Below are 54,770 nucleotides of genomic sequence, written 5' to 3' on the forward strand. Positions count from 1 at the left end.
CGACAAGGACTATCTGGGCAAGGACAAGACCCTGAACACCGACCTTCCGTGGATTTGCGCCTATCTGGAAATCGAACCGGATGGCGAGATTGACGGCCATGGCGGCGAGGCCGTGATGCTGAATGGTCGCGTGGTCGGCTCGACCGCGTCGGTAGTCTACGGCCATACCGTCGGCAAGATCCTCGCCTTTGCCTATATCGAGCCCGAGGCCGCCACGCCCGGCACAGCCTTGCAAGTCGTGATCCACGGCCAACCCCGCGCGGCCCGAGTATTGGGCGAACCGGCCTATGATCCGCAAAGCCTGCTGCCACGAACCGACGCTGTACTGGAGGCCGCGCAATGATCTTGCCTGATAGAATGAAAGCTATGGTCACGATGGGCCATGGCGGTCTCGAGCAGATGGTGCTTCACCCGGACTGGCCTCGCCCCGAACCTGCGGCTCAGGAAGTGTTGATCAAGGTCGCTGCCTGCGGTCTGAACAACACGGACGTCAATACGCGGTCGGGATGGTATTCCAAGACAGTCACCGACGCGACCACCGGCGGCGCGTTTGATGAGGTGGGTGAGGAAGACCCCACCTGGGGCGGCAACCCGATCACCTTCCCGCGCATCCAGGGGGCGGATATCTGTGGCTATATCGTAGCCGTGGGTGCAGGTGTCGACCCCGCCCGAATCGGTCAGCGCGTGATCACCGATGGCTGGTTGCGGGCCCCGGATGATCCCGGCAACAAGGACAAAACCGGCTACTACGGCTCGGAACGGGACGGAGGGTTTGCCGAATATGCCACCACTCTGGCCGTGAATGCAGTGCCGATTACCTCAGATTTGTCGGATGCGGAACTGGCGACGTTTTCTTGCTCCTACTCAACCGCAGAAGGGATGCTGACCCGCGCTAACGTCAACGACAAAGACACGGTTCTGGTGCCCGGAACCTCGGGCGGTGTCGGCGGCGCCTTGGTGCAATTGGCCAAACGGCGTGGCGCGCGCGTTATCGCAATGGCGTCCGAGGCGAAACATGCCGACGTCGCTGAGCTTGGTCCTGACATGATCCTGCCGCGCGCACCAGAAAACCTGCGTGCCGCGCTGGGTGGTGAAAAAATCACGGTAGTCGCCGACGTAGTAGGCGGCCCCTATTGGCCGACCCTGATCGACATCCTCGAGCGCGGCGGACGCTATACTTGCTCCGGAGCCATCGCGGGCCCGATGGTTGAGTTCGACTTGCGCACCTTCTATCTGCGCGACCTGACCTTTACCGGCTCGACCGTGATTGACCCGCAGGTCATGCAGAACCTCGTGAAATATATCGAGGCGGGTGAGATCAAACCGGCTCTGGCCGCGACTTATCCTCTGGAGGAGCTGCGCGAGGCGCAAGCAGCTTTCATCGCCAAGCGGCACACGGGCAATATCGTGGTGATCCCATGACTTTGGATGATGTGCTGAACGCCGCGCGACAGCTGCACCAAACGCATCCTGATCTGGCTGCGTTCGGTGATTGGCCAGATGATCTGCGCGCCGTTGACGTGTCGCCAAACGCGATCCCTGCGGTTCCTCTCGTGCAGGCGATCCAGTCCGATGCCGGGCCGACCCAAGCCCTTACGAAGGCGATCTGCGCAACCGCGCATCTCGCCAATTGGAAGCTGACTTACACCGAAGACGAAGTCGGTGCCGACTTCCTGAACCGTTTTGGCTATTATGAACTGTTCGGTCCCACGGGCCATTTCCACTCAACAAAGCTGCGGGGCTACGTGGCTTTTTGGGGTGAGGGATTAGCCTATGATTGGCACAGCCATCAGGCCCAAGAACTGTACCTCATCGCCGCCGGCCGTGCGAGGTTTCACGTCGCTGGCAATGACGCCGAACTAACACCCAACCAAACTCGCCTGCACACCAGTTGGCAAAGCCACGCCATGACGACCACCGACAGCCCCATCCTGACCTACGTGCTGTGGCGCGGCGAAGGGCTGGACGCCTTGCCCCGAATGGACGCCGCATGAAAATCACCCGCATCCGCATCTATCAGACCGGGCTGCCCTATGTCGGCGGGGCCTATGTTTGGGGTGCGGGCAACGCGATTGAGACCGCCATCGCCTCGATTGTGGTGATCGACACCGATGCTGGGTTGCAGGGCTGTGGTGAGTTCACACCCTGCGGCGAAAACTACATGGTCGCGCATTCCCAAGGCGTTCCTGCTTTGGCCGCTTTGGTCGCCCGCAAGTTGCTGGGCGAGGACCCACGGCAGGTTGGGCGGATCGAACAGCTGATGGACCATCTGGTGCAGGGGCACGGCTATGCCAAGGCACCGTTTGATGCAGCCTGTTGGGATATTCTGGGGCAAGCCTGCGCGCAGCCCATCTGGATGTTGCTGGGTGGCAAGCTGACGGATGGTGCCCCGATGTATCGGGTGGCGCCGCAAAAGGTAGTGGATGAGACCGTGGCCGAGATGAACACATATCGCGATCAGGGTTACCGTCAGTTCCAGATTAAGGTAGGCGCAGATTGGGCCACGGATATCGACCGTATCAGGGCCACGGTCCCTTTTCTGCAACCGGGTGAGACCGCCATGGCCGACGCCAATCAGGGCTGGTGCGTGGATAACGCGATTCGGGTGGCTCGGGCGACGCGTGATCTTGATTTTATCCTCGAACAACCCTGCAAAACGTATGAAGAGTGCCAACAGGTTCGCCGCGTGGCCGAACAGCCGATGAAGCTGGACGAATGCCTGACTGGAATGCACATGGCGCAGCGTATCGTCGCGGATCGGGGGGCCGAGATCTGCTGCCTGAAGCTTTCCAATCTCGGCGGGCTCAGCAAGGCACGTCGGGTGCGCGATTTTCTGATTGAAAACCGTATTCCAGTGGTGGCTGAGGATACATGGGGCGGTGAAATCACCACTGCCACCGTCGCCCATTTTGCCGCCTCTACGCCCGAGGAATACCTGCAAAACACCACAGACCTGATGAACTACAACACCCGCTCGACCGGATACGGCGGGGCTGTGTCGCGAAACGGCAAGCTCTACGCGCCAGATGCGCCAGGTTTAGGTGTCACCCCTGATTTCAAAAGCCTCGGCGCGCCCGTGGCAGAGTACGCGCTATGAAGATCAAAACCATCATCGTTTACCAAATCGACCTGCCGCTCGAGCATCCATATTGGCTGTCTGGTGGGCGGCTGAAATTCGAAACGCTGGACGCTACGTTGGTGAAAATCGAAACCGATACTGGCTTGATTGGCTGGGGCGAGGGCACGCCCTGGGGCCATACCTACGTCCCCGCCCACGGCCCAGGCATCCGTGCCGGGATTGAAACCATGGCCCCCTTTATAATGGGCCTCGATCCACGCCGCGTGTTGGATGTGGAACGCGCCATGGATACGGCGCTCCCCGGCCATCTCTATGCCAAAAGCCCTATCGACATGGCCTGTTGGGATATTGCCGGGCAGGCTGCGGGCCTGCCAATTGCCGACCTGATGGGCGGCGGGTCCCGTACCCCGCGCCCGATTGCCTCCTCCGTCGGCGCCAAAACCGCTGAAGAAACGCGCGAGGTGATGACCCGCTACCGCGACCGTGGCTACATCGCCCATTCGGTCAAAATCGGTGGAGACGTCGAACGCGACATCGCCCGCGTCCAAGATGTTGAAAGCTTCCGCCGCCCCGGCGAAATTGTCCTGTATGACGTGAACCGGGGCTGGACTCGCCAACAGACGCTGCGCGTGATGAAGGCATGCGAGTCTTTGCAGGTGATCTTCGAACAGCCTTGCGAATCCCTCGATGACATCGCTGCGATCGCACCCCGCCACGCGTTGCCGGTGTCGGTGGACGAAAGTCTCGTCACTCTGCAAGACGCCGCCCGCATCGCCCGCGACGGGCTGGCCGAGGTCTTTGGCATCAAGCTCAACCGCGTCGGCGGCCTGACCAAGGCAGCCCGAATGCGCGATGTCGCCCTGGCCCACGGGATCGACATGTTCGTCATGGCCACCGGAGGCACCGTTCTTGCCGATACCGAGGCCCTGCATTTGGCCGCCACCATCCCAGATCAGAACTGCCATGCCGTCTGGGCCTGCCAGGATATGATCACCGTCGACATCGCCAACGGTCGCGGTCCCCGCAACAATAACGGACATCTCCACCTGCCCGAAACCCCGGGCCTTGGCGTCCACCCCGACGAAGATACCCTCGGTCTCCCAATCGCAACCTACGAGGCCCCGCGATGACCCGCCTCTTCATCTGGCTAGAAATATCTCGGGGTGTGAATTGGCCGAAGGCCAAGAGAGGGGCTGGCCCCTCAGACTGCACGACATCAACACCCCAAGGACGGCCTGAATGAAAATCACCGCCATCACCCTCTGGTCCGTCGACCTCACCAGCCACGAAACCTACCACATGGCCGAGGGCAAAACCTGCGCCACCGTCAAAACCCATGTGCTGTGCCTTGAAACCGATACCGGCCTAAAAGGATGGGGCGAGGTCTGCCCGATCCCAAACTATCTGCCCGCCTATGCCGATGGTGTACCGGCGGCGATCACCGAAATGGCTCCTGAAATCCTTGGGATGTCGCCCTTTGGGGCCGATGCCCCGATGCGCAAGCTCGGCGGGTTTCTTCAAGGCCACCGCTACGCCAAATCCGTCGTCGACCTTGCCCTATGGGACCTTTTCGGCCATGCCACAGGCCAGCCGGTCTATGCGCTGTTGGGTGGGCGCACGCGTAAGGACATGCCGCTCTACCACTCGATCACCTGCATCGATCCCGATGATATGGCCCGTATTGCGCAAACTGCCTATCAGACCGGTATTCGCCAGTTTCAGGTCAAACTTGGCGTCGAAGCCGATTGGCAAGCCGACGCCGAACGCCTGACAAAAGTGCGCGAGGCCGTGGGACCCGGCCCCATCGTTTACGGAGACTGGAACTGCGGCGCATCTCGCCTGCAAGCCACACGTACGGGCCGCGCGGTGGCGCATCTGGATGTGATGCTGGAGCAGCCCTGCAAAACGCTGGAGGATTGCGCCGCCGTCCGGCAAGCCACTGGCCTGCCAATGAAGATCGACGAAAACGCGCATGATTTGGCCTCGCTGCTCCGCGCGCATGAACTGGGCTGCATGGACGCAGTGGCGTTGAAATTGTCCAAGTTCGGCGGGCTGTCGGCCATGCGCCGCGCGCGCGATCTAACCGTGCATGTGGGGGCCGAAATCTGCGCCGAATGCACATGGGGATCCGATATCGTCACCGCAGCTTCATTGCATTTCGCGGCCTCGACGCCGCAGGGATCGCTGATGAACACCTGCGACCTGTCCTCTTATGTAGCCCCGCGCCTCTGCCCCGATGCGCCCAGCCGCAAGGATGGCCGCATCGCCCCGCCCGAAGGCCCCGGTCTGGGCGTGACGCCCGACCCGGAAATCCTTGGTTCCCCGATATTGGAGATCGCCTGAGATGCTCAAGATCAACACACAATCCGAATGGATCGCCCGCGCCAATGCCGTTCTGCCCGCCGGAGGTTTTGGCAATTTCGACCCGGGCATCATCATCGCCCGCGGCGAAGGTAGCCATGTCTGGGATGAGGACGGCAACGAATATGTCGACTATCTGATCGGTTCTGGCCCCATGCTGCTGGGTCACGGTCACCCCGAGGTGATGGAGGCGGTTCTGGAACAACTGCCCAAAGGCATGACTTTTTTCGCCAACAACGTCAAAGGTATCGAACTGGCTGAGGCGATCATCGACGCGGTGCCGTGCTGCGAACAGGTGCGTTTTGTCGCCTCGGGCGGCGAGGCTGACATGTACGCCATCCGCTTGGCTCGCGCCTATACCGGGCGCGACAAGATTCTGAAATTCGAAGGCGGCTATCACGGCATGAGCGCCGAGGCGCAAATGAGCCTCGCCCCCAGTCGACAGGTCAACTTCCCGCAAGCAGTGCCCGACAGCGCGGGTATTCCTGCTGGCGTGGCCGAGCAGATGCTAATCGCGCCCTTCAACGACTTGGACGCTGTCGCGGCGTTGCTGGGCGAACATGATGACATCGCCGCTATCATGGTCGAGCCGCTGCAACGGATCATCCCGCCTCTACCGGGCTATCTGCAAGGGCTGCGCGACCTGTGTGACAAACACAATGTCCTGCTGATCTTTGATGAGATCGTCACCGGTTTTCGTCTAGCCTACGGCGGCGCGCAGGAGAGATATGGCGTCACCCCCGACATCTGCACCATGGGCAAGATCATCGGCGGCGGCTTCCCCCTGGCCGCGCTGGGTGCAAGCACCGAGATCATGAAGCATTTCGACAAGGATCAGGTGGGCGAGGGTGGCTGGCTGATGCAGTTGGGCACGTTGTCGGGCAACCCGGTGGCCTCGGTTGCAGGGTTGAAGACGATGGAGGTACTGCGGCGCGACGGCGTCTATGACCAACTGCGCGTGACCGGTGCGGCCCTGCAGAAAATGCAGACAGATGCCCTGACCGACGCGGGCATCCCACATCAGATCTGCGGGGATGAGACCCTTTTCGACATCTATTTCACCGATAGCCCCTGTCGTGATTATCGCAGTGCCCGTCACGATGACCCCCAGCGCAACGCGCTCTACAATAACAGTTTAAGGGCGAGTGGTGTCTTCAAGTCACCGGGTAAGCTTTACCCGTCTTTGGCCGTGACAGATGCCGATCTTGAGCTGACACGCGATGCGGTGCGAAAGGCGGTCGAGGTGATCCTTCGCGCGGGTTAATGGAACGGAAACGGGCCGCTGTCATCGCTGACAACGGCCCTAACTGATCGGATATCAGGGTTGCGTCTCGCCCCCTCGAATACCACTTAAAATGGACAGACTTACAAAAAACTTCGACTTATTCGAGACCAACCCGACCTCTCAATCGGTGTGATCCCAATATGCGCAGATTTCTGCGCGCTGGCAGTGAACTAGATCACATACCGCTATTTTTCCTCAATTTTTCCAGTCGAAGAAACCAGGGCCAGCCCTTTGAAGCAGCGTACTTGCCATGGCGCGGCCCATTTCGGCCCCGTCCTCCACCGCGCCGGAGATCTCCTCGGCAATTGCCTCGGATCCATCGGGGCGCAGCACCTCGCCGCGCAGGCGCAATTGGCCGCCTTGAAGTTCGGCCAGACCCGCGATGGGCGTTTCGCAGGACCCGTCCAACGCCGCGAGCAGCGCGCGCTCAGCCGCCAGACGTTGTCCGGTTTCGGCGTCGTGGATCGCCTCAAGCATACACGCTGCGCGGGAATCGTCGCTGCGGCGCTCGATACCGATCGTGCCTTGGGCGATGGCAGGCAGCATGTCCTCGGGCGCGATGGCGGTGGCGGGGACGTCCTCCATGTTCAGGCGGCGGATGCCGGCCATGGCCAGAAAGGTGCAATCAGCCACGCCGTCTGCCAGTTTTTTCAGTCGCGTTTGCACGTTGCCTCGGAATTCAACCACGTTCAGGTCGGGGCGGCGGTTCAGCAATTGGGCCCGGCGGCGCAGGGACGAGGTGCCGACGGTCGCACCCTGCGGCAGGTCGTGAATTGAATTCAAACTTGGCGAGATGAACGCGTCGCGCACATCCTCGCGCGGAAGGAACGTGTCCAGCACCAGACCTGCGGGCTGTTCCACCGGCATGTCCTTGGTGGAATGCACCGCGATGTCGATATCGCCGCGCAGCATTGCCTCTTCGATTTCCTTGGTGAACAGCCCCTTGTTGCCGATCTCTTTCAACGGGCGGTCCGCGTCGATCATGGCGCGGTTGTCGCCGGTGGTCTTGATCACCACGATCTCGAACGCCTCTTCGGACAGATCAAATGCGGTGCCCAGCCTGTGGCGGGTCTCATGGGCTTGCGCCAGCGCCAGCGGCGATCCGCGTGTTCCGATCTTGAGCGGTGAGTCGGGGGAGGGCAGGGTCAGTGTCATGGCGCAAGCTTTAATCGCGTCACATTGCCCTGACAATGGGGGCAGAGCTTGACAAATTGCCACTGAGGGCCGACCCGTGGCGCAAACCGGATGATTGGGGGCAAAGATGGCCGAGACAAAGAAGATACTGCGCGCATTGGCAGGTGAAGTGCAGGATGTGCCGCCGATCTGGATGATGCGTCAGGCCGGGCGGTACCTGCCCGAATACCGCGCGACGCGGGCGCAGGCGGGGGATTTCCTGTCGCTGTGCTATAACCCCGAACTGGCGGCCGAGGTCACGTTGCAGCCGATCCGCCGCTATGGGTTCGATGCGGCGATTCTGTTTGCCGATATTCTTCTAGTGCCACAGGCGCTGGGCGCGGATTTGTGGTTTGTCACCGGTGAGGGGCCGCGCTTGTCGACCATCACCCAGCAGGCCGAGTTTGATGCGCTGAAACCCGTGGATGCGATTCATGAGACTTTGTCGCCGGTCTATGAAACCGTGCGTATCCTGTCGCGGGAATTGCCGTCCGAGACGACTTTGATCGGTTTTGCAGGCGCGCCCTGGACGGTGGCCACCTATATGATCGCCGGGCGCGGCACGCCGGACCAAGGCCCGGCCCATGCGCTGCGCGAGGAGAATGTGGCATTGTTCGAGGCGTTGCTCGAGCGGATCACGCTGGCGACGATCGAGTATCTGTCGGCCCAGATCGAGGCCGGGGCCGAAGTGGTCAAGATTTTTGACAGCTGGGCCGGGTCACTGAAGGGCGAGGCGTTTCAGAAATATGCGGTTGAGCCGTGCCGGGTGATCACGCAGGCCATCAAAGAACGCCATCCCGGTATTCCGGTCATCGGTTTCCCACGCGAGGCCGGAGAGGGCTATGTCGGGTTTGCCAAGGCCACAGGTGTGGATTGTGTGGCGCTGGACAACTCGGTCGCGCCGGATTGGGCGGCGGCCCATGTGCAGGTGGATGGCTGCGTGCAGGGCAATCTGGCCTCGTCGCATATGGTGACGGGTGGGCAGGCTTTGGTGGATGAGACGCGCAAGATCGTCGAGGCGTTTTCCAAAGGACCGCATATTTTCAACCTTGGGCATGGGATCACGCCGGATGCGGATCCCTCGAAAGTTCAGTTGATGATTGATACCGTGCGTGCGCGGTAAGTCGGGAGGAAGGGGGCCAGCCCCCTTCTTGGCCTTCGGCCAATTCATCCCCCGGGATATTTTTAGCCAGATGAAGGGGCGGATTCGGGCTGTGTTTCGATCTCGGCGCGGATTTCGCCATTGTGTTCGCCGCGTTTGGGGCTGGGTCTGAGGCGCCAGTCATGGGTTGAAAACCGTGGTGCGGCCGTGGCTTGCAGCGTGCCGTCTTGTGCTGTCCATGTTTGGCGGCTTTGGTTCATGGGGTGGTCGAGTGCTTGCTCGGGGCTGAGGACCGGGGCGACGCAGGCGTCGGAGCCATGGAACAGGTGTGCCCAGTGATCGCGTGGGTGTTGGGCGAAGATCTCGGTCAGGCGATTGGTGAGCATTGGCCAGAGTTCGCTGTTGTATTGCTGTTGGAACTGTGGGTCGTCGGACAGGTCCAGTTTGCGCAGGAATTCGGCGTAGAATTTGGGCTCCAGGCATTGGACGGTGACGAATCCTGCGTCCGAGCACGCGTATGTGCGGCTCCAATGGGGGCCGTCCAGCAGGCTTTGCCCCCGCGTGTCATGCAGGTTGCCGGTCTGCCGCAAGCTCATGAGCAGGTTCATCATATGGGCCGAGCCGTCGTAGATGGCGGCGTCAACGACAGTGCCTTGCCCGGTTTTCTGCGCATTCAACAGCCCGGCCAGAAGACCCGCTACCAGATACATGGCGCCGCCGCCGATATCTCCCACAAGGGTGGCTGGTGTGTGCGGTGCGTCGCCGGGGGAGGATGCATACCAGAGCGCGCCGGACAGGGCGATGTAGTTCAGGTCGTGTCCGGCCGTCTGCGCCAGAGGGCTGTTCTGGCCCCAGCCGGTCATGCGGCCATAGACCAGTTTCGGGTTCGCCTCATGGCACGGGGCCGGGCCGAGGCCCAGCTTCTCCATAACGCCGGGGCGGAAGCCTTCGATCAGGGCATCGGCCGCGGCAATCAGGCGTTTGGCGGTGCTCAGGTCGTTGGGGTCCTTTAAGTCCAACGCAATGGATCGCTTGCCCCGATCCAAAAGCGATTGTTCGGGCATACCTGGCGTTACTGCGCCGCCTTTGCGGTGGATGGTGATGACGTCGGCGCCCAGATCGGCCAGAAGCATGGCGGCGAAAGGGGCGGGGCCGAGTCCTTCGATTTCGATGATGCGTGTTCCGGTCAGCATGGTGTTTTCCCTTTCAGAGCAGGGTTTCCGGGGCTGGGCAGAATTGCAAGGCGGATTTTGAGCGGGCAGGGTTGTACCTCGCTTGTGAAATGGCTCTGTTCTGTTCCGGCGCAGCGCGATACTGTCCCTGCCAGAACGGGGACTATGCATGACACCAATTCTGTCGATCCGGGATTTACGGAAATCCTATGCCGGAGGGTTTGAGGCGCTGAAAGGCGTGTCACTGGATATCGAGCAGGGCGAGATTCTGGCGCTGTTGGGCCCAAACGGGGCCGGTAAGACGACACTGATCTCCACTATTTGCGGAATCACCACGCCAACCTCGGGCAGTGTGACGGTTGGCGGTCACGACATTCAAACGGATTTCCGCGCCGCGCGTCAGATGATTGGCCTTGTGCCGCAAGAGATCGCGCTGGAGCCGTTTGAAAAGGTTTGGAACACCGTGCGGTTTTCGCGCGGGCTGTTTGGCTATGGCACCGACAATGCCCGGATTGAGGAAATTCTGCGCAAGCTGTCGCTGTGGGACAAACGTAAAAGCGCCATCAAGGAATTATCGGGCGGTATGAAACGCCGGGTGCTGATCGCCAAGGCGCTGGCCCACGAGCCGCGCGTGCTGTTTCTGGACGAACCCACCGCAGGCGTCGATGTCGAGCTGCGCAAAGACATGTGGGAGATCGTGGCCGAGTTGAAGCAAGCGGGTGTGACAATCATCCTGACTACCCATTACATTGAAGAGGCCGAGGCCATTGCCGACCGCGTCGGTGTAATTGACAAGGGCGAGCTTCTGCTGGTGCAGGACAAGGCAACCTTGATGGCTCAGATGGGCAAGAAACAGATCGAGGTGATGCTGACCGCACCCATTGAGGCCATCCCAGATTGTCTGGCCGCGCATAACCTGACGCTGAATGGCAATGGGGACTCGCTGGTCTATACCTATGATACCAATGCCGACCGTACCGGGATCACTACCTTGTTGAACGACGTGGCCGAGGCGGGGTTGGTGTTACGTGACGTGCAGACCCGGCAATCGAGCCTGGAAGAGATTTTCGTCAATCTTGTGTCAGGAGATCCAGCATGAACTGGACCGCCATCGCCGCCATCTACCGGTTCGAAATGGCCCGGTTTTTCCGCACTCTGGCGCAGAGTTTTCTGTCACCGGTCCTGTCGACCTCGTTGTATTTCGTGGTTTTCGGCACCGCCATCGGCAGTCGTATTCAAGAGGTCGAGGGCGTGTCCTACGGGGCGTTCATCGTGCCGGGGCTGATCATGCTGTCAGTGGTGATGCTGTGTATATCGAACGCGTCATTCGGCATCTACTTCCCCAAATTCCTTGGCACGATTTATGAGCTGCTCTCGGCCCCGGTGAATTTCATCGAGATCGTGATCGGATATGTGGGAGCGGCTGCAACCAAGGCGTTGTTCGTGGGTGTGGTGATTTTGATCACCGCGACGTTCTTTGTGGACTTACGGATCGAACACCCGCTGGCCATGGTGGCCTTTTTGGTGCTGACCTGCCTTAGTTTCTCGCTCTTGGGGTTCATCATCGGCATCTGGGCCAGTAACTTCGAGCAGATGTCGCTGGTGCCGCAGCTGGTGGTCACGCCGCTGATCTTTCTGGGAGGGACGTTCTATTCGATCTCGATGCTGCCGCCGGTCTGGCAAACCATCACGTTGTTCAATCCGGTGGTCTATCTGATCTCGGGGTTCAGGTGGTCGTTCTACGGTTTGGCTGACGTGCCGATCGTGTTCAGTCTGCTGGCCATTCTTGCCTTCACAGGTATTTGCCTTGGCATCATTTGGTGGATTTTCAAAACCGGTTGGCGCATCCGGAGCTAGCCAATGATCGACGTTGCATTTTTGCCCATCGACGCCGAGAAATATGACCCTCCCGCATCCAAGGTTCAAACCGTCCCTTGTTTACCGGTGGGCCGCACTCTACATCGGCTCCCATGAAACTCCGCCTGCCCTTCGTCAAAAAACAACCTTGCGTGGCCGTGGTTCGCCTGTCCGGCGCCATCGGAATGGCCGGCCGCGGGTCGATGTCCGACACCTCGCTTGCTCCGGTTCTTGAAAAAGCGTTTCGCAAAGGCAAACCGGCCGCTGTCGCGCTTGAGGTTAATTCGCCGGGCGGATCGCCCGTTCAAAGTTCGCTGATCGGGGCGCGGATTCGGCGGTTATCTGAGGAATTGAACGTTCCTGTCATAGCGTTTGTTGAAGATGTAGCCGCGTCGGGTGGCTATTGGCTGGCGGCTGCGGCGGACGAGATTTATGCCGACGACAGTTCGGTGCTGGGATCCATCGGAGTGATCTCGGCAGGGTTTGGTGCACATGTGCTGTTGAAACGACAGGGGATCGAGCGGCGGGTGCATACGGCCGGAGAGTCAAAATCCATGCTCGACCCGTTCTCGCCCGAAAAGAAAGAGGACGTTGCCCGGCTCGAGCGTCTTTTAGGCGATATTCACGAAAATTTCATCGCCCATGTCAAAGCCCGTCGTGATGGCAAGCTGGACGAAACACAGGACCTTTTCACCGGCGAAGTCTGGTTGGCGCGCCGTGCCCAAGAACTTGGTCTGATCGACGGCATCGCGCATCTGAAACCCAAAATGCAGGAGCGGTTTGGCGACAAGGTCAAATTCCGCCGCTATGGGCTTCGGAAACCGCTGTGGTCGCGGTTCGGCGCGTCTTTGGCGCAGGACGCGATTGCCGGGCTTGAGGAGCGCGCGGCCTTCGCGCGTTTTGGTCTGTGACGTGATTATCAAGATTGTCACCCTCTTCCTGATCGCCATGGGTGTGTTGGCGATGTTCGGAAAACTGCGCTTTCCGGGTCAGAAGAGGCTGCAATCATCCCGGTGTCCGCGCTGCGGGCGGTTCAGGATCGGCAAAGGCCCCTGCGCCTGCGAAAAAGGAGGCCGTACATGACGGCATGGCTGCTTTCGGGGCTCGGGCTGCTGATCCTGCTGCTGGCGGGTGATGCGCTTGTGCGTGGGGCCGTGAACCTCAGCCTGCGCTTGGGCGTGCCTGCTCTGATCGTCAGCCTGACCATTGTGGCCTTTGGCACTTCGGCGCCTGAATTGTTGATTGCGATCAGCGCGATTCAGGAAAACGCACCGGGGATCGCGCTTGGCAATGTGGTCGGGTCAAACACAGCCAATATCCTGTTGGTGCTGGGCCTGCCTGCGCTGCTGGCCACGTTGCACACCAGCGAATGTGACAGCCGCAAGAACTATGTCTTCATGATCATGGCAACGGTGCTGTTCATCGGGTTGGCCTTTTGCGGCGTGTTCAACTTGCTCAGCGGGGCCATCCTGTTGACGGCGCTGGCTTTAGTCTTGTGGAACGCGTTCCGCGAGGCGCATGCACACCGCAAAGCCTGTGGTGACGCCTGCGCAGACGATGATGATCTGGACGGCCTGGAAGAGGCTGATCCGAATATGCCCTATTGGAAAATCTCGATCTATCTTGTGCTGGGTCTGATCGGACTACCGATGGGCGCGCATCTGCTGGTCGACAACGCGACGGTCATTGCCCGCACCTATGGGGTCAGCGAAACAGTGATCGGGTTGACGCTGGTGGCGGTCGGGACGTCTCTGCCCGAACTGGCGACGACCGTGATGGCGGCGCTGCGCCGTCAGGCGGATGTTGCTTTGGGGAACGTCATCGGGTCGAACATGTTCAACCTGCTGGCCATTGTGGGGATTGCCACGCTTGTCGGGCGCATCCCGGTCGATCCCGAATTCTTGCACTTCGATTTGTGGGTGATGCTGGCGGCCTCGCTGCTGCTGATCCCCTTCGTCTTTTTCAAGAAAGATATCACCCGCGGGTGGGGCCTGTTGTTGACCCTGCTGTATGTGGTCTACATCGTCACATTGCTGGCCTAACCTTACGGAGACCCAATCATGACCCGTGCCCTCGTAACCGGAGCAGGCATTCGCCTTGGCCGGGCTATGGCCCTGTATTTGGCACAGCGCGGGTATGATGTGGCCATCCACTATGCGACCTCGGAACAACCGGCGCTGGATGTCGTGGCCGAGGCTCAGGCTATGGGTCGCAGCGCGATCGCCCTACAGGCCGATCTTCTGGATGAGGCGCAGGTTCAGACCTTGTTGCCCCGCGCGGCCGAGGCGTTGGGCGGACCGATCACCTGTCTGGTCAACAATGCGTCGATCTTTGAATATGACAACATCCAGACGGCCACCCGCACAAGCTGGGACCGCCACATGGACAGCAACCTTCGCGCGCCCTTCGTTCTGACACAGGCGTTGGCCGAACAAGGGTTGGAGCCTGAGAAAGACGATGCAGGAGAACCGGTGGCGACCGGCCTGATCGTCAACATGGTGGATATGCGCGTGCGTAAGCTGACGCCCGAATTTATGTCCTACACTATCGCTAAGATGGGTCTCTGGGCGCTGACTCGTACCGCTGCGCAGGCGCTGACCCCGGCTATCCGCGTCAATGCGATTGGTCCCGGCCCGACGATGCAGGGACATCGTCAAAGCGCCGATCACTTTAGCGCGCAGCGAAGAAACACAGTGTTGGAACGCGGCGCAAACCCGTCTGATATCACCGCTGCGCTGGGCTATTTTCTGGATGCCCACGCCGTCACCGGACAGCTTTTATGCGTGGATGGCGGGCAGCATCTTGGTTGGCAAACACCGGATGTTTTGGGCGTTGAATAGGTAATTCTCAGATAAGTTTTGCACCGCTCTCATTTCTGTTACCAACGCGTTACAAAAATGTATTGTTTTTCATGCACTTGTCCTGTGCATGAAAAAATATCAATTAAAAGCAAACAGTTAAGCTACTGCCTAATTTTTGTGCAAATCAAGGAATCCTTAATGAATTAAGGGAAAATCGCGATACCGGGAAACTTATCTTCATACTTATCCACAGAAACCGTGGATTTGTTTTCTCTTGATCTGAGGCGCTCAAGATTGCAGCCATGGTGAGGGAATCATATTTCAGGCACATGACCGTCCAGAACGAATCGAACTCCGAAACCCAAAGCGTTGGATACGAATGTATACAGCGATATGTGAAAACGCTGGACAGCTCGCCCGGTGTGTACCGGATGTTGGATGCGGACAGTCGGGTTCTGTACGTGGGCAAGGCGCGAAACCTGAAGGCGCGGGTATCGAACTATACGCGGCCTGGACATTCGGGGCGGATCGAGAAGATGATCGCCGCGACGGCTTCGATGATGTTTCTGACCACGCGGACCGAGACCGAGGCGCTGCTGCTGGAGCAGAACCTGATCAAGCAGCTCAAGCCCAAGTACAATGTGCTGCTGCGCGACGATAAGAGTTTTCCGAACATTCTGGTCGCCAAGGATCATGGGTTTCCGCAGATCAAGAAACATCGTGGGGCGAAGAAAGAAAAGGGCGCCTATTTTGGCCCATTCGCCAGCGCCGGAGCGGTGAACCGGACGCTGAACCAGCTGCAAAAAGCGTTCCTGCTGCGTAACTGCTCGGATTCCATGTTCGACAGCCGGACGCGGCCCTGTCTGCTGTATCAGATTAAGCGCTGTTCTGGACCGTGTGTGGGGTTGATCTCGGAAAGCGATTACGGCGAAAGCGTCAAGGATGCGGAACGGTTCTTGTCGGGCCGGTCGACCAAGGTGCAGGAAGAACTGGCCGAACAAATGATGGCCGCGTCCGAGGCGATGGAGTTCGAACGCGCCGCCAGCCTGCGCGACCGTATTCGCGCGCTGACGCAGGTGCAGACAAGCCAAGGCATCAACCCGCGCGGTGTGGCCGAGGCGGATGTGATCGGCCTCTATATGGATAGTGGGCAGGCCTGTGTGCAGGTGTTCTTTATCCGGGCCAACCAGAACTGGGGCAACAAGGACTTTTACCCTCGGGTCGGGGCGGATGTGTCACCTGCCGAGGTGATGGAGGCGTTTCTCGGTCAGTTCTACGACAACAAGGAACCGCCCCGTCAGTTGATCCTGTCAGATGCGATCGAGAATGCCGATCTGATGCAGGACGCGCTGTCGGAAAAAGCCGGACGCAAGGTTGAAATTCTTGTCCCTCAACGGGGTGAGAAGCAAGAGCTGGTCGCCGGAGCCCTGCGCAACGCACGCGAGTCACTGGCACGGCGCATGTCGGAAAGCGCCACGCAGGCCAAACTGTTACGTGGTGTGGCCGAGGCGTTTGATCTGGACACGCCACCCGAGCGGATCGAGGTCTACGATAACAGCCATATTCAGGGCACCAACGCGGTGGGCGGCATGATCGTGGCGGGCCCCGAGGGGTTTATGAAAAACGCCTATCGCAAGTTCAACATCCGGGGCGATGATCTGACGCCGGGCGACGACTTTGGCATGATGAAAGAGGTTCTGACCCGCCGCTTTACCCGCTTGCAAAAAGAAGACCCAGACCGAGACAAGGGCCATTGGCCCGACCTGCTGTTGATCGATGGTGGAGCAGGGCAGGTCAGCGCGGTGCATGAGATCATGGTGGAACACGGGGTCGAAGACATCCCGATGGTCGGCGTCGCCAAGGGTGTGGACCGCGACCACGGCAAAGAGGAATTCCACCGCATCGGCCAGCGCGCCTTTGCGCTGAAGCGCAACGATCCGGTGCTGTATTTCATTCAACGCCTGCGGGATGAGGCGCACCGCTTCGCCATCGGTACCCATCGCGCCAAACGGGCTAAGGCCGTTGGGGCGACGCCTCTGGACGAAATCCCCGGCGTGGGTGCGGCACGCAAACGCGCCCTTTTGGCCCATTTCGGTAGCGCCAAGGCGGTCAGCCGGGCCAATCTGGCGGATCTCAAGGCGGTGGACGGGATCTCAGCCGGGTTGGCGCAGAAGGTCTATGATTTCTTCCACGACAAGGGTTAGGCCCTCCGCCCCCGCGCCAGAATATACAGCCCCGAGGCGACGATCAGCGCCGACCCGATCCACATGGTCTGGTCCAGCCGCTCACCAAACATGACCACGCCCAACCCGATCCCGAACAGCAATCGCGAATAGCGGAAAGGCGTGACAGATGAGACCTCACCCGTGCGCATCGCCTTCATCAGCGAGGCATAGGCCATGACGCCCATAACGATTGCGCCGGTCATATGCAGGCTGACATGGGCGGTCAGGGGTTGCATCGGCGTACCCTCCCAGAACCGATAGGCCAGACCGGCGACTATGATGCAAAGGAAACCGTAGAACCCCAGCACCTCGGTCCCCAGTGACGCGGGCGCGGCGCGGCTGGCCAAATCGCGGCCTGCGAACCCCAACATTCCCAGCACCGCAAGGATGGACAGGGCCGAGAAGCTGTCTCCGGTTGGTCGGATGATGATGACGACGCCGACAAGGCCGATCAGAATGGCGCTCCACCTGCGCCAGCCGACGGTTTCGCCAAAGACCAGAGCAGCGCCCGCAACAACGACCAGAGGCGTGGCCTGTAAGATCACAGTGGCCGAGGATAGTGGCGTTAACGCGATGGCCAGCACATAGAACAACCGTCCGAGGATTTCGAAAACCACGCGCACTTTCATTGGGCGCGACAGCACATCCGGCTGAAACAGCCGTGTACTGCGTAACATGGCCACCACCGAATAGATCACTGCACCGCCTGCGCCGAACAGCACCAACACCTGCCAGATCGGAATTGCTGCCGAGGCGGCCTTGATCAGCGCATCCTCAAGCGCGAAAAGTGCCATTGCGGCGATCATCCATGCGCTGCCGATCAGGTTCGATCGGGGGTCGGTTTGAATGTGGGTTGTCATGTTTCGCCCTGTTTGAACCAGTCGCCAATCTGGCCGCAAACACTGTGCGCGCCAAGTCGCGGAAACGGGGTTGCGACCCTTTGACCGCAATCACTGCAACAGCCTGTGATCGGGGCAGATTTTCAACGGGCCATCTTTCATGTCCCGAACCGGCGATGTAAAGTTTTAACCATGAAGTGGAACCTGCCCAATATCCTGACCGTGCTTCGCCTATTGGCGGCGCCAGGTCTGGCCGTGATGTTTTTGTATTTCACCCGGCCCTATGCCGATTGGTTTGCCCTGATCCTGTTCATGTCCGCCGCCATCACCGACTGGTTCGATGGCTACTTGGCCCGTGCTTGGAAGCAGGAAACAAAGATTGGCGCGATGCTGGATCCGATTGCCGACAAAGCGATGGTGGTGATCGCGCTGATGATCCTTGTGGGCTATTCGACAGAACACTGGACGCCTTGGCTGGTTTTGCCCGCTACCGTGATCCTGTTCCGCGAGGTTTTTGTCTCGGGCCTGCGGGAGTATCTGGGCGATGTAGCCGGAACTTTGAAAGTGACCAAGTTGGCCAAGTGGAAGACCACGGCGCAGATGGTGGCGATTGCCGTCCTGTTCTCGCAGGGGATATTCGAGCACTATTTCGTCATGGCCACTTTCGGCATGGACCCCACGATCATAGATCAGGTCCTGACTGGCGAAGTCGAGGACCACAACCACCTCCGCTGGCATTTGGAAGGCATGTTCTGGTCGGGCCGTATTGGGCTGTGGCTGCTGTGGATTGCTGCGACGCTGACATTGATCACGGGCTATGACTACCTACGTAAAGCCATGCCCCATCTGAAGGAGAGCTAAGCGATGGACGTGCTGTATTTCGCCTGGGTGCGCGAACGCATCGGCCTGCCCAAGGAAAAGGTCGAAACGCAGGCCGCGACGGTCAGCGATCTGGTCGCTGAACTCAGCGCGCGCGAAGACCGCTATGCTGCTGCCTTCGCTGATCTGTCGGCCCTGCGCGTGGCGCTGGATCAGGAACTGTCGGACTTTGACGCCCCGCTGTCGGGCGTGCGCGAGGTTGCGTTCTTTCCGCCCATGACAGGCGGCTGAGATGCGGATCGTCGTACAGGAAGCCCCGTTCGACATGGGGGCCGAAGCCAACGCCTTTGCCGCTGGGGATGATGCTGCCAACGGGGCCATCGTGACCTTTACCGGCGTCGTGCGAGATCTGGCCACGGGCGATCTGGACGTGATGGAGATCGAACACTACCCCGGCATGACCGAACGCGCCCTGACCAAGATCGCTGAAGAAGCACAGTCGCGCTGGTCGCTGGGCGATGTGCTGGTGATTCACCGCCACGGAAGGCTGGCTCCAGGAGATCGGATCATGATGGTGGCCACCGCCTCGCCCCACCGCAATGATGCGTTTGAGGCGGCAGAATACCTGATGGACTACCTCAAATCTCGCGCGCCTTTCTGGAAGAAAGAGATCACCAACGCAGGCGCCGATTGGGTCGCTGCTAAGGACGAAGACGAAGACGCGCTGAGCCGGTGGTGACTTAATCCGCGTTGTTGATGCGTCCGCGCAGTTCCTCAGCCTCTTGCCGGGCGGCGCGCAGGCCTTCCATTGCGGCGGACAGCTCGGCCTCGGTCTGGGTCAGTTGATTGGTCAACTCTGCCTCGCGTTGCTGCAAATAGGTTATGGCCTGATCTCGGGTTTCCTCGGCCTCGTGCAGCTCCTGGCTCATGCGGTCCAAATCGGCCACGTCGCTTTGGCGCACACGGGACAGACGGTGGGCCAACCAGTTGGCGAACCATCCCATACAGAACGCCCCGAACAGGATGATGGCCGTGGCGATGATGAATTCCAGTCTGTTCAACTTATTGGTCCCCCGCGCCGGTATCTGTGGCGTCTTCTGTCGGTCCGGCGTCCGTTTCCATCGCCTCAAGCCCGGTTTCCGTCGCAGAGACGGGTTCGGGGCGGATCAGGCGAAACTCGATCCGCCGGTTTTCTTCGCGGCCTTCTTCTGAATCGTTATCGGCGATGGGTAGCGTCTCGCCATACCCCACGGCGGTATAGCTTGAAGTCGGTACCCGGCGGCCGCGCAACTCGTTCAGGATGGATTGCGCCCGCGCCTGGCTGAGCTGCTGGTTCATTTCCTCACGGCCCTGGCTGTCGGTATGGCCCTGAATCTCCATCCGGATTGGGCCGCAGTCCCGCAGGATTTCGGCGATCTGGTTGACCGTATCACGCGAGTCAGCGGCGACAGTGGCAGACCCAGGTTCAAAGGCGATTTTGCTGGAGGACTGGACCTGCGCGATCTGTTCTTCGCACCGTTCGGGGTCAGGAAGTGTGTCCTCGGGTTTGGGTGGGGCCTGATAGGTGATCGACAGGTTAAATTCCTGGGCGTCGCCCAACTTGTCCGACAAAAGGCTGGTGATCCCGGCCCGTGTGTCGGGGTCATGGGTGACGCCGCTCAGGGCGACGTCATCAGGTGTCACCGTCAGAACGCCGTTGTGTAGTTGCGCCAATGCTTCCAGCCCAGCCAGCACGCGCACGGGCCAGTCGGCAGGCAGGTCCGGTGCGATCCTTGTGGCGGTATAAACCTGTTCCGAGCCAAAGGCCGCGCGGGCAAAGCTGTCGACCATGTCGCGCAGGGTTTCGTCACCCAGACGTCCGCGCATCTGGACCAAACCTTCGGGGCTGCGCGTGGCCGAGAATTCGGGCGGGCCAGCAGGGGCGTCTTCTTCGGGTTCGGGCAGCACGGCATGCAGGGCAAAGACGTCGGGAAGGGCGGTCTCAAGCTCGCCTACTACCCGATCAAAAGTGCCTGGGTCTGTGCCCATTGCGGCCACAAGCGTGATATCCGCGTCGGACATGGTGACAGACCCCTGACCGATCTGTGCCAGCGCCCGAATGCTGAGAATCGCTGCTTCGGACCACCGAGGAGACGGCTCACCCAGTCCGATCGTACAACTATAGGGCCCAGTCATGCCGGTTTCCTGCGCGGCGGCGATGATGGCGGTACGGGCATCTTCATCCTGCGCCGAGCAGGCATCGAACTGACCACCCTCGGCTCCGATCAGATAGCGCAGCGTAAAGGGCGTGATCACCGGGCGCGGGGCCGAGATTGCAAGCCCTATCCGCAAGCTGGGTGGGGCTGCGCGGGTCAGCTCTTGTTCCAGCCGCTCTTTTTCATGGCGACTGTCCGCGATGGCGGTGATCTTGACCAGCCCCGGACTGGCCGAAATCTTGGCACGGGGCAGGCGGACCAGCGCTTCGATGGCGAAATCCAGCGCGTCGTCCCAACCTTTAGGGGTGGGATAGTCGGCCGTTTCCATCAGGTCCGATACGTTGTCGGCATCCAGACGGCGCAACCGCTCGATCAGCGCATCGCGATCTTGGGTGGCGGGGATTAGGCCGATAACCGAGATGCCACTGTCATTGCGCAAAATCTCGGCCGAGAATTTCGGTGGGGTCAGCTGCGTTGTCGGCGCCACCTCCATGTCATCAATGACGCGCGAGGTATCAACCTCGGTCCCGGCGGCGGTCAGGGCGCTGAACCGGGTGGCCTCGTCCTGCGCGGTGCCGGTCAGCACCACGCGCAACCCGTCCGATTCGACCTCGGCCCAGTCATGGCCTTTCAGGTCCAGCGCGCGGCGGACGGCAAATTCCGATGCTTCCTCGACCGCGGTCACCGCATAGCTAGCGGCCAGCAGGGACAACCCGGCCGAAACGAGGAAAATCAGGGCAGCAGCTAAGAAATAGGGCAGGCGCATGTGCGGGCAGACGACTCCTCGGGTGGTTGGGGGGACTCTTACAGAGCCCCGCGCCGAGGTGCAATCAAACCAACAGTGCCACGCACAGGAAGATCAGCGGAATAAGGCCGGTGTCGCGGTTGGCGCGGAACAGTTGCAGCAGCTTGGCGTTGTCCTCGGTGTCCAACCCGCGAAGTTGCCACGCCATGTGCCAGCCCATTGCCCACGGCCCGGCCAGCGCAACAAACAGCGCCATGATCGAGGCCTGCGTGGTTATTGCGTCAATAATTGCCAGACCCATCAGGGAAACGGTGGCCACAAGGAAGTATTTCAGCCACTTGGCCGTGTCCTCTCCGAACAGACGCGCGGTGGATTTGATGCCGATCAATTCGTCATCTTCGGTATCCTGATGGGCATAGATCGTGTCATAGAACAGCGTCCACGCAATCCCCGCCAGATAGAGCAAAATCGCAGGCACGCCGATGGATCCGGTATGCGCGGCCCAGGCCAACAGAACACCCCAATTGAAGGCCAGCCCCAGAAACACCTGCGGCCACCACGTGAACCGTTTGGCGAAGGGATAGATCGTGACCGGCAGCAGCGACAGGACGCCCATTGCTATGGCCGTCTGATTGAAGCTGAGCAGAATGCCCAAAGCCAACAGGCATTGCAGCCCCATCCAGACCACCGCCTGCCGCACCGTGACCTGACCCGAGGGGATGGGCCGCGAGCGGGTACGCTCGACCTGCGCATCGAATTCGCGGTCGGTGATGTCATTCCATGTGCAGCCCGCGCCGCGCATCAGGAAGGCGCCGATGGCGCATCCGGCGGCGATCCACAGATCCTCCCACCGGGGCGAGCCGTCGCTGAGGACAGCCAGCACAAGGCCCCACCAGCAAGGGATCAGCAGCAGCCAAGTGCCGATGGGTCGATCCGCGCGGCTGAGGCGCAGATAGGGGCGGGTAAAGGCGGGCGCGTGAGTGTCGACCCAGTTGCCGCTGACGGCATCAGCGACCTGACCATCTGGTGTTGGGGCATTGCCTTGCATATTAAGGTCTCATGAGTGCAAAGATCAGACTGTATGTAGAGCACCCTTTGGGTGCGGGGCAATCGGTTCCTTTGACGCGTGATCAGGCCCACTACCTGTTCGGCGTCATGCGGCTGGCCGTCGGCGGACAAGTGTCCTTGTTCAACGGCCAAGATGGCGAGTGGCTGGCCGACGTTGCCGAGGCGGGCAAGCGTGGCGGTGTGCTGACTTGCGCCCGCCAGACCAAGCCGCTGCAACTGCCGCCCGATCTGTGGTTCCTATTCGCGCCGATCAAAAAGGCCCGTACTGATTTCATCGTTGAAAAAGCGGCCGAGATGGGGGCTGCGCGCATTCTGCCGGTACAAACCGAATTCACCAATTCCGAGCGTATCCGGCAAGACCGTCTTCAGGCCCACGCGGTCGAAGCAGCCGAGCAATGCGGCGGCACCTACGTGCCAGAGGTTGCCGATCTGCAACGTTTGGACCGACTGTTGGACGCATGGCCCGAGGACCGTCAGCTGATGTTCTGTGATGAGGCCGAGGTCGGCTCGGCCTTGCGTCTGGCTGCCCATGAGTCGGGCCAGCCCTGGGCTATTTTGATCGGGCCCGAGGGTGGGTTTTCGGATCGAGAGCGCGCGCGTCTGGCCGGGTTGTCCTTTTCCCATGTCGTCAGTCTTGGGCCGCGCATCCTGCGGGCCGATACGGCGGCGGTGGCGGCCTTGACCATGTGGCAGCAGGCCTTGGGGGATTGGTCATGAACTGGCGACCGGCTGATACGACGGACGTGCCTGCGATCCGCCGGTTTCTGTCGCGGCATGTCCAGACCTCGATGTTTCCGCTGGCCAATCTGCGCGAATACGGCTTGGGCGGAACCAGCCCGCGCGCGCTGAGTGCCTGGGTGTTGGGTGACGATCCGTGGGCCGTTTTTGCCATCACCAACGAAGGTATGGTTCTGCCACAATGCCCCGATTGTTCCGACGCCGATCTGCTGGCCGCGATCGACCTGATCCGCGGCAGGCCGCTGTTCGGGATTGCAGCCGAGGCGACCCAAGCGCGGCGGATCATGCAGCTTGCGGGCTGGGCGGGCCGTCCCGCGACACTCAATAGTGACGAGCCGGGGTTCACTCTGGACCTGACCCAACTTGTGGTGCCTGATACCACCGGTGCGATGCTTGAGCCTTTGGGTGGGTTCAACGGAGACATCACCGAAGACTGGCGACGGGACTATTTGATCGAGGCGATGGATTTCGCTCCTGACCGCGCGCGGAAACAAGCGCGCAAGGACTATGTGACCTATCTGGACCTAAATTCGCACCGGGTACTTGTGGTTGATGGTCAGCCCGTGGCGATGACAGGGTTCAATGCGCGCCTGCCCGATGTGGTTCAGATCGGCGGGGTCTATACCCCGCCCAAGCTGCGCGGGCGCGGCTATGCGCGATTGGCTGTTTCCTTGCATCTACTCGAGGCAAATGCCAGCGGCGTGTCGCGCGCGGTGCTGTTTGCGGCTTCCAATTCGGCGGCGCGTGCCTATATGGCAATCGGATTCAAACCCGCAGGACAGTTCTCGCTGATCCTGTTCAAGAACCCGAAGGACCCGGCATGAGTTTCATCCGACCCGAAGCCAAACTGACCCTGTGGCGCTGGCGCGAAGTGCTGGTCGCCGTGGCCGTGCTGCTGGTTGGCCTGAGCTGGATTGGCGGTCCGGGTGGCTTGCTGGGCTGGATGGGCTGGGTTTTGGTTGCCGTGGCCGTGGCGCTGGCCGTCATAGGTTTTCAGCGCGCGCGATTCCGTACTGGGGCAGGCGGCCCCGGCGTTGTCACCATCGATGAAGGCCAGATCACCTATCTGGGCCCGCTGGACGGCGGCATGGTCGCCGCACGCGAGATCGAACGGCTGGCACTGGACCCGACCTCGAACCCGGCGCATTGGGTGCTGTCTCAGCCGGGCCAGCCAACGCTTCACATTCCCGTGAATGCCGAAGGGGCCGAGGCGCTTTTTGATGTGTTCTCGAACCTGCCGGGGCTGAAAACCGAACAGATGCTGGCCGAATTGAACGGCGGTGCGGTGCATCCCGTGGTGATCTGGGAAAAGCGCCCGATGCGACCGGCGCATCTGCGGCTGCATTGACACTGGCGACATTTCACCCCACGACTCACCCAAAGACAGACACATCAGGATCGGAGAGCGGTTCATGTCCATCCCCCAGTCCGGCGGCGGGCCGATCGAACGCCACGAACAGCTAGCGGAATATCTGGAATCGGGCTGCAAGCCCAAAGCCGATTGGCGCATCGGGACCGAGCATGAGAAGTTCGGTTATTGCAAGGACACGCTGAAACCGCTGCCGTTCGAGGGTAAACGCTCGATCGTCGCCGTGCTGGAAGGTCTGCGCGACCGCCATGGCTGGGCCGAGGTGCGCGAGGGTGACAACCTGATCGGTCTGGAAAAGGACGGCGCGAATGTCAGCCTGGAACCCGGCGGTGCGCTGGAACTATCGGGTGCTCCGCTGGAGACGATCCACGAGACCTGCGATGAGGTGAACACCCACCTGCGCGAGGTGAAGGATATCGCGGATGAGATCGGTGTGGGCTTCATCGGTCTGGGTGCAGCTCCGATCTGGACCCATGACGAGATGCCGTTGATGCCCAAGGGCCGCTATCGGCTGATGAACGACTACATGGAAAAGGTCGGTACCATGGGCCGCGCAATGATGCGGCGCACCTGTACGGTGCAGGTCAATATCGACTTCGGCTCCGAGGCCGACATGGTCCAGAAACTGCGCGTCGCTCTTGCCCTGCAGCCGGTGGCGACGGCGCTGTTTGCCAACTCACCGTTCTTCGAGGGCAAGCCCAACGGCCAGAAGAGCTGGCGCAGCCATATCTGGCGGCATCTGGATGATGCGCGGACGGGCATGTTGCCCTTCGTGTTCGAAGAGGGCTTTGGGTTCGAGCGATATGTGCAGTACGCGCTCGATGTGCCGATGTATTTCGTCTACCGCGACGGCCAGTATATCAACGCGCTGGGCATGTCCTTCCGCGATTTCCTGCAAGGCAAACTGCCCGCGCTACCCGGCGAAACGCCGACGCTTTCCGATTGGGCCGACCACCTTACCACCGCTTTCCCCGAGGCGCGCATCAAGAAATACATGGAGATGCGCGGCGCGGATGGCGGCCCGTGGCGGCGCTTGTGCGCACTGCCTGCCTTCTGGGTTGGTCTGACATATGACCAAGGCGCGCTGGATGCGGCATGGGATCTGGTCAAAGGCTGGGATGCGGAAACCCGCGAGGAACTGCGCGTTCAGGCTGCCGTTCAGGGTCTTCAGGCGCAGGTTGGCGGCATCAACATGCACGATCTGGCGCGCGAGGTCGTGGCGATCTCTGAGGCTGGTCTGAAATCCCGCGCATTCCCCGGTGCGGGCGGTCTGGTGCCGGATGAGACGCATTTCCTGAACGCGCTGAAAGAAAGCATCGACACAGGGAAAGTCCCCGCCGATGAGTTGCTGGATCACTACAATGGCGACTGGAATGGCGATCTGACCCGGATTTATCCCGAATACAGCTATTGATCAGCACCGTCCCGCTTGCATTCGCAGGGCTGGCCCGATAGCAGGTTGGCGACCAAATTCAGAGGGCGTCATGGACGATCTTAAGGCAAAATATCTGGGCCAAATCGCCGAGGCCAGTGACGAGAACGCGCTTGAGGCGATCCGCGTCGCCGCCGTGGGCAAAAAAGGCGAGGTCGCGCTGAAGATGCGCGAGCTGGGCAAGATGACGCCCGAGGAACGCCAGGTTGCAGGCCCCGCGCTGAACGCCCTGAAGGATGAGATCAACTCGGCGCTCTCCGCCAAAAAATCCGCGCTGGCCGATGCCGCGCTGGATGAGCGTCTGCGCACCGAATGGCTGGACGTCACCTTACCGACCCGCGCGCGCCGTCAGGGCTCGATCCACCCGATCAGCCAGGCGACCGAGGAACTGACCGCGATCTTTGCCGAGCTGGGCTTTTCGGTGGCCGAAGGGCCCCGGATCGAGGACGATTGGTATAATTTTGACGCCCTGAACATCCCCGGCCACCACCCCGCGCGGGCCGAAATGGACACGTTCTACATGCACCGCGCCGAAGGTGACGACCGCCCGCCGCATGTGCTGCGTACCCATACTTCTCCGGTGCAGATCCGCTCGATGGAGAAACAGGGCGCGCCGATCCGCGTCATCTGTCCGGGCGGTGTGTATCGCGCGGACTATGATCAAACCCACACGCCGATGTTCCACCAGGTCGAGGGGCTGGCCATCGACAAAGACATCTCGATGGCGAACCTGAAATGGGTTCTGGAAGAGTTCGTGAAAGCCTTCTTCGAGGTCGACGATGTCGAACTGCGCTTCCGCGCCTCGCACTTCCCCTTTACCGAGCCCTCGGCTGAGGTCGATATCCGCTGTTCGTGGGATAATGGTCAGCTGAAGATCGGCGAGGGCGACGACTGGATGGAGATTCTGGGTTCCGGCATGGTCCACCCCAAGGTGATCGCCGCCGGTGGGATTGATCCGGAGGTCTATCAGGGTTTTGCGTTCGGCATCGGCATCGACCGTCTGGCGATGCTGAAATACGGCATTCCTGATTTGCGGGCGTTCTTTGACAGCGATCTGCGCTGGCTGCGGCACTATGGGTTCGCAGCACTGGATATGCCGAACCTGCATGGTGGTTTGTCGCGGTGACGGTGACATCAAGCGGCATTTTCGAAGGAATTGCCGCTATGAGCCAAGTAGCGATCGCAGTTTCAGTCGCCGCCGGCGTATGGGTAGCTTACCGCCAGCTTCATTCATGGAAAGGTGAAAAACTAACGCTGAAGCGTGCAGATCTCGGGGAAGAATTGATATCTCATGCTACTGAAATGATTGGTAAATTTCAGGCGGTTCGAAACCCGATGGGCTTTGCAGCACCGGCAGGTGAGGATGAAGACGGAACCTATGACTTCCGCCGTAGGCTAAATGAACTGTCCGATCTCAATGACGACTATGCCGAGTTGAGGCGGCTTGGGGTGCGCCAAAAAGCACTCGTTGGAGATAGTGCGGTTCAAGAGGCGATAGATGCAATATTTGATGCACGCATAAAACTGATTGTCGCTCTCAAAGGGAAGATTAGAGATGCGATGAGGGACAGCACACACTATGGGCGCACGTTATCCGAAAAGGATTTTCAAAGAACTGAGAGATACGAAGACGCAATATGGGACGGGTATGATCGGACGGCTAATTCATTGACAGAGAAACTGTCTACGGCTTTGGACACGATTGAAACTAGACTTTTGCCGTATGTTCGCCACTCAACATCGGATTGAAGTAGGTTTTTGCGGCGTGTCGAATATAGAGTGACTTATTACAAACTCGCACACGGTTGTGACGTGACAGTCTGCGTCAGGCGGCTAGGCTCCGGCCTATGATTTACCGACTGCTTTTCCTGCTGATGACCGCCTCCCCTGCACTCGCCATGGGTCCGTGGAAAACCGATTGCCATGGCGACACCGCCTGCGAGCTCGGCGACCGCTCGTATCATGTGCTTGAGCCTGAGGGGTGGGACGGCGAAACGCCTCTGCCCGTTCTGTTGCACTTCCACGGCTGGGCGCGGCAGGGCACTGTGGTGGTGAACCATCAGCGCATCGCTGGGGCCACAAAACTGCGCGGCGTGTTGTTGGTGGCCCCGAACGGGTTGGGCAAAAGCTGGGATTTCTGGACATCGGACACGCGCGACGTGCCCTTTGCTGATGCGGTGCTTGAGGATGTGGCCAAGCGCTATCCGGTGGACCCAGACCGCATCTATGTTTCGGGCTATTCCTTCGGCGGCGCGATGGCGTGGCGCTATGTGTGCCAATCGGGCAATGACATTGCCGCCCTTTTGGCTGTTGCAGGCAGCATCCGTCAGACCGAAGACTGCCCCGAAGCCCCGCGCGAGGCGCGCCATGTACACGGCCTCAGCGATACGGTGATGGACTTCCCCTATGGCACCAACGGTGACACCACCTACCCGGTGGCGCTGTGGCGAGCGGCTTACGATTGCCACGATGCTACCCCGCGCGGCGATTGGAGTGTGGTGCCGATCCTGACCCTCAGCCGGGTCGAGTGGACCGATTGCGCACGCGGGCAGGTGACGCTGGACACGCATCCGGGCGGGCATTTTATCCCCCATGGCTGGATCGGGCGGCAATTGGACGAGCTTTTGGGCCGCACCCCCACCTATCCGTGACGCGCAGCGCTTGCACCTTGGCGCATTCTTTGTCATTGCCTGTGCCGACTGGATGTTTGCCAAAAAAGGCCCCGAGCAATGAAATTCACTCTGTCCTGGCTGAAAGACCACCTCGACACGGACGCGTCGGTTGATGAGATCGCCGAGGCGCTGACCGACCTCGGGCTAGAGGTCGAAGAGATCGTGAACCCGGCGGACCGGCTGGCAGGCTTTACGCTGGGCCATGTGAAACACGCGGAAAAGCATCCCGACGCCGACAAACTGCGGGTTTGCACAGTGGAAACCGACGAGGGCGATCTGCAGATCATCTGCGGCGCCCCCAACGCGCGTGAAGGCATCACTGTCGTGGTCTGCAAGCCGGGCATGTATATCCCCGGTCTGGATATCACGATCAGCGTCGGCAAGATCCGGGGCGTCGAAAGCTTTGGCATGATGGCCTCAGAGCGTGAGCTGGAGCTGTCGGACGAGCATGATGGCATTATCGAACTGCCCTCGGGCGAAGTCGGTGACCGGTTCGTTGACTGGCTGGCAGAGAATGACCCGTCCAAGGTCGATCCGATGATCGAGATTGCGATCACGCCGAACCGCCCCGATGCGTTGGGTGTGGCTGGCATCGCTCGTGATCTGGCAGCGCGTGGGGTTGGCACGCTGAAAGAGCATATCCACGCGCCAGTGCCGGGGGATTTCGAATGCCCGATCAAGGTGACGATTGATGACGACACACTGGACGGCGCGCCGCATTTCACCGGTCGTGTAATCCGGGGCGTCAAGAACGGCCCCAGCCCGCAGTGGCTGCAGGATCAGTTGAAGGCGATTGGTCTGCGTCCGATTTCGGCGCTGGTGGATATCACCAACTATATGACCTTTGACCAGAACCGGCCGCTGCACGTGTTTGATGCCGACAAGGTGCAGGGCAACCTGCGGGTTCACCGCGCCAAGGGTGGTGAAACGCTTGTGGCGCTGGATGAGAAGGAATACACTCTGCAGCGCGGTATGATGGTGATCTCGGACGACAAGGGCGCGGAATCCATCGCGGGTATCATGGGCGGCGAGGAAACCGGCTGTACCGATGAGACGGTCAATGTCTTCCTCGAAAGCGCCTTCTGGGATCATGTGCAGATCGCCCTGACGGGCCGCGCGCTGAAGATTAACTCGGACGCGCGTTACCGCTTTGAACGCGGCGTTGACCCGCAATTCACCCGTGAAGGGCTGGAGCAGGCGACGCAGATGATTTTGGATATCTGCGGCGGTGAAGTGTCTTCGGTTGTTGAGGCCGGGAAGGCTCCGAACCACGCGCGTGCCTATAAGTTGGATGCGGCGCGGGTGCAGTCTCTGGTCGGGATGGAGATACCCGAAAGCGAACAGCGCCAGACCCTGACCCGTCTGGGCTTCCGTCTTGAGGGTGAGATGGCCCATGTGCCCAGTTGGCGTCCCGATATCATGGGTGAGGCCGATCTGGTGGAAGAGGTCGCGCGGATCGCCTCCCTGACCAAGCTGCAGGGCAAACCGCTGCCGCGTGTGACTGATGGCATCCCCAAGGCGGTGATGACACCGACGCAGCGCCGTCAGTCGATGGCGCGCCGGACCTGCGCGGCGCTGGGGTACAATGAATGTGTGTCTTATACGTTCATTGATCAGGCGTCCGCTGCCCTGTTCGGGGGCGGCGATGCCGCGACGCAGCTGGAAAACCCGATTTCCTCGGAGATGAGCCATATGCGCCCCGATCTGCTGCCCGGCCTGCTGCAGGCGGCCGCGCGTAATCAGGCGCGCGGCTTTGCGGATGTCGCTCTGTTCGAGGTTGGTCCGGTCTTCCATGATGGCGAGCCGGGCGATCAGAAAACCCAGATCGCCGGTCTCTTGGTGGGCCGCGATGGCCCCAAGGATGTGCACGGGGCCGCGCGCGCCGTGGATGTGTTCGACGTCAAGGCCGATGTCGAGGCTGTGCTGGCCGCCATCGGAGCGCCCGCCAAGGTGCAGGTCCAGCGCGATGGTGATGCGTGGTGGCATCCGGGACGGCACGGAAAGATCTGCCTGGGGCCGAAAAAGGTGCTGGGTGTGTTCGGTGAGCTGCACCCGCGTATTTTGCAGGCGATGGACATCAGGGGCCCGGCGATGGCGTTTACCATCTGGCCGGACGAGGTACCTCTGCCCCGCAAATCCGGGGCGACCCGTGCGGCATTGGAGCTGCGCGATTTGCAAGCGGTCGAGCGTGACTTTGCCTTTGTCGTCGATGCGGATGTCGAGGCTTTGACGCTGGTGAATGCAGCGGCGGGGGCGGATAAGGCCTTGATCGAGGATGTGCGTGTTTTCGATGAATTCATCGGCGGTAGTTTGGGTGAGGGCAAGAAATCTCTGGCCATTACCGTGCGTTTGCAACCGACGGACAAAACCTTGAAGGAAGAAGATATCGAGGCGGTTGGCCAGAAGATCATCGCCAAGGTCGGCAAGGCCACTGGCGGCGTGTTACGCGGTTAAACCGGCCTTGATCCAAATGCAAAGCGCGCCTGCGGGCGCGCTTTTCTCGTTTCTGGGGATGGTGTTGCCATGTCGCAACAGAAAGCTGTGGGCCCTTTCAGGGGGTTGAGCAGAATCGGCAAGCCACCCTATTGACGCCCTCCTATCGCAATCAAACCCCGGAGTCTGCCAGATGTCAGATCCCAAACGCGCCCAAGCGCCTTTCATTTTCTGATTGCCCGCCAGCATTCCGGCGGGCCTTGTTTCCCGTTGGAGAGCTGTCATGAAACGTCAAGACATCTCGATGATCCGGCAGATATTGCCGCCAGAGATGCCCTTTCCTTATTACCCGGACCGGCAAAGCCCGTGGTTGCTGTGCCAGTCGATGCCGGCTGAGATGCCGATTTCGGACCTTAAACAGTCTGAACTGTCTCGCTTTCTGATGCGCCCTTTGGTGCAGCCGATCGTTGCGTCTTGTGGCGGGGTCTTGCGGCGGCACGATGTAATGGCCGTGGCCCATGCGGATCGCGCGATGCGGCTTGGGGCTTTGGGCCCGGCGGCGACAAGGGGGCTGGAGGTTGCGTATCAATCCGATTGGCTGGATTTCTGCCTGAGCTTCGACATCTGGTCCGGCGAGCAGACGACACGTAAAGCCCACAATCTGGTGGTTCAGCTTGGGTTCCCAAGCGAACACGCGGCGTTACTGTGGCAATTCGAACAGCGTGCTGAGGTTGGCGCCTATCAAAGCAGCCTGCACCCGGTTCGCAGGCACGGGCGCCCGACACTGGCTTGGTGTCGTCTGGATCTGGACCTGCAAAGCGGCCATTGCCTGATCGAAGAGATCCAGTCCGATTGGCTGCGTTTTGTAGGTCGCGCCCGGCGGCGGTTGCAACATCGTGCGCCCCGGTCGCGGGCATTGAGGCTGACCAGCGACTATGAGCAAAGCCTGCAGCAGAGATACGCCAAAATCTGGGCCGATGTGATGATGCTGTCGGTCCTGATGCTGCTGCGGGATGAGTTTGCCGTGCGTGATGTCTGGATGCACCAGCCAGAGTCTGGCGCTAAACTGAAAGGGATTACATGGGGTCGGCTGCCGCCGCGTTCGATCTATACCCGACTGCCGCGTGCATTCGGGTTCCAACAAACGCGCGAGATGCCCCCAATGCTGGGCAGCAAACATCGCAGTACAGCCCGGCGGGCGGTGAAAGAGGATCAGCCGATTTTCTGGCGGTTGCGCTTCTGAACGCCCCTTGGGTTTCCGCCGATTTCTAACTAGGGTCGCAGACAAATAACAAGGAGTTAACTATGGGCCTGAACGTATACCTCTCGGGTGAAATCCATACCGATTGGCGGGAACAGATCATCGATGGCGCCAAGGGGCTGGATGTCACTTTCAACAGCCCCGTCACCGATCACGCCGCCAGCGACGATTGCGGCGTGGCCATTCTGGGGGCAGAGTCGAACAAATACTGGCACGACCACAAAGGTGCGATGGTCAACGCCATTCGCACCCGAAAGGGTATTGCGGATGCCGACGTGGTCGTTGTGCGGTTTGGCGACAAGTATAAACAGTGGAACGCCGCGTTTGATGCGGGTTACGCCGCCGCGTTGGGTAAATCGCTGATCGTGCTGCACGGCTCCGATCATCAGCACGCGTTGAAAGAGGTCGACGCCGCAGCGCTGGCCGTCGCCGAGCACGCCGCTCAGGTGGTCGAGGTGCTGCGCTATGTTCTGACCGGACAACTGCCCGGATAGCGGGCGTCGGGGCGGGGCAATGCCTCGGCCCCGATCTGCCTTAGCTTGTCGCAGGTATAGTTAATCCGCGCTGGACTGCTGGACGTTCCAGGAAACGGTCCACATAAGGCTGAAGATTGGCGAAATCCGACCATCCGAGCAGGTCTTTGACGCCGTAGTAGTCCAACCCGCGCAGCCATGGGACTATGGCGATATCAGCGATCGAGTAGTCCCCGGCGATCCAGTCCTGCCCGTCCAGCTGCGTGTTAACGACGTTCAACAGACGCTTGGCCTCGTTGATGTAGCGCTCGCGCGGGCGAGGGTCTTCGATCTCGCTGCCAGCGAATTTGTGGAAATAGCCAAGCTGCCCGAACATCGGACCCAGCCCGCCCATCTGGAACATCAACCATTGGGTCACACGTGCTTTGTCCGCCGCGGTTTTTCCGATCAGCTGACCGCTTTTCTCAGCCAGATACAGCAGGATCGCACCGCTTTCGAACAATGAGACCGGCTCGCCATCCGGTCCGTTCGGGTCGATGATGGCCGGGATCTTGTTGTTGGGGTTCAGCGAAAGGAATTCGAGGCTTTTTACGTCTGAGTCCGCCAGCGTGACCAGGTGCGCCTCATAGGGCAGGCCGATCTCTTCGAGCATGATCGAGACTTTGACGCCGTTGGGCGTGGGATAGGAATAGAGTTGCAGTTTTTCCGGTGACTGTGCGGGCCAGCGGGCAGTGATCGGGTGGTTTGCGGCGTCCAGCATAGGGGCTCCTGTATGAAGGTTCCGAACACAGTTAGGTGTTGCGGTGCCGATCTACCAGTGGCGCGCGCTGTGCGTTACTGGTCAGATATTGTGCATTCGGGAACAGGCGGGGAAAAGCAGAGAAATCCGCACCTAGACTGACGCGCATTTATCGCTCACAGTTTGGTGATCTCCGCGCGCGTCGCGGGTTTTCTTATGGCTTGTAGAAGGAGAAACGCGTGGATGAAGTTGCTACACAGGTCGGTGCTTTTGCGCCGCTGGTGATGAATGCCGTGAAGGCACTGGTTGTTCTGGTATTGGGCTGGACCGTAGCTGGGATGATCGCGGGCGTGGTGCGGCGTCGCATCAACGCAACCCCACAAATCGATCCGACGCTAGGGAATTTTGTTGCCAGCCTGGTGAAGTGGGCGATCCTGGCGATGGTGCTGGTCGCTGTTCTGGGCATTTTCGGGATCGAGGCCACAAGTATCGTCGCTATTCTGGGTGCCGCCTCGCTGGCCATTGGTCTGGCCTTGCAGGGGACGCTCAGCGATTTGGCGGCCGGGGTGATGCTGGTCGTATTCCGGCCGTACAAGCTGGGTCAGTATGTCGATATTGGCGGTACTGCCGGGACGGTGAAGGATCTGAACCTGTTCACAACGGAACTGGTCACCCCTGACAACGTCCAGATCATCGTGCCCAATGGGCAGGCCTGGGGCAGCGTGATCACCAATTTCTCGGCCCATGACACGCGCCGCGTCGATCTGGTGTTCGGGATCGACTATGGCGACAGCGCGGATGCCGCGATGCAGATCATCCTGGACGTGGCCAAAGCCGACAAGCGTATTCACAGCGACCCCGAGCCTTGGGTGCGGGTGACAAATCTGGGGGACAGCTCGGTCGATCTGACAGCACGCCTTTGGTGTGACGCTGCCGATTATTGGGACGTGAAATTCGAGCTGACCAAGGCTGTGAAAGAGAAATTCGACGCCAAGGGCGTTTCGATCCCTTACCCGCATTCGGTCGAGATTCACAAGCAGGCGTAAATCTCCCGCCCGTCATACGGGCATTGAAATGCCCTTTTCCGGTTGGGCCCAGCGCCGCGCTAATCGCGCGGCGCTGTTGCGTTTTGCGGGAGCGTTCGTCTTGTGTCCTCCGCGCCGCGTCGCAGAAGCAGCGCTATGCCCAACGCTGTAGGCGCCCTCGGCAGAGGGCGCTCTCAGGGGCGGGAGCTGTTCAGGCTTTGATGACCACGTTGGGGGAAACGACGTCAATCCCCAGAGCCTTGCCAACCGCATAGTAGGTTAGCTGACCTGCATGGACGTTCAGACCGGCCATCAAGTGCGGATCGTCCTGGCAGGCCTGTTTCCAGCCCTTGTCAGCCAGAGCCAGCATGAATGGCATTGTCGCATTGCCCAGCGCGATGGTCGATGTGCGCGCCACGGCACCGGGCATGTTGGCAACGCAGTAATGCATGACGCCACCGACCTCGTAGATCGGATCGGCATGCGTGGTGGCCTTCGACGTCTCGAAACAGCCGCCCTGGTCGATGGCAACGTCGACCAGAACCGCGCCGGGTTTCATGGTGGACAGTTGCGCGCGGGTGATCAGTTTGGGTGCTGCTGCGCCGGGGATCAGAACCGCGCCGATCACCATATCTGCCGTCTGGATCAGCTCTGCGGTGGCACCAGCGGTAGAATACTGGTTCTTGAACTGCCCGCCGAACACGTCATCCAGATAGCGCAGGCGGGGCAGCGAGCGGTCCAGAACCGTCACATCCGCGCCCATGCCCGCAGCGATCTTGGCCGCATGCGTGCCGACCACACCGCCGCCAATCACAACCACTTTTGCGGGCCCGACACCTGGCACGCCGCCCATCAGCACACCGCGTCCGCCATTGGCTTTTTGCAGCGTCCAAGACCCGACCTGCGGGGCCAGACGCCCGGCAACCTCTGACATAGGAGCCAGCAGCGGCAGGCCGCCGTTTGCATCGGTCACTGTCTCATAGGCGATGGCAGTACAGCCCGAGGACAGCAGGTCATGGGTCTGATCCGGATCGGGGGCGAGGTGCAGATAGGTAAACAGCAACTGGCCTTCGCGCAGCATCTTGCGCTCACCTGCCTGAGGTTCCTTGACCTTGACGATCATGTCAGCGGTGGCGAATACCTCGGCGGCGGTGTCTACGATCTGTGCACCAGCAGCGACATAGTCGGCATTGTCAAAGCCCGAGCCCAGGCCCGCGCCTGTTTCGATGATCACCTCATGACCCCGCGCAACCGCTTCCTGCGCAGCATTCGGGGTCATGCCGACGCGGAACTCCTGCGGTTTGATCTCTTTTGGGCAACCGATTTTCATTTGGTCTCTCCGTTCATAAACTGCCTAAAGAATGGGCAAGCTGCGCTGCAATTTCTGTGAAACTCTGCCTGTCCTTGCGGTTCTATTCGGGAGAATTTCCTGTATAATGCTCCAGTCACGCAAAGGAATTGCGCCCATGAGCCTAGATACGACGGATCGAAAGATTCTGGCCTCGTTACAGAAAAATGGCCGGATGTCTAATGCAGAGCTGTCCGAGCAGGTGAATCTATCGCCCTCGGCCTGCCATCGTCGGGTCCAACGGCTTGAGGCTGAGGGCTATATCCGCAACTATGTGGCCCTGCTGGACGCACGTAAGATGAACGTACCGACCACGGTGTTTGTCGAGATCACCTTGCAGGGGCAGGCCGAAGAAGTTCTGGACGCGTTCGAAAAAGCCGTTGCCCGTATCCCCGATGTGCTGGAATGCCATCTAATGGCCGGGACGGCGGATTACATTCTGAAAGTCGTGGCCGAAAATACCGAGGATTTTGCCCGCATTCATCGCCAATACCTTTCGCGCTTGCCGGGTGTGGCGCAGATGCAAAGCTCATTCGCGCTGAGAACTGTGTTCAAGACTACGGCGCTGCCGGTCTGACGTCAGGCGGGGCCGGGATAGGTGAACAGCGCCAGATGCGCGGCGTTGAAGGCGAAATGCATCAGAACCGGCACCCATAGCCTGTTGGTCGCGTAATATCCCAATCCGCATCCCGCGCCCAAAATAGCTGCGAACACGACAAGCGCCGGGCCACCGGCAAAATGCACCAGCCCAAACAACAAGCTGGCCGCAGCGATACCAAAGGCCGCGCCGAGCTTTGAGGACAGGGCCGATTGCAGATAGCCGCGAAAAAAGGCCTCTTCCGCCAAACAGGTTAGGAACAGGTTGGACAGCGCAAAGATCAGCCACCAATGTGGCAGACCAACCTCGGGGCGCACCGCTTGCTGGGACAGGCCTAGCGCAAATAAAGCGGGCAAGGTCAATATCCCTAGGATCAATGGCGTTTTGCGAATAGCGGGCAAGCCTGCATTCTGTCCGGGCCAGACCAGAAGTGCGGCGAACAGAACCAAAGGTTTGTCCAGATTCATATACATGGAGAAATCGGTACTTCCGGGTCCGGCCTGCACCTGATCAAGCACCAGAAGATTGTTGAACCCCGGAACGATATGCGCACCCAAGGCCACACACCATAAGATCAGCGCGAAATGGCCGGGCAAAGACCAAAGCCCGGATGTGCGGCGCAGCGCTGCTGCCCCCGCAAGCCCGGTAATCGCGACCACTACGGCGCTGGCCGAAACCAGCCCCTGCGCGAAGGCGACCGTTCCGAACAGGCTCAGCAACGATGCGCCAAGACGCCATCTACCGTACATCGCGCTGATCTGAGCGGCGATCAGGATGAACCAGGGCCAAATAACGGGCAGAAGGGAAAGGAAATGCGCCACAGGCCTCTCGCGGTTTTGACCGGGCCTTGATGCAGCAATAGGGCACGTCGATGCAAGCCGGCGGAGTGCAACCCACTGGCAATGAGTCAATTCCGTCGCTTGCATTCGGGCGTTTTCAGGTCCACATAATTGGGAAGGGTGCCGTTTCCGTGTCCGACCCGCGACCTTGCCGTAACGGTCCGATGAGCATAGGAAGGGGCTTTCATCAATTCATCTGATGACATCAGGCGGTTACATGCGCCCGATAGGGTCCGAACCCGGTTACTAGTAAGGAGCAGACCTTGGCTGACGAATACAACGACGCCCCCAAAGACTGGCTTGAGGCCGAGCTGGAAGACACGCTGGACGAAGATTTCGAGATCGAGTTCAGCGAGCCCATGCTCTCGATGGAGATCCGCAAGATCTATAAGGATCAGCACCCTGAGATGCTGGACCGCAAGGTCTATTTCCGCAACCTGCTGCGCCTTCAGGCTGAACTGATCAGGGTGCAGGATTGGGTACAGCATACCGGGGCCAAGGTTTGTATTCTGTTCGAAGGGCGCGACAGCGCGGGCAAGGGGGGCGTGATCAAGCGGATCACCCAGCGTCTGAACCCTCGGGTCGCGCGGGTTGTGGCTTTGCCCGCGCCCAGTCGCCGGGAACAAAGCCAGTGGTATTTCCAGCGCTACGTTCCGCACCTGCCGGCGGCGGGTGAGATCGTGCTGTTTGACCGGTCATGGTACAACCGCGCGGGCGTCGAGCGGGTCATGGGTTTTGCCACAGAAGATCAGGTTGAACAGTTCTTTCAGGATGTTCCCGAATTTGAACGGATGCTGGTGCGCTCGGGCATCATTTTGCTGAAATACTGGTTCTCGATCACCGATGAAGAACAGCAGTTGCGATTCTTGATGCGTATTCACGATCCGATGAAACAGTGGAAGCTGTCGCCGATGGATCTGGAATCCCGCATCCGGTGGGAGGCTTACACCAAGGCCAAAGAGGATATGCTGTTCCGCACCAATATCTCGGAAGCGCCGTGGTACATCGTCGAAGGCAATGACAAAAAGCGCGAACGTCTGAACTGTATCGAACACTTGTTGACCAAGATCCCCTACACCGATGTACCGCAGGAAAAGGTCAATCTGCCGGATCGCAAGTACAACCCCGAATATGAACGTCGTGTTCTGCCGGATGAGCTGCACGTGCCCAAAATCTACTGATCCTGACGCCCCTGATGTTCCGGGGCGTTTTTCTTTGGGCCAGAAACGACAAACCCCCGAGCGATGCGTCGGGGGTCGTCAAATAGTGTCATCCAAAGCTGGACGAGCGGGGTTTTAGAGCAAACCTTCGCGCTGTGCTTTCTTACGTGCCAGTTTACGGGCACGGCGGATCGCTTCAGCTTTCTCGCGCGCTTTTTTCTCGGACGGTTTCTCGAAATGTTGCTTCAGCTTCATTTCACGGAACACGCCTTCGCGCTGCAGCTTTTTCTTCAGGGCACGAAGCGCCTGATCGACGTTATTGTCGCGAACACTAACCTGCATGTGGTTGTCACCACCTTTCTAGATAGAGTTGCAAGGAAATTGCAGGAAGTGGCCGTATAGCAAAGCCGTTCTAACTTGTCTAGTACTGGTGCCAGAACCCGGAGAACCGCCATGACCACCACTTATGAAGACGCAAAAGAGCAGCTATTGAATGCGATGCTGGACCATGTCCCGTTTGACGGATGGTCGGAAACTAGCTTTCGCATGGCCATCAGTGATTGCGATATTGATGAGGCGCTGGCCCGCTCAATCTGCCCCCGTGGCGCGGTCGATATGGCGCTGGCTTTTCATGCCCAGGGGGATGCGGCCATGGTGGAACGCTTGAAAACCGAGGATTTGAGCGATCTGAAGTTCCGCGACCGTATCGCCGCTGCGGTCCGGTTTCGCCTACAGGCCGTCGATGATAAGGAATTGGTGCGCCGCGGCATGACGCTGTTTTCGCTGCCGATGCATGCGGCGGATGGGGCGAAGGCGATGTGGCAGACCTGCGACCTGATCTGGGACACGCTGGGGGATACCTCGGATGATGTGAACTGGTACACCAAGCGGGCGACGCTGTCGGGGGTCTATTCCTCGACCGTGCTGTTTTGGCTGGGGGATGATTCGCCGGATCATCAGAAGACGTGGGAGTTTCTGGATCGTCGCATCGATAACGTCATGCAGTTTGAAAAGCTCAAGGCGCAGGTGAACGGCAACCCTCTGTTCAAACCTTTCCTTGCGGTTCCGAATTGGTTGGCCGGTCAGGTGAAGGCTCCGATGAAGATGCGGGCTGATCTGCCGGGAATGTTGAACCCACGCAAGTAGCACGTAAGTGTCTGGGCCTTTCCGATTTCGCCTGCTAGGCATTGCGCCAAGGAGGACTTGCCTATGACCCAAATGATGCGCGCCGTTGAAATCACCAAGCCCGGCGGCCCGGATGTGTTGCAACTGACCGAACGCCCAGTGCCCGAGCCCGCCGCTGGTCAGGTGGTGTTGAAAGTGGCCTATGCGGGTGTTAACCGCCCGGATGCTTTGCAGCGTGCGGGCGCGTATGATCCGCCTCCGGGCGCGAGTGATCTGCCGGGGCTTGAGGCGTCGGGCGAAGTCGTTGCCCTCGGCGCAGGGGTCGAAGGTGTCGCCATCGGCGATCAGGTTTGCGCCTTGTTGCCCGGCGGTGGCTATGCCGAATACGTTGCCACGCCCGCTGCCCATTGCCTGCCGGTGCCAGAGGGGATGGGCCTTAAGGAGGCTGCGTGTCTGCCCGAGACCTTCTTTACCGTCTGGTCCAATGTGTTCACACGCGGCGGTCTGAAAGCGGGCGAGCGGTTTTTGGTTCACGGCGGGTCCAGCGGGATCGGAACAACGGCGATCCAGCTTGCAAATGCGTTCGGCGCACGGGTCTTTGCCACCGCCGGATCGGCCGAGAAATGTGCCGCCTGCGAGATACTGGGGGCCGAAAAGGCGATTAATTACCGGGATGAGGATTTCGTATCCACCATGCGCGCCGAAGGCGGGGCGAACCTAATCCTTGATATGGTGGGCGGGGACTATATCCCGCGCAACGTTAAGGCTCTGACCGAGGATGGGCGGCTGGTTCAAATCGCCTTCCTGCAAGGCCCCAAGGTCGAGCTGAACTTTGCCATGATGATGGTGAAACGCCTGACCTTGACCGGCAGCACCCTGCGCCCGCAATCCGATCTGGCTAAGGCCAAAATCGCCCAGGACCTGCGCGAGGCAGTCTGGCCGCTGTTGGATGCAGGCAAGGTTGCACCGGTTATGGACAGCGAATTTGATATGGCCGAGGCCGCAGCGGCCCATACGCGGATGGAAAGCTCGGGCCATATCGGCAAGATCGTTCTGAAAGTGGGCGGCTAAACACCGCCAGCCTGTTCAGGCCACGGCGCGGCGGTAGAGATGCCACGTGGCGTGGCCCAGAACCGGGATCACCACGATCAGCCCCAGCAGCAGCGGGATCGCGCCCAGGATAAGCATTCCGACGACGATGAATCCCCAACCCAGGATGACGGCGGGGTTCTGTCTCAGCACCCGGACCGACGTCACCACAGCAACCGGCAGCCCGACCTGGCGGTCCAGCAACAGCGGAAAGCTGACAACGCTGACCGCAAGCGCGATCAGGGCGAACAAAAAGCCGACCGCGTTACCGAACAGGATCATGGTCCAACCCGCGCCGGTCGTGAAGGTCTGAGTCAGAAATGCGCCCAACGACTCTGGCAGATCAGGACCAAGGGTTCGCACATAGATGCTCTGTGCGACCATCAGCCAGATCAGAAACAACATAACCAGATAGAACCCCAGCGCGAGAATGGCGCCGAAGGAAGGTGAGCGGAATACAGACAGCGCGTCCAGCCAATGCGCCTCGCCGCCCTTTTCACGGGTGCGGCTGATCTCATAGAGGCCAACGGCGGCTACAGGGCCGATCAGCGCGAACCCTGCGACCAGAGGGGCCAGCAGAGGGATCATGTTGCGGTCCAGCCCCAACCCAAACATCAGCAAGCCCGCAATCGGATAGATCAGCACGACAAACACCGCATCCGCGCGGGTTTCCAGAAAGTCGCGACCCCCGGCCTTCAAACATTCCCGCAGGTCCTGCATGGTCAGATCTCGAACAACTGGCAGTTTTCGTGTGTCGGCACTGCCAAGGCTGTTGACGCTTTCCGCGATGTGATCGCTGGTAGCGCCAAGATTTCGCGCAGCCCAGCTTACCGGGTTTCCAATCGTTTTCGCCATCGTCATCCCCTCCTCTTTTGCGGCTTGGCGCAGCAGAGAGAATCCGGCATCGGTTGCCCTGGGCCGGACCCGCCGGCAACGCTTACCCCCGAGTATAGCACAGTTTTTCCCGATTTGCGCCGGGTTGCGCTTTTGTGCCGATTGCGCTGCGTCACAAGCGTGTTAGCTTGTCGTCAGGGTACAGGAGGTGAGTATGCAGCAAACGGCACGTACAGTCGTCATTCACAAACATGGTGGCCCCGAGGTTCTGACCCTCGAAGATCGCCCGGTGGGCGAGCCTGGACCGAGCGAGGTGCGCATTCGTCATCGTGCCTGCGGACTGAATTTTATCGACGTGTACCAGCGCGCGGGTCTTTACCCGCTTGAGCTGCCACACGCGCTGGGAATGGAAGCGTCGGGCGTGATCGAGGCAGTGGGCGAAGGCGTGACCCATCTGGAACCCGGTCAGCGCGCGGCCTATGCCGCAATGCCAGCCGGGGCCTATTGCGAGGCGCGGGTGATGCCTGCGACGCAAGTGTGCCCGCTGCCTGAAAGCATCTCATTTGACACGGCTGCGGCAATGATGCTCAAGGGGATGACGGTCGAATATCTATTTCATCGCACGACGCCGTTGAAACGCGGGGATACGGTTCTGTTCCACGCCGCAGCCGGAGGTGTAGGCTTGATCGCCTGCCAATGGGCCAAATCCGAGGGGATTAAACTGATCGGGACCGCAGGAACGGACGAAAAATGTAGCCTCGCCAAGTTCAACGGGGCGGCGCATTGCATCAACTACCGCACCGAAAACTTCGCCGAGCGCGTGGCCGAGATCACGGGTGGTAAAGGCGTGGACGTGGCAATGGACTCGATCGGAGCGGATACGTTCAACGGCTCGCTCGACAGTCTCAAGCCACTTGGGATGATGATCTCGTTTGGCAATGCATCGGGCTCGGTACCGCTTATCGACATCGGCATTCTGGCCAAGAAAGGCTCGATCAAGATCACACGGCCCACCTTGTTCACGCATATTGCCGATCACAGCGTTTGTCAGGCGATGGCGCGCCGTCTGTTCAACAAAGTTGATGGGGGCGAGGTCAAGATCCACATCGACCAGCGTTTCCCGCTGGATCAGGTGGCTGAGGCGCATCGCACGCTTGAGGCACGCAAGACAACGGGCAGCACCATCCTGGAACTATGATCTGACATGGCCCCGACTTCTGGTCGGGACCAAGCTTGTGCGCAAGGAATGGGTCAGAACCGGTATGCGGCGCGGGCCTGAAAGGTGGTCGCATCGACGTCGACGCCGGATGAATTGAAGTCGTTGAACTCGTGATACAGGATTTCGCCACCGATGCTTACATTCGGGGCAACGATCTGTTCGTACCCGGCACCGATGAACCAACCATCGTCACTGCCCAGATTATCGGTTCCGGCTTCGGCAAAGCCGCCGATGCCATAAAGCAGCCCTTGCGATGTGACTTTGTAACCCGCGCGAGCTTTGATGCGCCAAACATCCTCGACCGTGGCTGCGCCACTCAGATCAACGTCTGTCCAATCGTAGTCGAAGCCGCCGCCAACAACCCAATCGCCAAGATCGTAGTCATAGCCCAGAATGATGCCGCCAATCGCACCGTCGCCGTCGATGCCCGAGATGTTTGTGTCGATATCGGCATATCCGACTTGCAGACCGCCATAGAAGCCCGTCCAGTCGCCTGAAGATTGCGCAGCGGCTGATCCCGCCGCCAGAAACGCAAGGCCAGTGGCCGCCAAAATCTTTTTTCTCATGTCGTGCTTCTTTCCCTCAGCTCAGTTTATTGCGCCTTTCCCGGTTTGGATCGCGCACTTGTATATTTGAATACGTTTGAGCGAAGGGTTGGATCACTCGGTGATTTAGCGAAGGAGGGGGTTTTTCACCGAACCGACGTGGCAGAGGGGCGTCGTGCGGTTGAAAGTTTGCTTGCGGAAGGGAAACTATCTACAGATAGCTGTCCAACGAAAAACGGCGGCAGATTTCTCTGCCGCCGCCCCGAGGTAATCCGTGAGTGGATTATTGAGCTTGCAGCTCTGCCGGAGTTTTGCCGGCAATGTCTTTCCAGTTGGCGTCTGCGCGCTCGTTAAAGCCCGGGATATCGCCTTCCCAGCGTTCCTGAATGTCGGCCGACAGGTTCAGGTACAGCTTGTTGTCAACGATTTTCCAGTAGTTCGGGTCGCCGTCAAACTTGAAGCCCATCGCGGTGCCGAATGCGCAGTAGCCGCCATATGCGGGCAGGTACGCTTCGGGGTTTTCTTCAAATGCAACTTTGTTTTCTTCCGAAGCAAAGCGGTACAGCGCATCGTTGTGCAGTGTGGTGATGCGGTAGTCGCCCTTGGTGGCTTCGCCAACGGTGAAGTAGGCAACCGGGTCATAACCCTGCAGCGCCAGGCCGGTCGAGCTTGCGTTCAGTTCAACGCCAGCGGCCAGAGCCGTGCTTGCAACTGCGACGGACAGCGCAACGCCGCCGATGAGGGATTTGATCTTGTTCATGGTGTTCACCTTTCGTGAATTGAGCCACCGGACGACACAGTAATTGTATCTGGGCAACCCTGTCGATTTTGTTCTGTGCGGTCGGTAATTGGCCGTCACGACCCCGAAGTGGGGGCCGGTCTGATCACGTTCAAAACAATCAAATGTGATCATGAGGTAACAAACGCGTTTCGCCCATGAATAAAGGGCGATGCTTACTTTTCGGGCTGAAAAGAAATCACGAATTCAGTGACTTTTTGTGCCGACATCTCACAGGGGCGCAGCAGGGCGCCGCTGTTTTTGGTCAGATAAAGGTTCAGGCTGATATAGTCCGGCCCACCGCGTTCACGGGCCACCAGTTTGTGGGATTTCCCACCTGCCAACTCGGATCGACTGACGACATAGGATTTGGCGCCGCTCTGCCCATTAGACGTGCCAAGAGGGATTGCGAAGAATGCGGTCAGAAACGTGTCCGAGGCGGTCAAGACTGACCGATTTTTGGCTCGGTTCCAGCTTTGATGCGCGCGATATTGGCGCTGTGGCGCCAGTAGACCAGCAAGGTCAGGATAACACCAAGCCCAAATGTCGGGGACTCAGTCAGCACCATGATCCAGATTGTCGACATCGCCGCAGCCATCAGAGCCGCGAGAGACGAGATGCGCCAGATCAGCGCCGTCACCAGCCATGTCAGGCAACAGGCTACGCCGACGCGCCAATCCAATGCCAGCCACAGGCCGAGGAAGGTCGCGACACCCTTGCCGCCCTTGAACCCCAGCCAGACCGGAAAGCAATGGCCCAAAAACGCGGCCAGGGCGGCGATTTGAGCGGCGTCTTCTCCGGCCAGTGCGCGCGCCAGCAGGACAGCGACCCCGCCTTTGGCGGCGTCAAAGATCAGGGTCAGCGCGGCAGCGCGTTTGTTCCCGGTACGCAGGACATTGGTCGCGCCGATATTGCCCGAGCCGATATTGCGCAGATTTCCCAGCCCCATCAACTTGGCAAGGATCAGACCAAAAGGGATCGACCCTATCAGATAGCCAAATGCGGCCCAAAGGATCAGTTGGGCCGTTGAACTGTCTATTGGGGGCATCAGGGTCTCCGGTATACTTCTTGGCCTGCGACATAGGTTGCCGTGACCTTACCCTGCATCCGCTGGCCGTCAAACGGAGTGTTCTGCGATTTCGATTTCAGGCTGAAGCGATCCAGCACAAAGGGCACGTCCGGGTCAAACAGCACCAGATCAGCTGGTGCGCCTTCGGCCAGTCGTCCGCTCTCCAGCCCCAGCCGTTTGGCCGGGTTCAAGGCCATGGCGCGGAACAGGGTCGGCAGGTCCAGTTGCTCGGCGTGATAGAGGCGCAGTGCGGCAGGCAATAACGTCTCAAGCGCCACTGCGCCCGATGCTGCTTCTTCAAACGGAAGGCGTTTGCTTTCCTCGTCCTGTGGCGTGTGCATCGAACTGATGATGTCGATCAGCCCAGTGCGCACCGCCTCAATTACGGCTTGCCGGTCATCCTCGGACCGCAGCGGCGGCTTGACCTTGAAGAAGGTGCGATAGTCGGCCACGTCCAATTCGTTCAGCGTCAGGTGGTGGATCGAGGTGCCTGCGGTGATATTCAGCCCGTTCCGCTTGGCGCGCTCCAGCGCGGGCAGGGCGCGGGCGGTGGTGATCTGATCGGCGTGGTAGGCGGCTCCGGTCATCTCAAGCAGAGCAATATCGCGGTCCAGCCCCATGCGTTCTGCCATGGACGAAACGGCAGGCAACCCATAAAGCGCGGCGAACTTACCGCTGGTAGCGGCGGCCCCGGTGCTGAGTCCCGGTTCCTGCGGATGCGCTATCACCAGCACGCCGCAGGATTTGGCATAGGTCAGCGCGCGGGAAAAAACCTTGGTATTGGCGACTACGTGGTCGCAATCGGTAAAGGCCACAGCGCCTGCATCTTGCAGAAAGCCGATCTCGGTCATCTCGCGCCCTTCGCGGCCCTTGGTCAGCGCGGCCATGGGCAGCACATTGACCGGCGCATCCGCCTGCGCGCGGCGCGTGGCGAATTCCAGCGTTTCGGGTGTGTCGATGGCGGGCAGCGTATCGGGACGGGTAACGATGGTGGTTACGCCGCCCGCTGCGGCAGCCAAGCCGGCGGATTTATAGCTTTCCTTGTGCCGTTCGCCCGGCTCGCAAACCTTGACTCCGATATCGACGATGCCGGGGGCTAGACATTGCCCGCCGCAGTCGATCACCTGTGCGTCTGTGGCCGGAGCGACACCTTCGCCGAGGCCAGCAATGCGGCCTTCCGAGACGTGCAGCCAACCAACTGTGTCCGTTCCGGCCTCGGGGTCGATCAGGCGGGCATTGGTGAAAATCTGGTCGGTCATGTCTGGGCCTCTCGGGCTTTGATCAGGGCTGCCATGGCGGCGTCCGGGTCGGGCAGGTATTCGAATACCAGAAACCGCAGCTGCGAAAACACGATGTTGTGTCCGTTGCGATAGAATTTCAGGTCGGGATGAACGGACAAGGATTTTGCTTTGAATATCTCGCTGATCCACCAGACGTTGCGGTTGGTCACGACATAGACGCGCCGCGTGCGGATCAACCGCTCCCACCACATGAAAAACGCCAACAACAACGTGCAACCGATAAGCTTCCAATAATCGCGCGCAGTCTCCGCAAACCATGGGCTGGCAATCCAACTGAGCGCAAGGCAGGCAATTAGAATGCCATATGCCCATCTCAGGCGTGGAGGAAAATATCCCTGGTCAGGCCGCCCATGCCACAGCACCTGTTCAGTGTCGGGTATTTTCTTGCGCCAGCAGTCGTCGCTCATCCCATGGCCCTTTCTATGGCGGCTTTGGTGGCGGCGGGGTCGGCTTGGTACTTGATCAGGTGCTTGTCGCCGCTTTTGGTGACGACCTGCACGAAACTGCCCATCGTGTTGACGGCTTCGATCTGGTTCAGCGCAACCTTGCGCGGGCCGGGACCGGTGAGGGTGCTGTCAGACATTTCCCACGCATTGCTCAGTTCCTCGGACGCCAGATACCACGCGCGGATGCCGATGGCTGCAAGCCCGGCGGGCGCTCCGGTCCAGACATAGGGGTTTCCGATCAGCCAAAGCACGATCATCGCGCCCGCCATGGCGATGGCGGCCAGGGTCAGGTTGGTTTGGATATAGGCGCGCTTGTTCGGGGTGAAGACTACAGGATCAGCCACAGGGCACCTCCGACAACAAACAAGATGATCACCGCCAACAGGGCCGAGCCGATGCGGTTGGGTGCGCCGGTCTCGATCGGGGATTGCGGGGCCGAGAAGGGCCGCGCGCTTTCAGTGTCGATCGGGCCGCCGGTCCAGTTGGTGGCCTCTTCGGTATAAAGTCCTTGCAGGTGAAGGCGGGCGTCAGGCGTCAAGTTGGCCGCGCGATCGTGAAACGCGGCACTGCGCACCACCATCACCCAGCCTTCGATGGCGTCCAGCGTGGCGCGGTTCAGCTGATCCTCGGACACACCGCAACCTTCGTGCAGGTATCCATAAAGCCCGAGGTCTTCGAGGTCTGAAACGGGAAAGATATCGATCTGCCCTGTATCCAGACCATCGACCCCAAGAACTTGATCGGCGGCACCGGGTTCGCGCAGGAACTTGGCCTCCTCAGCGCGCATATCCAGCGTGAATAGGCGGATCACGCCGCGTTCATGGGGGGCGACGGTCAGGTTGCTCATGCGGCCTCGCGCAGGTTGTGAGCCAGCAGCTCCATTGCGGCCATGCGGACGGCGACGCCCATCTCGACCTGTTCCTGAATGACCGAGCGGTTGATATCATCGGCCAGCGTGCCGTCGATTTCCACGCCGCGGTTCATCGGGCCGGGATGCATGACTATGGCGTCGGGTTTGGCCAGCGCCAGTTTTGCCGCATCCAGCCCGTAGCGGTGGTAATATTCGCGCTCCGAGGGGATAAAGCCGCCATCCATCCGCTCTTTCTGAAGGCGCAGCATCATCACGACGTCGACGTCCCTCAGACCCTCGTTCATGTCGTCGTAAATCTCGGCCCCGAAACCGGCAAAGGTCGAAGGCACCAAGGTCGGCGGGCCGATCAGGCGGATGCGGTTTTCCATCTTGCCCAGCAGGATCAGGTTCGACCGCGCCACGCGCGAATGCGCGACGTCCCCGCAAATCGCGATGTTCAGGCGGTGTAAACGACCCTTGGCACGGCGGATGGTCAATGCGTCCAGCAGCGCCTGTGTCGGGTGTTCGTGCTTGCCGTCACCCGCGTTCAGCACGGCGCAGTTCACCTTTTGCGCCAGCAGGTCCACCGCACCGGAATGCGGGTGCCGCACCACCAAAAGATCGGGATGCATCGCGTTCAGTGTCATCGCCGTGTCGATCAGAGTCTCGCCCTTTTTGATCGAACTGGCCTGCATCGCCATGTTCATCACATCCGCGCCCAGCCGCTTGCCCGCCAGTTCGAAACTGGCCTGCGTTCGGGTCGAGTTTTCAAAGAACATGTTGATCTGCGTCAGCCCTGACAGCACGTCGGAATGCTTGGTCGACTGTCGGTTCATGTCGACATAGGTCTCGGCCAGATCAAGGATGGCGGTGATATCGGATTGTGACAGATGCTCGATGCCAAGAAGGTGACGATGGGCGAAACGCATGGGCGGGCTCCTGTCTGACAATCGAGCCGCTTATAGAAACCTGCGGGGGCTAAGGCAACCTATGGTTCCGACCCCTCGGGCAGTTTCTCGCACCCGCCTTCGGGCAGGCATCGCTCGCCGGGTCTGCACCATTTGGCATTGCCGCAATCGACCGCTTTGACCGGGACGCAACCTTGATTGGCTGAGCATTTGAATCCCTGCCGACATTGCGAGCCGGTTTCTTCGCATAGGAACCAACCCGGACGGGTGCAGCCGCCGCCCGGCAAGCAACTTGTACCGCTGGCGCAGGTGCTGCCGTCGTCACATTTGGCTTGTGGGCGGGGCAGGTTAAACTCCAGCTGGATCGCTTCGCATTCACCGCGTCCGTTGCAAGAGGTGCCACTGGGACAATCCAGGCTAGTTCGGCACTTGTTCTCGCCTTTTGGGGCGCAGCGGCGACTGCCGATGCAACGCTCGAACGGACCGCAGGAAAACCCGCCGCCGCAATAGGTGCCGCCGGGTGGGATGCAATGTCCGTCAAAACCGCAGCGTTGCCCGACCGGACAGCAGTTGCGTCCGCACCGCAATTGCCCCGCGCGGCATTGGTTGACGCGGTCCTGAACCCGGTTGCGTTGCGACAGGCCGTTGCGGTTATGGATGCCTGGGGTTTGAATGCCAAGGCGGTCATTTATCTGCGCAAAGCTTGGGCTGCTGAAGGGGATCAGCAAAACGGCAACCAGAAAGAATCGCAAAAGGGTCAACATGAATGCGACAATGGTCGGCGCGGCAGGGCGGGCGATCAAGTGCTATTCGCTTTCCCTCGGTCAAAAGCTGGTTAGATTGAGGGGCATGGAATCGGCTTTGGACTATTACACCGCGCGGGCGCTGCTGGATTGGCAGATCGAACTGGGCGCAACGGATGCAATTGGCGACGCGCCGGTTGACCGCTATGCGCTGCCCGATACTGCACCCAAAGCCAAAAAGCCGGTGGCGCAGGCCGCACCTGAAAAGCCCAAACAGGTTGATCCTGTCGCGGTTGCCAAGGCCGCGGCCACAGCGGCGGGGTCGCTGGATCAGTTGCGCGCGGCGATGGACGGCTTTGACCATTGCGAGTTGAAGCGCGGCGCGCGACAGTTGGTTTTTGCCGATGGCACGCCGGGTGCGCGGGTGATGATCATCGGTGAGGCTCCGGGCCGGGACGAAGATCGTGAGGGCAAACCTTTCGTAGGCCGCGCGGGTCAGTTGTTGGACCGTATGCTGGCGGCGATTGATCTGGATCGGCTGGAAAACGTCTACATCACCAACGTGCTGCCATGGCGGCCGCCGCAGAACCGCGACCCCAAGCCCGAAGAGATCGGGATGATGAAGCCGTTTCTGGAACGTCACGTGGCACTGGCCAAGCCCGACGTGCTGGTGGTCATGGGCAATATAAGTTGTCAGGCAGTGCTGGGCAAACGAGGTATCACCCGGCTGCGCGGGCAATGGGCTCAGGCGCTGGATCTGCCGGTGATCCCCATGTTCCACCCTGCCTATCTGCTGCGCCAGCCGCAGGCCAAACGACAGGCCTGGGCCGATCTGCTGGAACTGAATGCTCGGCTGGAGGGTAAGTGATGCGCATTCTGGCTTTTTCTGACTTGCATATGGTACGTCACCGCGCCTCCGAACTGGTTGCAGCGAGTACCGAGGCCGATCTGGTGATCGGCGCCGGGGACTATTGCAACATGCGGCAGGGTCTGGGTGAGGCGATGGACATGTTGTCCGGCATCACCGCTCCGCTGGTTCTTGTGCCCGGCAACGCCGAAAGCGCCGAGGAACTGACCGCTGCCGCGCCGCATGGCGTTCATGTCCTGCACGGGACAAGTATGACTGTGGACGGGTTGCGCCTGTTCGGTCTGGGCTATGGCGTGCCGCCGACGCCGTTCGGAGACTGGTCCTGTGACCTGTCCGAGGGCGAGGCCGCTGAGTTGCTGGACCGGTGCGAAGGGGCGGAAGTTCTGATCACACATTCGCCTCCCAAAGGCTATGGCGATGTGACCTCGACCGGTGATGCGGTTGGGTCGACTGCGGTGCGAGATGCGATCGAACGGTTGCAACCGCAGATGTCGCTACATGGGCACATCCACGACAGCTGGGGATATCGCGGCGCGCTGGGGCGCACTCAGGTTGCCAATATTGGGCCGCGCGTGAATTGGTTCGAGGTTGAGGTATGATCGAAACGGTCACTCTATTGGCTTTCATCCCGGCGGCAATGGCGCTGAACTTTACGCCCGGCGCGGACATGATGTTCTGTTTCGGGCAGGGTTTGAAATCCGGAGCAAAACCCGCGCTGGTCGCTAGTGCCGGAGTTTCGACGGGGTTGATGGTGCATGTTTTATTGGCCGGGCTGGGGCTTGGGGCTGCGGTTTCTGCTCTGCCATGGTTGTTCGACGTGATCCGCTGGATGGGTGTGGCCTATCTGCTGTATCTGGCCTGGGGTGCGATCCGATATGGGGCTGTGTCTGCGGATGCGCCTGCTAAACCTGCGCGCTATGCGTTTCGGGACGGGATGGTGGTGAACCTGACCAATCCCAAAGTGATCCTGTTCGTGCTGGCCTTTATCCCGCAATTTGTGAACCCGGCCATCGGACCGATCCTGCCGCAATTCCTCATCCTGGGCGTGATCATCGCGCTGGGTGGGTTCGTGGTGAACGGACTGGTGGGGATTTTTGCTGGAGGCGCTGGGCGAGTGCTGATTTCGAACCCGCGCGCCTCACGTATCATTGGTTGGGTGACGGGCGGGATTTTCACTGCTCTGGCAATCCGCCTTGCTATTCTGGAAAGGGCCTGACGCAAGATGTCACGCATTGATGAAACCATGGATTTCATTCCCGTTCGGATTGCGGTCCTGACCGTCTCGGACACCCGTTCACTGGATGAGGACCGTTCGGGCCAAACCTTGGTGGACCGGATCGAAAAGGCGGGCCATTCGGTGGCGGATCGCAAAATCATCCGCGATGAGCGCGCCCAGATCGCAGATCAGCTGCGCACTTGGATTGCCGACCCCGAGATCGACGTTGTGATTTCGACCGGCGGCACCGGGCTGACGGGGCGTGACGTGACGGTCGAGGCGCATCGGGACGTCTACGAAAAAGAGATTGAGGCCTTTGGCACCGTCTTCACGATTGTCTCGATGGAGAAGATCGGCACCTCGGCCGTTCAGTCCCGCGCAACGGGCGGCGTGGCAGGTGGCACCTATCTGTTTGCGCTGCCCGGCAGCCCCGGTGCTTGCAAGGACGCCTGGGATGCGATTCTGGAAAAGCAGTTCGATTATCGCCACCGTCCCTGCAATTTTGTAGAAATAATGCCCAGATTGGACGAACATCTGCGACGGAAGTAGACTGCTCGCACGTTCAACACTTTATAACCGCTTTGTGGCTTGGCATTTTTGACCGCCCGGCTACCTTTTGTAGGTGGCGGCTTGATGCAACCGGGGTAAGTGCAACATGCGATTTCTGAGGCAGAGCCTTGTCGGTGTGTTTCTGGCGTCCGTGACGCTGGCGCTGCTGTTTGTTGCGGCCCAGATGATCGCGGGGGCCGTGCAAGAAGTGCTGACCCGCGAAGATCGCCCGCCGAAGGCTCGTGAACGCATCTTTGCCGTATCCGTACGCCCGGCCGAGTTTGTAACCGTCACCCCTAATCTGGAAGCGTTCGGTGAGGTTCAAAGCCGTCGCCGGTTGGAACTGCGCGCGGCGCTGGGTGGGCGGGTCGTTGCCCTGTCTGAGGATTTCGAGGATGGCGGTGCGGTAACCGCAGGCGAAGTGCTGGTCGAGTTGGACCCGGCAAATGCGCAATCGGCCCTTGATCGCGCCAAATCGGATTTGCTGGATGCCCAGTTCGAAGAACGTGACGCCGAGCGTTCGCTTCTGTTGGCGCAGGATGAGTTGAAATCGTCAGAAACGCAGGTTGAATTGCGAAACCGCGCGATGAAACGGCAGCAGGACCTTCTGGCTCGGGGTGTTGGTTCTGTCGCGGCGGCGGATGATGCGGAACTTGCAGCAGCCGCGGCCGAGCAAGCAGTTCTGGCCAGACGTATCGCATTGGCGCAGGCGGAATCGCGGGTGGATCAGGCGACGACACTGCTGTCTCGCGCCCGTATCGCGCTTGAAGCCGCCGAACGTGATCTGGGCGATATGACCATCCACGCCCGATTTGGTGGAACGCTGACGGATGTCACGCTGGTCGAAGGGCGTTTGGTTGCGGCCAACGAAAAGCTGGCCGAACTTGTGGACCCCAACGCGCTGGAGGTCGCTTTTCGCGTCTCGACTGCGCAGTTCGTGCGTCTTTTGGATGCAAATGGCGATCTGATCTCGGCCCCGGTCACGGTCTCGCTTGAGGTCACGGGCGCGGATCTGACTGCACAGGGACAGATCAGCCGTGACAGTGGGTCTGCCGGGGAAGGGCAGACCGGGCGTCTGATCTATGCGCGGCTTGATGGGGCCTCGGGCTTCAAGCCGGGGGATTTCGTGACCGTCACTGTGCAGGAACAGCCGCTGGACAATGTGGTGCGCCTGCCTTCGTCTGCTTTGGATGCGGTGGGGACGGTTCTGGTACTGGGCCCCGATGACCGGCTTGAGGCGCTGCCTGTGCAACTGGTCCGCCGTCAGGGGGATGAGGTTCTGCTGCGTGGCGAAGGCTTGGAAGGGCGAGAGGTCGTAATTGGCCGCACGCCGCTGCTGGGCGCGGGGGTACGTGTGCGCCCGTTGCGGGTTGAGGCGAGCGCCGGAGCGGATGCGGGCTTGGTCGAACTGTCAGACGAACAGCGAGCGCAGCTTGTGGCGCAGGTCGAAGCCAGCGACCGGATGCCCAAGGACATGAAAGAGCGCGTGCTGACTCAATTGAGCGAGCCTAAAGTCCCCGCCTCGCTGGTGCAGCGAATTGAAAACCGGGCCGGAGGATAGGCGCGATGATGCGCGAAATCCCCGGTGCGGCCAGCGGAATACTTAGCTATTTCACCCGCCATAGGACCGTCGCCAACCTACTGTTGCTGGTCATGGTGGTTCTGGGCATTGCGGCTGCCCCAAACATGCGGGCGCAGTTCTTTCCAGATGTGATCCTGGAACGGGTCGACGTGAATGTCGCGTGGGAAGGCGCGGGCCCCGAAGACGTGGATAACGGGATTGTTCAGGTGCTGGAGCCGGCACTGTTGGCGGTTGAGGGCGTGGCCAGCACAGATGCGACGTCGCGCGAGGGCAATGCCCGCATTCGGCTGGAGTTCGAGCCTAACTGGGATATGTCGCGCGCGGTCGAAGAAGTCAGAACTGCCGTTGATGGCGTGACCAACCTGCCCGAAGATGCGGACGAGCCGACTATTCGGCGCGGGGCTTGGCGCGATCGGGTGACCGATCTGGTTGTGACGGGGCCGGTCGCGCCGGATCAGTTGGCAAAGTTCACCGATGAATTGATCAACCGCCTGTTTGCCGTGGGCGTCACGCGGACCACGATCCGGGGCCTTGCTGCGCCGCGTATCGTGGTCGAGGTGCCCACCGCGCAACTGATCGCCAATGACATCACCCTGTCCGAGATTGCACAAGCCGTCGCTGCCGAGGTCACAGCCAACCCCGCAGGCGATGTGACCGGGGCCAATGCGCGCATCCGCACAGGTACCGAAAAACGGAGCCCCGAGCAGATTGAGGGCATACCTCTGCGCAATTTCGACGATGGCTCGAAGCTGCTGATCGGCGATGTGGCGCAGATCCGGGTCGAGGGCGTGAACCGCGATCGCAGCTATTTCGTTGGCGAAAACCCGGCCATGTCGGTGC

General features: G+C 60.2%; 60 protein-coding genes (2 of these 60 running past the window's edge). 40 read left to right on the forward strand and 20 right to left on the reverse strand.

The features are described from left to right. The 7 genes from ACR0DB_RS09085 to ACR0DB_RS09115 form a co-directional block, all read left to right on the forward strand. Positions 1 to 343: the final stretch of an FAD-dependent oxidoreductase gene (locus tag ACR0DB_RS09085; protein ID WP_480550288.1), read on the forward strand. The gene continues 2,114 nt to the left of window position 1, outside the view; 343 of the gene's 2,457 nt are visible here — the last part of the coding sequence; its start codon lies off the left edge, out of view; the stop codon is at positions 341 to 343. Further along, positions 340 to 1,422, forward strand: a complete 1,083-nt coding sequence (locus ACR0DB_RS09090) for an alcohol dehydrogenase family protein (RefSeq protein ID WP_480550290.1) — start codon at positions 340 to 342, stop codon at positions 1,420 to 1,422. The genes ACR0DB_RS09085 and ACR0DB_RS09090 overlap by 4 nt, the downstream gene beginning before the upstream one ends. Next, a complete protein-coding gene (locus ACR0DB_RS09095) occupies positions 1,419 to 1,994 on the forward strand; it encodes a dimethylsulfonioproprionate lyase family protein (protein ID WP_480550292.1) in 576 nt (191 codons plus the stop codon). Before ACR0DB_RS09090 ends, ACR0DB_RS09095 begins: the two co-directional genes overlap by 4 nt. Next, complete coding sequence (locus tag ACR0DB_RS09100) at positions 1,991 to 3,097, forward strand: mandelate racemase/muconate lactonizing enzyme family protein (RefSeq protein WP_480550294.1); 1,107 nt, start codon at positions 1,991 to 1,993, stop codon at positions 3,095 to 3,097. The genes ACR0DB_RS09095 and ACR0DB_RS09100 overlap by 4 nt, the downstream gene beginning before the upstream one ends. Beyond that, positions 3,094 to 4,209: a mandelate racemase/muconate lactonizing enzyme family protein gene (locus tag ACR0DB_RS09105; RefSeq protein ID WP_480550296.1), complete on the forward strand. Its 1,116-nt coding sequence runs from the start codon at positions 3,094 to 3,096 to the stop codon at positions 4,207 to 4,209. The genes ACR0DB_RS09100 and ACR0DB_RS09105 overlap by 4 nt, the downstream gene beginning before the upstream one ends. Before the next feature lie 109 nt (positions 4,210 to 4,318). Beyond that, a complete protein-coding gene (locus ACR0DB_RS09110) occupies positions 4,319 to 5,422 on the forward strand; it encodes a mandelate racemase/muconate lactonizing enzyme family protein (protein ID WP_480550298.1) in 1,104 nt (367 codons plus the stop codon). Between the two features lies 1 nt (position 5,423). Beyond that, positions 5,424 to 6,704 (forward strand): aspartate aminotransferase family protein, encoded by a 1,281-nt coding sequence (locus ACR0DB_RS09115; RefSeq protein ID WP_480550299.1) that lies wholly within the window; start codon positions 5,424 to 5,426, stop codon positions 6,702 to 6,704. Between the two features lie 216 nt (positions 6,705 to 6,920). Here ACR0DB_RS09115 and hemC read toward each other — a convergent pair whose 3' ends face one another. Further along, positions 6,921 to 7,880, reverse strand: a complete 960-nt coding sequence (hemC, locus tag ACR0DB_RS09120; protein ID WP_480550301.1) for a hydroxymethylbilane synthase — start codon at positions 7,878 to 7,880, stop codon at positions 6,921 to 6,923. A 106-nt stretch (positions 7,881 to 7,986) separates the two neighbouring features. On the opposite strand from hemC, the gene hemE reads away from it, so the two are divergent. Further along, complete coding sequence (gene hemE / locus ACR0DB_RS09125; protein ID WP_480550303.1) at positions 7,987 to 9,021, forward strand: uroporphyrinogen decarboxylase; 1,035 nt, start codon at positions 7,987 to 7,989, stop codon at positions 9,019 to 9,021. 62 nt (positions 9,022 to 9,083) lie between these two features. Here the strand turns inward: hemE and ACR0DB_RS09130 are convergent, their stop codons facing one another. After that, positions 9,084 to 10,193: a CaiB/BaiF CoA transferase family protein gene (locus ACR0DB_RS09130; RefSeq protein ID WP_480550305.1), complete on the reverse strand. Its 1,110-nt coding sequence runs from the start codon at positions 10,191 to 10,193 to the stop codon at positions 9,084 to 9,086. 148 nt (positions 10,194 to 10,341) lie between these two features. Between ACR0DB_RS09130 and ACR0DB_RS09135 the strand changes: the two genes are divergently transcribed. From ACR0DB_RS09135 to uvrC, 6 genes are all read left to right on the forward strand, one after another. After that, the gene (locus ACR0DB_RS09135) at positions 10,342 to 11,271 is read left to right on the forward strand and encodes an ABC transporter ATP-binding protein (protein WP_170785052.1); all 930 of its coding nucleotides are present in this window, start codon (positions 10,342 to 10,344) and stop codon (positions 11,269 to 11,271) included. Then, the gene (locus ACR0DB_RS09140) at positions 11,268 to 12,029 is read left to right on the forward strand and encodes an ABC transporter permease (protein WP_170772727.1); all 762 of its coding nucleotides are present in this window, start codon (positions 11,268 to 11,270) and stop codon (positions 12,027 to 12,029) included. The genes ACR0DB_RS09135 and ACR0DB_RS09140 overlap by 4 nt, the downstream gene beginning before the upstream one ends. A gap of 113 nt (positions 12,030 to 12,142) precedes the next feature. Then, positions 12,143 to 12,940 (forward strand): S49 family peptidase, encoded by a 798-nt coding sequence (locus tag ACR0DB_RS09145; protein WP_480550308.1) that lies wholly within the window; start codon positions 12,143 to 12,145, stop codon positions 12,938 to 12,940. Positions 12,941 to 13,108: 168 nt separating this feature from the next. Further along, complete coding sequence (locus ACR0DB_RS09150) at positions 13,109 to 14,071, forward strand: calcium/sodium antiporter (RefSeq protein WP_170772722.1); 963 nt, start codon at positions 13,109 to 13,111, stop codon at positions 14,069 to 14,071. An 18-nt stretch (positions 14,072 to 14,089) separates the two neighbouring features. After that, positions 14,090 to 14,869, forward strand: coding sequence for an SDR family oxidoreductase (locus ACR0DB_RS09155; protein ID WP_480550310.1), 780 nt, complete (start codon positions 14,090 to 14,092; stop codon positions 14,867 to 14,869). A gap of 290 nt (positions 14,870 to 15,159) precedes the next feature. After that, positions 15,160 to 17,034 carry an excinuclease ABC subunit UvrC gene (gene uvrC, locus ACR0DB_RS09160; RefSeq protein ID WP_480550312.1) on the forward strand — a complete coding sequence of 625 codons (1,875 nt, stop codon included), beginning with the start codon at positions 15,160 to 15,162 and terminating at the stop codon, positions 17,032 to 17,034. Here uvrC and ACR0DB_RS09165 read toward each other — a convergent pair. Beyond that, positions 17,031 to 17,915 carry a DMT family transporter gene (locus tag ACR0DB_RS09165; protein ID WP_480550314.1) on the reverse strand — a complete coding sequence of 295 codons (885 nt, stop codon included), beginning with the start codon at positions 17,913 to 17,915 and terminating at the stop codon, positions 17,031 to 17,033. The genes uvrC and ACR0DB_RS09165 overlap by 4 nt on opposite strands. Before the next feature lie 171 nt (positions 17,916 to 18,086). Between ACR0DB_RS09165 and pgsA the strand changes: the two genes are divergently transcribed. From pgsA to ACR0DB_RS09180, 3 genes are read left to right on the forward strand one after another with little or no spacing between them, the layout of a single operon-like run. After that, the gene (gene pgsA, locus ACR0DB_RS09170) at positions 18,087 to 18,755 is read left to right on the forward strand and encodes a CDP-diacylglycerol--glycerol-3-phosphate 3-phosphatidyltransferase (RefSeq protein ID WP_480550316.1); all 669 of its coding nucleotides are present in this window, start codon (positions 18,087 to 18,089) and stop codon (positions 18,753 to 18,755) included. A 3-nt stretch (positions 18,756 to 18,758) separates the two neighbouring features. Further along, positions 18,759 to 19,004, forward strand: a complete 246-nt coding sequence (moaD, locus tag ACR0DB_RS09175) for a molybdopterin converting factor subunit 1 (protein ID WP_170772714.1) — start codon at positions 18,759 to 18,761, stop codon at positions 19,002 to 19,004. Position 19,005: 1 nt separating this feature from the next. Then, positions 19,006 to 19,452: a molybdenum cofactor biosynthesis protein MoaE gene (locus ACR0DB_RS09180; protein ID WP_480550318.1), complete on the forward strand. Its 447-nt coding sequence runs from the start codon at positions 19,006 to 19,008 to the stop codon at positions 19,450 to 19,452. 1 nt (position 19,453) lies between these two features. On the opposite strand, the gene ACR0DB_RS09185 is transcribed toward ACR0DB_RS09180, so the two are convergent. From ACR0DB_RS09185 to ubiA, 3 genes are all read right to left on the reverse strand, one after another. Then, on the reverse strand, positions 19,454 to 19,774 hold the full coding sequence (locus tag ACR0DB_RS09185; protein ID WP_170772712.1) for a hypothetical protein: 321 nt from the start codon (positions 19,772 to 19,774) through the stop codon (positions 19,454 to 19,456). A 1-nt stretch (position 19,775) separates the two neighbouring features. Continuing rightward, positions 19,776 to 21,674 (reverse strand): OmpA family protein, encoded by a 1,899-nt coding sequence (locus ACR0DB_RS09190; protein ID WP_480550320.1) that lies wholly within the window; start codon positions 21,672 to 21,674, stop codon positions 19,776 to 19,778. A gap of 64 nt (positions 21,675 to 21,738) precedes the next feature. Next, positions 21,739 to 22,701 carry a 4-hydroxybenzoate octaprenyltransferase gene (gene ubiA, locus ACR0DB_RS09195; RefSeq protein ID WP_170772710.1) on the reverse strand — a complete coding sequence of 321 codons (963 nt, stop codon included), beginning with the start codon at positions 22,699 to 22,701 and terminating at the stop codon, positions 21,739 to 21,741. Positions 22,702 to 22,712: 11 nt separating this feature from the next. On the opposite strand from ubiA, the gene ACR0DB_RS09200 reads away from it, so the two are divergent. The 10 genes from ACR0DB_RS09200 to ACR0DB_RS09245 all read left to right on the forward strand — a co-directional run bounded on the left by ACR0DB_RS09200 (position 22,713) and on the right by ACR0DB_RS09245 (position 33,120). Then, positions 22,713 to 23,438, forward strand: a complete 726-nt coding sequence (locus ACR0DB_RS09200) for a 16S rRNA (uracil(1498)-N(3))-methyltransferase (RefSeq protein ID WP_170772709.1) — start codon at positions 22,713 to 22,715, stop codon at positions 23,436 to 23,438. Further along, a complete protein-coding gene (locus tag ACR0DB_RS09205; protein ID WP_480550322.1) occupies positions 23,435 to 24,283 on the forward strand; it encodes a GNAT family N-acetyltransferase in 849 nt (282 codons plus the stop codon). The genes ACR0DB_RS09200 and ACR0DB_RS09205 overlap by 4 nt, the downstream gene beginning before the upstream one ends. Beyond that, positions 24,280 to 24,807, forward strand: coding sequence for a hypothetical protein (locus tag ACR0DB_RS09210; RefSeq protein WP_480550324.1), 528 nt, complete (start codon positions 24,280 to 24,282; stop codon positions 24,805 to 24,807). Before ACR0DB_RS09205 ends, ACR0DB_RS09210 begins: the two co-directional genes overlap by 4 nt. 64 nt (positions 24,808 to 24,871) lie before the next feature. Further along, entirely contained in the window at positions 24,872 to 26,242 is a 1,371-nt protein-coding gene (locus ACR0DB_RS09215; RefSeq protein WP_480550325.1) for a glutamate--cysteine ligase, read from the forward strand. 70 nt (positions 26,243 to 26,312) lie between these two features. Then, positions 26,313 to 27,386 carry a phenylalanine--tRNA ligase subunit alpha gene (gene pheS / locus ACR0DB_RS09220; protein ID WP_480550327.1) on the forward strand — a complete coding sequence of 358 codons (1,074 nt, stop codon included), beginning with the start codon at positions 26,313 to 26,315 and terminating at the stop codon, positions 27,384 to 27,386. Between the two features lie 38 nt (positions 27,387 to 27,424). Further along, entirely contained in the window at positions 27,425 to 28,009 is a 585-nt protein-coding gene (locus ACR0DB_RS09225) for a hypothetical protein (protein WP_480550329.1), read from the forward strand. A 98-nt stretch (positions 28,010 to 28,107) separates the two neighbouring features. After that, a complete protein-coding gene (locus tag ACR0DB_RS09230; RefSeq protein WP_480550331.1) occupies positions 28,108 to 28,911 on the forward strand; it encodes a CE1 family esterase in 804 nt (267 codons plus the stop codon). Positions 28,912 to 28,989: 78 nt separating this feature from the next. Continuing rightward, positions 28,990 to 31,386 (forward strand): phenylalanine--tRNA ligase subunit beta, encoded by a 2,397-nt coding sequence (gene pheT, locus ACR0DB_RS09235; protein WP_480550333.1) that lies wholly within the window; start codon positions 28,990 to 28,992, stop codon positions 31,384 to 31,386. A 262-nt stretch (positions 31,387 to 31,648) separates the two neighbouring features. Further along, entirely contained in the window at positions 31,649 to 32,608 is a 960-nt protein-coding gene (locus ACR0DB_RS09240) for a hypothetical protein (RefSeq protein WP_480550335.1), read from the forward strand. 62 nt (positions 32,609 to 32,670) lie between these two features. Next, positions 32,671 to 33,120 carry a YtoQ family protein gene (locus ACR0DB_RS09245; protein WP_480550337.1) on the forward strand — a complete coding sequence of 150 codons (450 nt, stop codon included), beginning with the start codon at positions 32,671 to 32,673 and terminating at the stop codon, positions 33,118 to 33,120. A 40-nt stretch (positions 33,121 to 33,160) separates the two neighbouring features. Here the strand turns inward: ACR0DB_RS09245 and ACR0DB_RS09250 are convergent, their stop codons facing one another. Next, entirely contained in the window at positions 33,161 to 33,859 is a 699-nt protein-coding gene (locus ACR0DB_RS09250) for a glutathione S-transferase family protein (protein ID WP_480550339.1), read from the reverse strand. A gap of 263 nt (positions 33,860 to 34,122) precedes the next feature. Here ACR0DB_RS09250 and ACR0DB_RS09255 point away from each other — a divergent pair, with 263 nt between their 5' ends. Further along, complete coding sequence (locus ACR0DB_RS09255) at positions 34,123 to 34,884, forward strand: mechanosensitive ion channel family protein (protein ID WP_480550524.1); 762 nt, start codon at positions 34,123 to 34,125, stop codon at positions 34,882 to 34,884. A gap of 190 nt (positions 34,885 to 35,074) precedes the next feature. Here ACR0DB_RS09255 and ald read toward each other — a convergent pair whose 3' ends face one another. Further along, positions 35,075 to 36,193, reverse strand: a complete 1,119-nt coding sequence (ald, locus tag ACR0DB_RS09260) for an alanine dehydrogenase (protein ID WP_480550341.1) — start codon at positions 36,191 to 36,193, stop codon at positions 35,075 to 35,077. Between the two features lie 136 nt (positions 36,194 to 36,329). Here ald and ACR0DB_RS09265 point away from each other — a divergent pair, with 136 nt between their 5' ends. After that, positions 36,330 to 36,788 carry an Lrp/AsnC family transcriptional regulator gene (locus tag ACR0DB_RS09265; protein ID WP_170772689.1) on the forward strand — a complete coding sequence of 153 codons (459 nt, stop codon included), beginning with the start codon at positions 36,330 to 36,332 and terminating at the stop codon, positions 36,786 to 36,788. A gap of 2 nt (positions 36,789 to 36,790) precedes the next feature. Here ACR0DB_RS09265 and ACR0DB_RS09270 read toward each other — a convergent pair whose 3' ends face one another. Beyond that, on the reverse strand, positions 36,791 to 37,630 hold the full coding sequence (locus ACR0DB_RS09270) for a CPBP family intramembrane glutamic endopeptidase (RefSeq protein ID WP_480550343.1): 840 nt from the start codon (positions 37,628 to 37,630) through the stop codon (positions 36,791 to 36,793). Between the two features lie 281 nt (positions 37,631 to 37,911). Between ACR0DB_RS09270 and ppk2 the strand changes: the two genes are divergently transcribed. Continuing rightward, complete coding sequence (gene ppk2 / locus ACR0DB_RS09275) at positions 37,912 to 38,829, forward strand: polyphosphate kinase 2 (protein ID WP_170785014.1); 918 nt, start codon at positions 37,912 to 37,914, stop codon at positions 38,827 to 38,829. Positions 38,830 to 38,943: 114 nt separating this feature from the next. Here the strand turns inward: ppk2 and rpsU are convergent, their stop codons facing one another. Further along, complete coding sequence (gene rpsU / locus ACR0DB_RS09280; RefSeq protein ID WP_005614280.1) at positions 38,944 to 39,150, reverse strand: 30S ribosomal protein S21; 207 nt, start codon at positions 39,148 to 39,150, stop codon at positions 38,944 to 38,946. Positions 39,151 to 39,261: 111 nt separating this feature from the next. Here rpsU and ACR0DB_RS09285 point away from each other — a divergent pair, with 111 nt between their 5' ends. Together ACR0DB_RS09285 and ACR0DB_RS09290 are read left to right on the forward strand one after the other, a co-directional pair. After that, complete coding sequence (locus tag ACR0DB_RS09285) at positions 39,262 to 39,954, forward strand: COQ9 family protein (protein WP_170772683.1); 693 nt, start codon at positions 39,262 to 39,264, stop codon at positions 39,952 to 39,954. A 63-nt stretch (positions 39,955 to 40,017) separates the two neighbouring features. Beyond that, positions 40,018 to 41,004 (forward strand): NAD(P)H-quinone oxidoreductase, encoded by a 987-nt coding sequence (locus tag ACR0DB_RS09290; RefSeq protein ID WP_480550345.1) that lies wholly within the window; start codon positions 40,018 to 40,020, stop codon positions 41,002 to 41,004. Positions 41,005 to 41,019: 15 nt separating this feature from the next. Here ACR0DB_RS09290 and ACR0DB_RS09295 read toward each other — a convergent pair whose 3' ends face one another. Further along, positions 41,020 to 41,877 carry a DUF2189 domain-containing protein gene (locus ACR0DB_RS09295; protein ID WP_480550347.1) on the reverse strand — a complete coding sequence of 286 codons (858 nt, stop codon included), beginning with the start codon at positions 41,875 to 41,877 and terminating at the stop codon, positions 41,020 to 41,022. 193 nt (positions 41,878 to 42,070) lie between these two features. Here ACR0DB_RS09295 and ACR0DB_RS09300 point away from each other — a divergent pair, with 193 nt between their 5' ends. After that, positions 42,071 to 43,054 (forward strand): quinone oxidoreductase family protein, encoded by a 984-nt coding sequence (locus tag ACR0DB_RS09300; RefSeq protein WP_480550349.1) that lies wholly within the window; start codon positions 42,071 to 42,073, stop codon positions 43,052 to 43,054. Positions 43,055 to 43,107: 53 nt separating this feature from the next. On the opposite strand, the gene ACR0DB_RS09305 is transcribed toward ACR0DB_RS09300, so the two are convergent. The 9 genes from ACR0DB_RS09305 to ACR0DB_RS09345 form a co-directional block, all read right to left on the reverse strand. Further along, on the reverse strand, positions 43,108 to 43,641 hold the full coding sequence (locus ACR0DB_RS09305) for an outer membrane protein (RefSeq protein ID WP_170789659.1): 534 nt from the start codon (positions 43,639 to 43,641) through the stop codon (positions 43,108 to 43,110). A 262-nt stretch (positions 43,642 to 43,903) separates the two neighbouring features. After that, positions 43,904 to 44,380 (reverse strand): YHS domain-containing (seleno)protein, encoded by a 477-nt coding sequence (locus tag ACR0DB_RS09310; protein ID WP_170772674.1) that lies wholly within the window; start codon positions 44,378 to 44,380, stop codon positions 43,904 to 43,906. Positions 44,381 to 44,574: 194 nt separating this feature from the next. Further along, entirely contained in the window at positions 44,575 to 44,844 is a 270-nt protein-coding gene (locus ACR0DB_RS09315) for a hypothetical protein (RefSeq protein WP_170772672.1), read from the reverse strand. Next, positions 44,841 to 45,446: a glycerol-3-phosphate 1-O-acyltransferase PlsY gene (plsY, locus tag ACR0DB_RS09320; RefSeq protein WP_480550352.1), complete on the reverse strand. Its 606-nt coding sequence runs from the start codon at positions 45,444 to 45,446 to the stop codon at positions 44,841 to 44,843. The genes ACR0DB_RS09315 and plsY overlap by 4 nt, the downstream gene beginning before the upstream one ends. Continuing rightward, complete coding sequence (gene pyrC / locus ACR0DB_RS09325) at positions 45,446 to 46,726, reverse strand: dihydroorotase (protein WP_480550354.1); 1,281 nt, start codon at positions 46,724 to 46,726, stop codon at positions 45,446 to 45,448. The genes plsY and pyrC overlap by 1 nt, the downstream gene beginning before the upstream one ends. Next, positions 46,723 to 47,175: a hypothetical protein gene (locus tag ACR0DB_RS09330; RefSeq protein ID WP_480550356.1), complete on the reverse strand. Its 453-nt coding sequence runs from the start codon at positions 47,173 to 47,175 to the stop codon at positions 46,723 to 46,725. The genes pyrC and ACR0DB_RS09330 overlap by 4 nt, the downstream gene beginning before the upstream one ends. Further along, a complete protein-coding gene (locus ACR0DB_RS09335) occupies positions 47,172 to 47,558 on the reverse strand; it encodes a hypothetical protein (RefSeq protein ID WP_170772665.1) in 387 nt (128 codons plus the stop codon). The genes ACR0DB_RS09330 and ACR0DB_RS09335 overlap by 4 nt, the downstream gene beginning before the upstream one ends. Continuing rightward, entirely contained in the window at positions 47,543 to 48,061 is a 519-nt protein-coding gene (locus ACR0DB_RS09340) for a hypothetical protein (protein WP_480550358.1), read from the reverse strand. Before ACR0DB_RS09340 ends, ACR0DB_RS09335 begins: the two co-directional genes overlap by 16 nt. Continuing rightward, entirely contained in the window at positions 48,058 to 48,993 is a 936-nt protein-coding gene (locus ACR0DB_RS09345; RefSeq protein ID WP_480550360.1) for an aspartate carbamoyltransferase catalytic subunit, read from the reverse strand. Before ACR0DB_RS09345 ends, ACR0DB_RS09340 begins: the two co-directional genes overlap by 4 nt. 509 nt (positions 48,994 to 49,502) lie before the next feature. Here ACR0DB_RS09345 and ACR0DB_RS09350 point away from each other — a divergent pair. The 7 genes from ACR0DB_RS09350 to ACR0DB_RS09380 all read left to right on the forward strand — a co-directional run. Further along, positions 49,503 to 49,811, forward strand: a complete 309-nt coding sequence (locus ACR0DB_RS09350; RefSeq protein ID WP_170784992.1) for a hypothetical protein — start codon at positions 49,503 to 49,505, stop codon at positions 49,809 to 49,811. A 10-nt stretch (positions 49,812 to 49,821) separates the two neighbouring features. Next, positions 49,822 to 50,583, forward strand: coding sequence for a uracil-DNA glycosylase (locus tag ACR0DB_RS09355; RefSeq protein WP_480550362.1), 762 nt, complete (start codon positions 49,822 to 49,824; stop codon positions 50,581 to 50,583). Beyond that, positions 50,583 to 51,182, forward strand: coding sequence for a metallophosphoesterase family protein (locus ACR0DB_RS09360; RefSeq protein ID WP_480550364.1), 600 nt, complete (start codon positions 50,583 to 50,585; stop codon positions 51,180 to 51,182). Before ACR0DB_RS09355 ends, ACR0DB_RS09360 begins: the two co-directional genes overlap by 1 nt. Continuing rightward, a complete protein-coding gene (locus tag ACR0DB_RS09365) occupies positions 51,179 to 51,799 on the forward strand; it encodes a LysE family translocator (RefSeq protein ID WP_480550366.1) in 621 nt (206 codons plus the stop codon). The genes ACR0DB_RS09360 and ACR0DB_RS09365 overlap by 4 nt, the downstream gene beginning before the upstream one ends. A 6-nt stretch (positions 51,800 to 51,805) precedes the next feature. Further along, entirely contained in the window at positions 51,806 to 52,348 is a 543-nt protein-coding gene (moaB, locus tag ACR0DB_RS09370) for a molybdenum cofactor biosynthesis protein B (protein ID WP_170772654.1), read from the forward strand. 106 nt (positions 52,349 to 52,454) lie between these two features. Beyond that, entirely contained in the window at positions 52,455 to 53,909 is a 1,455-nt protein-coding gene (locus ACR0DB_RS09375) for an efflux RND transporter periplasmic adaptor subunit (protein ID WP_170772652.1), read from the forward strand. Between the two features lie 5 nt (positions 53,910 to 53,914). Then, positions 53,915 to 54,770, forward strand: the 5' portion of a protein-coding gene (locus tag ACR0DB_RS09380; protein ID WP_480550368.1) for an efflux RND transporter permease subunit. The gene runs 2,543 nt beyond the window's last position; the window shows 856 of its 3,399 coding nt (coding positions 1-856); it begins with the start codon at positions 53,915 to 53,917; its stop codon lies off the right edge, out of view.

Source organism: Ruegeria sp. AB6, assembly GCF_056542685.1.

Coding starts and splice junctions, on each gene's coding strand:
- pyrC (WP_480550354.1), bottom strand. CDS start 46,726: ATGACCGACCAGATTTTCACCAATGCCCGCCTGATCGACCCCGAGGCC.
- ACR0DB_RS09165 (WP_480550314.1), bottom strand. CDS start 17,915: ATGACAACCCACATTCAAACCGACCCCCGATCGAACCTGATCGGCAGC.
- ACR0DB_RS09155 (WP_480550310.1), top strand. CDS start 14,090: ATGACCCGTGCCCTCGTAACCGGAGCAGGCATTCGCCTTGGCCGGGCT.
- ACR0DB_RS09290 (WP_480550345.1), top strand. CDS start 40,018: ATGACCCAAATGATGCGCGCCGTTGAAATCACCAAGCCCGGCGGCCCG.
- ACR0DB_RS09095 (WP_480550292.1), top strand. CDS start 1,419: ATGACTTTGGATGATGTGCTGAACGCCGCGCGACAGCTGCACCAAACG.
- ald (WP_480550341.1), bottom strand. CDS start 36,193: ATGAAAATCGGTTGCCCAAAAGAGATCAAACCGCAGGAGTTCCGCGTC.
- ACR0DB_RS09230 (WP_480550331.1), top strand. CDS start 28,108: ATGATTTACCGACTGCTTTTCCTGCTGATGACCGCCTCCCCTGCACTC.
- ACR0DB_RS09295 (WP_480550347.1), bottom strand. CDS start 41,877: ATGGCGAAAACGATTGGAAACCCGGTAAGCTGGGCTGCGCGAAATCTT.
- ACR0DB_RS09360 (WP_480550364.1), top strand. CDS start 50,583: ATGCGCATTCTGGCTTTTTCTGACTTGCATATGGTACGTCACCGCGCC.
- ACR0DB_RS09105 (WP_480550296.1), top strand. CDS start 3,094: ATGAAGATCAAAACCATCATCGTTTACCAAATCGACCTGCCGCTCGAG.
- ACR0DB_RS09225 (WP_480550329.1), top strand. CDS start 27,425: ATGAGCCAAGTAGCGATCGCAGTTTCAGTCGCCGCCGGCGTATGGGTA.
- ACR0DB_RS09240 (WP_480550335.1), top strand. CDS start 31,649: ATGAAACGTCAAGACATCTCGATGATCCGGCAGATATTGCCGCCAGAG.
- hemE (WP_480550303.1), top strand. CDS start 7,987: ATGGCCGAGACAAAGAAGATACTGCGCGCATTGGCAGGTGAAGTGCAG.
- moaD (WP_170772714.1), top strand. CDS start 18,759: ATGGACGTGCTGTATTTCGCCTGGGTGCGCGAACGCATCGGCCTGCCC.
- ACR0DB_RS09300 (WP_480550349.1), top strand. CDS start 42,071: ATGCAGCAAACGGCACGTACAGTCGTCATTCACAAACATGGTGGCCCC.
- ACR0DB_RS09090 (WP_480550290.1), top strand. CDS start 340: ATGATCTTGCCTGATAGAATGAAAGCTATGGTCACGATGGGCCATGGC.
- pheS (WP_480550327.1), top strand. CDS start 26,313: ATGGACGATCTTAAGGCAAAATATCTGGGCCAAATCGCCGAGGCCAGT.
- ACR0DB_RS09330 (WP_480550356.1), bottom strand. CDS start 47,175: ATGAGCGACGACTGCTGGCGCAAGAAAATACCCGACACTGAACAGGTG.
- plsY (WP_480550352.1), bottom strand. CDS start 45,446: ATGCCCCCAATAGACAGTTCAACGGCCCAACTGATCCTTTGGGCCGCA.
- ACR0DB_RS09180 (WP_480550318.1), top strand. CDS start 19,006: ATGCGGATCGTCGTACAGGAAGCCCCGTTCGACATGGGGGCCGAAGCC.
- uvrC (WP_480550312.1), top strand. CDS start 15,160: ATGACCGTCCAGAACGAATCGAACTCCGAAACCCAAAGCGTTGGATAC.
- ACR0DB_RS09250 (WP_480550339.1), bottom strand. CDS start 33,859: ATGCTGGACGCCGCAAACCACCCGATCACTGCCCGCTGGCCCGCACAG.
- ACR0DB_RS09365 (WP_480550366.1), top strand. CDS start 51,179: ATGATCGAAACGGTCACTCTATTGGCTTTCATCCCGGCGGCAATGGCG.
- ACR0DB_RS09210 (WP_480550324.1), top strand. CDS start 24,280: ATGAGTTTCATCCGACCCGAAGCCAAACTGACCCTGTGGCGCTGGCGC.
- ACR0DB_RS09255 (WP_480550524.1), top strand. CDS start 34,123: ATGAATGCCGTGAAGGCACTGGTTGTTCTGGTATTGGGCTGGACCGTA.
- ubiA (WP_170772710.1), bottom strand. CDS start 22,701: ATGCAAGGCAATGCCCCAACACCAGATGGTCAGGTCGCTGATGCCGTC.
- ACR0DB_RS09215 (WP_480550325.1), top strand. CDS start 24,872: ATGTCCATCCCCCAGTCCGGCGGCGGGCCGATCGAACGCCACGAACAG.
- ACR0DB_RS09190 (WP_480550320.1), bottom strand. CDS start 21,674: ATGCGCCTGCCCTATTTCTTAGCTGCTGCCCTGATTTTCCTCGTTTCG.
- ACR0DB_RS09205 (WP_480550322.1), top strand. CDS start 23,435: ATGAACTGGCGACCGGCTGATACGACGGACGTGCCTGCGATCCGCCGG.
- ACR0DB_RS09150 (WP_170772722.1), top strand. CDS start 13,109: ATGACGGCATGGCTGCTTTCGGGGCTCGGGCTGCTGATCCTGCTGCTG.
- ACR0DB_RS09340 (WP_480550358.1), bottom strand. CDS start 48,061: ATGAGCAACCTGACCGTCGCCCCCCATGAACGCGGCGTGATCCGCCTA.
- pheT (WP_480550333.1), top strand. CDS start 28,990: ATGAAATTCACTCTGTCCTGGCTGAAAGACCACCTCGACACGGACGCG.
- ACR0DB_RS09350 (WP_170784992.1), top strand. CDS start 49,503: ATGTCCGTCAAAACCGCAGCGTTGCCCGACCGGACAGCAGTTGCGTCC.
- ACR0DB_RS09100 (WP_480550294.1), top strand. CDS start 1,991: ATGAAAATCACCCGCATCCGCATCTATCAGACCGGGCTGCCCTATGTC.
- ACR0DB_RS09115 (WP_480550299.1), top strand. CDS start 5,424: ATGCTCAAGATCAACACACAATCCGAATGGATCGCCCGCGCCAATGCC.
- ACR0DB_RS09375 (WP_170772652.1), top strand. CDS start 52,455: ATGCGATTTCTGAGGCAGAGCCTTGTCGGTGTGTTTCTGGCGTCCGTG.
- ACR0DB_RS09265 (WP_170772689.1), top strand. CDS start 36,330: ATGAGCCTAGATACGACGGATCGAAAGATTCTGGCCTCGTTACAGAAA.
- ACR0DB_RS09200 (WP_170772709.1), top strand. CDS start 22,713: ATGAGTGCAAAGATCAGACTGTATGTAGAGCACCCTTTGGGTGCGGGG.
- ACR0DB_RS09145 (WP_480550308.1), top strand. CDS start 12,143: ATGAAACTCCGCCTGCCCTTCGTCAAAAAACAACCTTGCGTGGCCGTG.
- ACR0DB_RS09305 (WP_170789659.1), bottom strand. CDS start 43,641: ATGAGAAAAAAGATTTTGGCGGCCACTGGCCTTGCGTTTCTGGCGGCG.
- ACR0DB_RS09135 (WP_170785052.1), top strand. CDS start 10,342: ATGACACCAATTCTGTCGATCCGGGATTTACGGAAATCCTATGCCGGA.
- rpsU (WP_005614280.1), bottom strand. CDS start 39,150: ATGCAGGTTAGTGTTCGCGACAATAACGTCGATCAGGCGCTTCGTGCC.
- ACR0DB_RS09110 (WP_480550298.1), top strand. CDS start 4,319: ATGAAAATCACCGCCATCACCCTCTGGTCCGTCGACCTCACCAGCCAC.
- ACR0DB_RS09355 (WP_480550362.1), top strand. CDS start 49,822: ATGGAATCGGCTTTGGACTATTACACCGCGCGGGCGCTGCTGGATTGG.
- ACR0DB_RS09245 (WP_480550337.1), top strand. CDS start 32,671: ATGGGCCTGAACGTATACCTCTCGGGTGAAATCCATACCGATTGGCGG.
- pgsA (WP_480550316.1), top strand. CDS start 18,087: ATGAAGTGGAACCTGCCCAATATCCTGACCGTGCTTCGCCTATTGGCG.
- moaB (WP_170772654.1), top strand. CDS start 51,806: ATGTCACGCATTGATGAAACCATGGATTTCATTCCCGTTCGGATTGCG.
- ACR0DB_RS09140 (WP_170772727.1), top strand. CDS start 11,268: ATGAACTGGACCGCCATCGCCGCCATCTACCGGTTCGAAATGGCCCGG.
- ACR0DB_RS09310 (WP_170772674.1), bottom strand. CDS start 44,380: ATGAACAAGATCAAATCCCTCATCGGCGGCGTTGCGCTGTCCGTCGCA.
- ACR0DB_RS09130 (WP_480550305.1), bottom strand. CDS start 10,193: ATGCTGACCGGAACACGCATCATCGAAATCGAAGGACTCGGCCCCGCC.
- ACR0DB_RS09285 (WP_170772683.1), top strand. CDS start 39,262: ATGACCACCACTTATGAAGACGCAAAAGAGCAGCTATTGAATGCGATG.
- hemC (WP_480550301.1), bottom strand. CDS start 7,880: ATGACACTGACCCTGCCCTCCCCCGACTCACCGCTCAAGATCGGAACA.
- ACR0DB_RS09345 (WP_480550360.1), bottom strand. CDS start 48,993: ATGCGTTTCGCCCATCGTCACCTTCTTGGCATCGAGCATCTGTCACAA.